The sequence below is a fragment of the Pseudomonas frederiksbergensis genome (assembly GCF_003732275.1).
GTDB lineage: Bacteria > Pseudomonadota > Gammaproteobacteria > Pseudomonadales > Pseudomonadaceae > Aquipseudomonas > Aquipseudomonas frederiksbergensis_H.
In genome coordinates, this window is the sequence record NZ_MOBM01000039.1 from 423,018 (window position 1) to 479,851 (window position 56,834).

A 56,834-nucleotide genomic window follows, 5' to 3' on the forward strand; every position below is an offset into this window, starting at 1 on the left:
GTGGCGCTGGTGTTGATGTAGTAGATATCGTCCCCGGCACCGCCTTCGAATGCTATCCCGCCCAACGCAACGGTGAAGCTGTCGTTGAATGCCGAACCGATGACCTTTTCAACGTTGACCAAGGTGTCACCCTCGGCGTCGCCGCCGATGCCGGCCAGCCCCGTACCCAGACGAATATCAACGTTCACCGCAGCGGCCGACGCCGAATAGTCCACGGTGTCAGTACCAGTGCCGCCATCCAGCTTGTCCGCACCGGCACTCCCTTTGATCACATCATTGCCACCCAAGGCATAGATCTCATCATCCCCACTGGTACCTGTCAGCGTATCCACGCCGTTTGTCCCGTTTATCACTGCCATTTCGACATCTTCCTTGCCATGTTGTTGAACCAGATACCTGCCGCCACAACGACCTGCAAACGCAGGTCACTGACGAATCTTTCAATGAACGAAGCCTTGGCGATTTATCGACACAAACGACACAAAGCTTGAGCCCCCACCGCAAAGCTTGTAACGCCCCCCCGATACAAACAAAACAGGCGGCCCAAGGCCGCCTGCAGGTGTACATCCATGCTCGATCAGTTTGGCAACCAGCCCTCGGCCCAGTAGTTGAGGTTATTGCCCTTGAGCATGTAATCGCGCAGCACTTCCTCACGCAGTGCATCACCCATGCGATAGCTCGCATCAGGGTCGGACAGGTGCATGCGGATTGCCTCAAGCCACTCCTCGGTGCTGTTGCTCACGACCTTGGTGCAGGGCAAATAGCCGCGATAGGCTTCAGTGTCGGTGCAAATCACCGGGTAACCACAAGCGCCGTACTCCAACAGACGCAGGTTACTCTTGCAGTCGTTGAAGATATGGAACTCCAATGGTGCCAAGGCCAGGTCAAGGTTCAGGCTAGCCAGTTTGGCCGGATAGGCCTCCAGGCCGATGCTGGGATGGAACTCATGGACAAACGGACGCAAAGCCGGTGGACACATGCCGAAGAACACCCATTCGACTTCATTGGCAAGCAGGCGTACCACGTCCGCAATGATCGCCAGGTCTCCATCATGACTCGTCCCACCGCCCCAACCCACGCGAGGTTTGCGAGAGGTGCGGCGCTGACTGGTGAGCCCGACCCAGAGATGCGGCGCAAGCATGTTCGGGACCACCCGGATATCGTGATGCATGTCCCGCAAAGCGTCGGCCAAGGGCTGGGTCGAGACCACAACCCGATCACACAACCCTATGCCACGGCGTACTATTTTATCGACCCCGACCTCGGCCTTGCGCAGGTGCGCGTTTTTTTTCGGGACATCAATCACATAATCGTCAAGTTCAAAGATGCGCAAAGCGTGCGAACAGTTTTTGACTCGCTCAACCTCATCGACCGCATTCTGGCTATAGCGCCCCTGCAACACGATCACGTCGGGAGAGCACCGTTCAAGGTCAATGTCTGTCGGCGTGTGATAACTCAGGTGCCCCACCACGCGCCCGGCCGCCTCCAATTCACGGAACGGCTGGGCAACCCGGTAATGGCCCACTGCTGTGGTATTGATTGGAATCGCCAGAATCTTTGGCAAAAGCTGACGCGAGAACGGGTCCCAACCATCCTTGAACCCCGGCTCCAGACTGAAGTTGCTGGCGCCCAGACTCAGATTGGGGTTGTAGGCCGGATCCCTGGCTATCACCGGTAACCATCGCTGGTAAAAACTTTTCTGCTCGGCCTGCAGCACCCTGGGAGCAGGATTGAAGGCAGCGGATGGAACCACTCGCATCAATTCGGCGTAGGGAGTCCACACCACCAGGTATCCGTTTTGCTTCACACGCAGGCAAAAGTCAGCGCCATTAAGTGTTTGCGCCAGATTTTGCTCGTCCAGGCCGTGCAGATCATCAAAAACCTTCTTGCGCACCAGCAGGCAATCGATGCTCACGGCACTGAAGTTCTGCACTGTCTGCTGGCGCTGCATGTAACCCGACGTGTTGAGTGGCTCGCCACGATTGGGAACACCAATGACACCCCGCAACCCCAGCACCTGGGCCGTTCCCTCGATACGCCCTTGCGGACTTACCAGCCGACCGCCGACCACGCCGACTTCCGGACGCTGAGCGTGGTTGAGCAACTCGTCGAGCCAGTCAGGATTGACGACGATGCTGTAGGGACTGAGAAACAACAAATAGTCACCACGGGCGTGGCCGGCAGCGAAGTTCTGCACTGCCGCCAGATTGTCGCCATGATCACAGCGCAACACCCGAAGTTTGTCACTGCCCATTTGCTCCATGGCCGACAGCCAGTTGCAGGCATCAACAGCAGTGCTGCCATTGTCGACAATGAGAACTTCATAGCGTTGGCAGGCGGTTTTCTCCAACAGGCTTTCGACGCAACGCTCCAGGGAGCTCAGTTCATCACGGGCCGCAATGACAATCGAGACCATGGCCGGCTCATCATGCAGGTAGTCCACACGATTGATCATCGGCTGGCTGCCAGGGCGAATCCGGTGCGGTGCGCCGAGCCGCTGCAGATGCGCGGCCAGCACGCGAGGGTTCTGCTCGATAATCTGCGGCTGCGTGAGCCACTGGGAGAGACGCAGAGCAGACTCCACGAGAATTTCAGCAATATGCCCTATCGCATGCGGCCCGTTACTCTCCACCAGTCGCCAGACCAGATCATGCACACCCTGCTCGCCAAAACCGTGTTGCATGCCACCCAGTTCGATCATCCGCTGCCGCTGCAGGGCCAGCACGCGGCCGACATAGGGATAGCTGCGCATCAGATCCAGGTTGAAGTCCGGCTTGAACACCGGCTCGACCGAGACGTCATCCCGCAATCCGCCCTCGTCGCTGTAGAGGCAGCGCACGTCAGGTATTTCCACTATGCGCTCTGCCAGCAACAGTAAAGCCAGTTCATTCAAGCGATCACCCGCGCGAACCAGATAGATCCAGTCTGCATTGTCCAACTGGGCCAACAGGCGATTGAACTGGGCAACCGGCTCATCATCCAGGCGCACATGGCGCACACCGTCGCATGGCGCGTGCTGCAATTGGGACAGCACTACCACTTGCTCGGCGGCGTAGGTCTGATGACGAATGCTCTTGAGTGTCTCTTCCAGCGCCGGAACATCGCCGTCGCTGTCGAGAACAATCGGCACGATGCGCGGACGCCAGCTCCAACCCTGCAAACGGGCGTCGAGCAAACGTTGCTGGGCCGGTTTCAAACGACGGCACGACAGCCATTCCCGGTACATGTCGGCAAAGCTGTCGCACTCGACGCCTACCCGGGTATGCACCATCGTTTGAATGAAGCCCAGTTGCCGGCCCAGCGCGGTTTCTTCCCAGGCATAGGCGTGCCCTTCAACCGCATCGGCCAGCGCCAGATAACGCACCCAACCCGGCGCAGGCGCCGGCTCACCACTGCGCAAGGCAAGCATTTGCTTGAGCCAGTCGAGCTCGGTCATTACCGCAGCCTTGACTGGCGCCTGGTTGCTTAGCCGCGCCGGATGCAAACGCTCAAGGCTCGACACCTGACTCACCACCACCAGATTGCCACGCCGTAGCAGACAGGCGAACAAGGCGAAGTCCAGACGAGCGATAAAACCTTCGCCTATCTGGGTCAGGGCCGGCAAATATTCCAGTGCATGCCGGGTTCGCAACAAGGCCCCGCTGAGGCCACTGAGAAAATTGACCAGACTGCTTTCCAGAATGCCCAGCAGATCCTCCCCCTTGAACAAGGTGACACCCGTGGAAAAACAGCAATTTTCCACACGGTCGGAAAGCAGGATGTAATCACCGTCGTAAAACTGCCGCTGGCCGATCACCAGGTTGACGTCGTCGTGGTCGATGAAGCCGACGATCTGCTGAGTGATGCATTCAGGGAGTAGCTGGTCGTCGTCGCACAGCAACTTCAGATAATCACCGCTGGCCTCTTGCGCGCAGGCCATGAGGTTGGCCTGAAAACCCAGGCGCTGCGGATTGCGCACATAGCGCAGGCGAATCGAGACAGGCACCTCACTGGCATCGACGATCTCGCGGATCTCGTCACCACCACTGTCATCGCAGACGATCACTTCAAGATTGGCGTAGGTCTGATTGAGCGCGCTTTGCAGTGCCGTCTGGAAGAACTGCGGATTGAAGGCAGGAATGGCAATGGTGACAAGAGGTGCTGGTTTCACGGTGGGAGAACTCGCGAGCGGCGGGAGCTTACTTCAACGAAGTGAAACTCCCCGAACCGCTGAATAAAGACGGTTTGCACTCGGCAGTCGCAAGCCTTCGCGAGATCATCGCGAGATCATCGCGAAGGCCCTGACTCAGACTTTGTTGAACAGCCCCAACTGAGCAATCTTGCTGAACGCCAGCTGCGAAGCTTGCAACATGGTCTGCTGCAGAGTCAGGCGGGTCATCACTTCAGCCGGATCGGAGTCGCGAATGGCCGATTGGGTCTGAGTGTTGGCGAGTGCCAGGCTCTGATTGATATCGGTCTGGGTATCCAATGACGCACCGCGACCACCTACAGAACTGATACTCGAAGCAAGTTGATCCATACCGCTGGACAGGTTGCCGATACCGGCAGTGACTGCAGCGTTCATTTGTTGAATGGCAATCGGATTATTATTGGTTGGCGTCGACAGCGCTGTTTTCAGCTGGCTGACGGTGTCCAGAATGTTTTGGGTCTGGTGCGTGTTGACCGCCACCGAGAACTGATCGCCTGCACCCGGCGTACCGGCCACGGTGAACGAGACACCCGATGCTGTCGCGGTCGTACCGGCCATGGTACCGGTGGACACCGGTTTACTGTTGGCGGTCAATGGCGCGGCATAGAGTTCGAAGTTCGTGGCACTGGTGAACTTGAGAATCGCCCCGCCGCCCGGGAAGCTGGCGTGGTAGTCGGTGCTGTTGGTCACAGAGGCGCCTGTCACCAGTGCGGTCGACGGGTTGCCCGGGCTGCGCGAAGTGTTGAAGCTGTCCGGCTTGGCTGCCAGCGTGAAGCTGTGCCCGGTGATCACGGTCCCCGGAACATCCCCCGCTTGCAGGTTGATGTTCAACTTCAGATCAATGCCACGAAAACTGACAGTCTGTGTGGCCGCACCACTGGTGGAACTGAACACGCCGTTCTGACTGGCCTCGGCGGTGACATCATTACCTGACGAGTCAGTAATTTGCAGCTGCGTGCCGCTGACGAAATTCACGGTGTAAGGCTCGCCGCTGCGGAACTTGGCGTTGTAGGTGACATCGGATTCGACCTGACCGTTGGACAACACCACACGACCATCATCTACCGCAGGCGCGGTAAGCGTGGCCTGAGTCCGGGTGGTGTTGATCGCCTGCTGGAATACGTCCCAACCGGTGCTGTTGGTGGCCATCGACTGGGTATCGCCGATTGGCAGATCCAGCGTGACCTGATCACCGTTGTAGGTGTAGCTGCCATCGGTGTTGCGGGTGAACGGCACCACATCGCCCTTGGATCCGGCGAAGATGTACTTGCCGTTTTCATCCTTGGTGTTCATCAGGCTGAGCAGTTGTTCTTCGATCTGCCCCAGTTCGGAAGCGTTGGCCTGGCGGTCGGCATCGGTATAACCAGCGTTGCCAGCGCCCAGCGCCAGCTCTTTGGCACGCTGCAGCACGTTGCCGATACTGGTCATCACCGCTTCGGTCTGGCCGAGGGTGCCCTTGATGGTCGTCATGTTGGCCGAATACTGATCAAGCATCGAAGCCTGTTGACCCAATTGCAGCAAACGCGAAGCGCCAACCGGATCATCGGCCGCGGTGTTGACGCGAACCAGGCTGCTGGCTTCTTCACTGCTCTTGACCACGTTGGAGAAATTCTTCTGATAGTTGGCAGCAGAGGACTCGTAAAACTGGGCGGTAGAAATGCGCATGGGCTACGACTCCTTAAAGACTATTGATCAGTGTGCTGAAGATTTCCTGCGCAGCCTTGATGATCTGCGAAGACGCGGTGTAGTACTGCTGGTACTTGACCAGGTTGCCGGTTTCCTCATCGAGGTCGACACCCGACAGCGAATCGCGAGCCCCCTTGGCGTTGGCCAGAATCGCTTCGGTAGCAGCGCTGTCGAGCTTGCCTTGGGCGGCTTTGGCACCAACACCCGAGACCAGTTTGCCGTAGGCGTCGTTCAGGGAAATACCGTTGCTGGCCGAACCGGTGTCCACAGTCTGCTTGGTCTGCAAGGCGGCCAGTGTGGTGCCGTTACGGTTGTCCAGCGAACCCGGCTGGCTGAGCGATACGTTGATCGCGGTGCCGTTGGCTGGCGAACCGGCCACGGTCATGTCAAACGACACAGTACGCTGCACGATGGGCGGTCCCGGATCATTGATCGCGGCACCGCTGGCGTCGACCAGTGGAACGGTCAGGCTCAGCGTATTGTTCTGGCCGGGCACGATAGTGCCGCTGCTGAGTGCATTACCCTGGGCATCGAGCATTTGGTAAGTCTGAGTCGTACCACCGGCCGCACCAAATACGATTTTGACCGGCGTCGAAGTCTTCAGGCCGTTCTGGATCGTGGTGGTCGTCGCCGTGTCGTAGATATCGAACTTCGTGGTCAGGGTCGGTTGGCCGCTGGCTGGAATCGTCAGCGTGCCGCTACCGCCCGCAGCAATGGCCGCGCCCAACGGTGCCGCGATGGCCAGACGCTTGGAGTCGGTCATCTCGGTCTTGATGTTGGTCGCCGCGTTGCGGGTCGGGGTGATCTTGAAGGTGTCGCCGGCGGCGGCAGTACCACCGGTGAGCTTCATGGAGAAACCATCGATCACCGGTGGCGGTGTGGTCAGCGTGCTGAACGCGCCCATGGCGGTGCCTTCAGGCAGGCGCTGCACGGTATAGTTCGTGGCGCTGGTGAAGGTGACCTTGTAATCGTTGATGGTCAGCTTGCCGCTGTCCTCGATGCTCACGTCGAAGTTGCCTGAGCCGGCGCTGTTGCCGACTGTGGCGACGCTGCGCTGAGCCATTTGCGCGGCACTGTTGATGCTGTTGAACAGGTTCGAACCGAAGTCACCGTTCTTGTCGATGCCTTGGGCCTGAATGGTGTTCATCTGATCGGCGACGACCAGCGCCACGCGACCCAGCTCATTCATGGCCGGGTCCAGCACGGTGCTGCGATAACGCAGCAAGCCCCCCATCTCGCCACCGGTCACCACCGAAGTGATGTCGATGGTGCTCGAACCGCGATTGAGCTGAATGGCCGAACGCGACGGGTCGTCTTTGCTCGGCACCACTTCCAGCTTGCTGGCGGTGCTGCCCATGACCAGCGGCTGACCGCTGCCCAGGTAAATATCGAGGTTACCGTCCCGCTCAATCACTTGCGCACCGGTGAAGGTGGACAGCTGACGTACAGTCTCGTTGCGTGCATCGAGCAAGTCGTTGGGCTGGCCGCCGGCGTTGGAAACTTCGGAGATCTTCTGGTTCAACTGGGCCACGGTGGCGGCCAATTTGTTGACCTGATCGGCCATGTCCGCCAGGTTGCCGTTGATGTTCGCGTTCTGCGTCGTCAACTGGCTGGAGATCGAGTTGAACCGGTTGCTCAGGGCTTGCGCATCGCTGAGCAGCAGTTGGCGGGAAGCATCGTCGCCCGGTTTGGCGTTGACGTTCTGTACCGAGGCGAAGAACTTGGTCAGGGCGCCATTGAGGCCAGTGCCACTGTCCGACAGCAACGCATCGAGCGGGCTGATCTGCCCGGCGTAGGCCGCCGAATCGCTGTTGAGCGAAGTGGTGGTTTGCAGCTGCGCATCGAGGTAGCTGTTGTACACCCGACGCACATCGGCGAGGGTCGTACCGGTGCCGATGTAGACATTGCCGAACTGATTCGAGGCCTTGGTGCCCTGCACGGTTTGCTGGCGTGAGTACCCGGAGGTGTCGGCGTTGGCAATGTTATTGCCGGTAGTCATCAGCGCGGTTTGGCTAGAGGATAAACCCGACATCCCGATATTGAGCAAACTCATGGTTCAAACCTTATACCTTGTGCCTATAAAGGCGTGGTGGAAGCGCCCGCCGCAGCGTAGTTTTGGTAACTCGTCATCTGCTTGGCTATCTGCGAAATCTTGCTTGCGTAATCCGGGTCGGTTGCATACCCGGCTTTTTGCAACTCGCGTACAAACTGTTCTGGGTTATCGGCCGACTTCAGCACATCTTGATAGCGATTATTGCTTTGCAGCAGCGTCACAAGGTCATGGAAGCTGTCCTTGTAAGAGCCGTAGGAACGGAACTCGGCCGTCTCCTTGACCATCTCGCCATTTCTGAATTCACTGGTGATCGCCCGGGCCGAATCACCCTTCCAGTTACTGCTGGCCTTGATACCGAACAGGTTGTGGCTGCTGCTGCCATCCTGGGCACGCATGACCGATTTACCCCAACCGGTTTCCAGGGCTGCCTGGGCCACCAGATAACGTGGATCGACACCGATGCGTTCGGCAGCCTCTTTGGCCATCGGCAGCATGGTGTTGACGAATTCGTCGGCGGAACTGAAGGCTTTCTTCGCCGGTGCCAGGGGTATTTGAGCCATGGCACGGCCATAAATCTGCAGGCGCCCGCTGGAGGTCGTATCCGTTTGCGAAGCCAGCCAATCGCCGTTGTACAGGGGGCCGGAACCAGCCTTGGTGCTCTGCGGCAACGGGATGTTGTTCTGCGCCTTTGTGGCAGTCGCTGTTGTGGCGGTCGTTGCCGGGGTCAATGCCGACGGCACCAGCCCGGCGAGCAAACGATCGGCCAGTTTCGGTGGCAACGCCAGGCGCCGCTGATTGATCAGCGCCATGTCATTGCGATGAGCGCCCTCGCCCGCGCTGGTCGGCGTCTTCACCGAGCGCGAAGCCCACAACGGACGTTCACCATTGAGACGCGACAGCGGCCCGTGGGTGGCGACCGTACCCGCGGCAATCGGTGTTTCCACGGCGGCTTTCGCGGCAGCCTGCTTGGCGGCAGACGCTGCCGCAGCCTCACCCGGCGCCATTGGCTTGTTCTTCGACATCTGGCGCATCAGTACGTCCGCCAGGCCAATACCGCCGCCTTCGCGGGACATGGAAACGGCCAACTGCTGGTCGTACATTTCCTGGTATTGCTTGGCCGCCGGCGTGTTGAGGGGATTGTCCTGGCCTAGAGCTTCGGTGGCCGAGCGCATGGACTTGAGCATTTCACCAAGGAACAGCGACTCGAATTCCTGCGCCACTTTGCGCATGTTCGCATCGCTGTTCTTGTCGCCGACCTTGAGCTGGTTCAGACGGTTCAGGTCCGAATAGGAACCTGAGTCGCTGCTGCTGACCAGACCGCTTTTGCGCATATCCATGGTCGCCGTCCTCAGATCACGATCAGGTCGGCTTGCAACGCGCCGGCCTGCTTCAGCGCTTCGAGGATCGCCATCAAGTCACCCGGTGCCGCGCCGACCTGGTTCACCGCACGGACGATTTCGTCGAGGGTGGTGCCCGGGCCGAACTTGAACATCGGTTTGGCTTCTTGCTGGGCATTGACCCGCGAGCGCGGCACGACCGCCGTCTGCCCGTTGGACAGAGGGCCGGGCTGGCTGACGATCGGGTCTTCGGTGATGGTCACGGTCAGGCTGCCGTGGGTCACGGCGGCCGGGGAAACCTTGACGTTCTGGCCGATCACGATGGTGCCGGTGCGCGAGTTGATGATGACTTTCGCCACCGCCTGACCCGGGTCGACTTCGAGGTTTTCGAGGATCGACAAATAGTCGACCCGCTGGCTCGGATCGAGTGGCGCAGTCACGCGGATCGAACCACCGTCGATGGCCTGAGCGACGCCAGGGCCAAGCATGTTGTTGATCTTGTCGACGATGCGCTTGGCCGTGGTGAAGTCCGAACGGTTGAGGTTCAGGGTCAGGCTGTTGCCCTGATTGAAACCGCTTGGCACTGCACGCTCGACCGATGCACCGCCAGGGATGCGACCGGCTGACGGAACGTTGACGGTGATCTTCGAACCGTCACGACCTTCGGCATCGAAACCGCCAACCACCAGGTTGCCCTGAGCGATGGCGTAGACGTTTCCATCGATACCTTTGAGCGGCGTCAGCAGCAAGGTACCGCCGCGCAGGCTCTTGGAGTTACCGATGGAGGCAACGGTGATATCCACCTGCTGACCCGGCTTGGCGAACGCCGGCAAGTCGGCACTGATCGATACCGCCGCGACGTTCTTCAACTGCACGTTGCCCGAACCTGCCGGCACCTTGATGCCGAACTGCGAAAGCATGTTGTTGAAAGTCTGCAGGGTGAACGGGGTCTGGGTCGTCTGGTCACCGGTGCCGTTAAGCCCGACCACCAGGCCGTAGCCGATCAATTGGTTGGAACGCACGCCGGAAATACTGGCGATGTCCTTCAGTCGCTCGGCTTGAGCATCGAAGGCTGCCGTCAGCAACAGGGCGCCCACCATCAGGTGTTTGAAGTTCAACATGCTCACCAGAGAAGCCACCTAGAAAGGGAACAGCGGGCTGAGGAAGAAACGGTCGAACCAGCCTGGCTGACTCGCATCGGCAAACGCGCCGGTACCCGAATAGGTGATGCGTGCATCGGCAACGCGAGTCGACGACACGGTGTTGTCGGTGGCGATGTCATCGGCGCGAACGAGGCCGGCAATCCGCACCAGCTCATCACCGGTATTGAGCGTCAGCCACTTCTCGCCACGCACGGCGATGATGCCGTTGGGCAACACGTCGGCGACGGTCACGGTGATCGAACCGGTCAGGCTGTTGCTCTGGCCGGACTTGCTGTCGCCCTTCGTTGAGCGGTCGGCGCTATAGCCGGCGTTCAGACTCAGGTCGTTGCCACCGATCGGGTTATTGGTGGTCAGGCTGGAACCGAACAACGAGGTCAGGCCGATCTTGTTATCGCTGTTCTTGTCCATCTGCGAGTTAGCGTTCTTGCTCGCCTGGGTACGCTCGTTCAGGGTAATGGTGATGATGTCACCGACCCGGAACGCCTTGCGGTCGCTGTACAGGTTCTGTTCGAAACCGGCCTGGTAGATCGAGCCGTTATTGGCGGCAGCCGGCAGCGGCGTACGCGGCAACACCGGGGCGTAGTAAGGGTCATTGGGCTTGGGCGGCGGGGCAACGCAGCCCGCGAGCACGACGACCCCACTCAGTGCCAGAACAGATACAAAGCGATTCATGACCCTACCTCACGGTGTTGCAGGCGACCTCATGGCCGCCTCATAGACTTGATTACAGATTCTGCGTTACGAACGAGAGCATCTGGTCGGCGGTGGAGATCACCTTGGAGTTCATCTCGTAGGCGCGCTGAGTGGTGATCATGTTGACCATCTCTTCAACGGTGCTGACGTTGGACGTTTCCAGGGTGTTCTGCAGCGTGGTGCCGAAACCGGCGAGGCCCGGGGTGCCGACTTGCGGCGCACCACTGGCAGCGGTTTCCAGGAACAGGTTGTTACCCACCGCTTGCAGACCGGCCGGGTTGATGAAGTCGGCGGTTTGCAGGTTGCCGATCACCTGGGAGGCCGGGTTGCCGGCAACGGTAATGGACACGGTGCCGTCACGGCCGACGGTGAAGGTCTGGGCGTCGTTCGGAATGACAATCGCCGGTTCCAGGGCGAAGCCGCTGGCGTTGACGATCTGGCCGTTGGAGTCCAGGTGGAACGTACCGTCACGGGTGTAGGACGTAGTGCCGTCCGGCTGCAGAATCTGGAAGAAACCGCGACCGTCGATGGCCATGTCCAACGGCTGCTCGGTGGTTTGCAAGCTACCGGCGGTGAAGTTTTTCTGGGTGCCGACGATGCGCACACCGGTACCCACTTGCAGACCCGACGGCAATTCGCTGTCCTGGGTCGACTGGGCGCCTGGCTGGCGTTTGATCTGATACAGCAAGTCCTGGAACTCGGCGCGGTCACGTTTGAAACCCGTGGTCGATACGTTCGCCAGGTTGTTGGAAATGGTGGTGAGGTTGGTGTCCTGGGCGGACAGACCAGTTTTGGCAACCCATAGAGCCGGAAGCATTCGATTCTCCTCGTGCGCCTGTTTTACGGCGCGACGTTCTGATAATTAGCTGATCTGCAAGACCCGAGCCATGGCCTGGTCATCGTCTTTGGCGGTGTTCATCATCTTGATGTGCAGCTCGAACTGCTTGGCCAGCGCCAGCACCGAGGTCATTTCTTCCACGGCATTGACGTTGCTCGACTCAAGGAACCCGGACACCAGTTTGACGTTGGCATCGGCCTGCGCCGGCTTGCCGTCCTTGGTGTGGATCGAACCGTCCAGGCCTTTGGTCATGTTCTTGAAGTCGGGGTTGACCAGTTTGATACGGTCGACTTCGGCCATTACACGCGGGCCTTCGCCCATCGCACGAATGCTGATGGTGCCGTCTTCGCCGACTTCGATTTGCTGCTCGGGCGGCACGGCAATCGGCCCGCCATTGCCTACCACCGGCATACCGTTGCCGGCGCGCAGCACGCCCAGCGCGTCAACGTTCAGGCTGCCGGTGCGCACGTAGCTTTCACCGCCATCGGGGTTCTGCACAGCGATCCAGCCGCTGCCTTGCACCGCGACATCAAGGTCGCGACCGGTTTCCACCAGCGAGCCCGCAGAGAAGTCGGTGGCCGGACGTTCGCTCATGGCAAACGCACGCGCCGGAAAGCTGTCACCAAACACCGGCATTGAACGGGCCTGTTCCAGGTCCTTCTGAAAACCATTGGTAGAGATGTTCGCCAGGTTGTTCGCATGAGCCTTCTGCGCCAGTGCATTCTGGCTGGCGCCGGTCATTGCCACATAAAGGTACTTGTCCACACTCTTTCCTCTGCATGCCGGACGTTTGCCGCCCACCGCTGTACTGCTGAGCCATAAGCAATTTGCAGACCAACTTTTTTCTGGCGGCGCAGGGCCCGGCAAACAAAGGACTTGAGGGATTCAGAGGGGATTGGGGGAATGTATCGAAGACGAAAAACCGGCGGTGTTATGCCGGTAGGAGGCAAGAGCCGGCCTTCATGACCGACTCAGTTCCCTGTGGCGAGGGGGCTTGCCCCCGTTCGGGCGCGAAGCGGCCGCAAAACCATCCGATGCGTTTTACCTGACAATATTCGGTTGCTGCATTTGGGGCTGCTTCGCAACCCAACGGGGGCAAGCCCCCTCGCCACAGAAGCCACTCGCCACAGAATTAGGTGTTGTCTTTACCGACTTCGTACTCACGCAACTTATTGGCAATGGTCGTATGCGAAACCCCCAACCGCTTGCCCAGTTGCCGACTGCTCGGATGCTCGGAATACAAACGCTCCAGCACCGCCTTCTCAAAGCGCCCGACAATTTCGTCCAAGCCACCCTCAAGGGAAAAATCGCCAAGCGGCTGACGCACGCCGTAGTCCGGCAGACGAATGTGCTCGGCCTTGACGGTGCCGCCGTCGCACAGGGAAACCGCCTGGAACAGTACGTTTTCCAACTGCCGCACATTACCCGGCCAGTGATAGTGACTGAGCCGTTCCATCGCCGCCGGCGCCAATTTCGGCAACGGGCAACCGATCTGTCGACTGGCCTGATCGAGGAAGTGCTCCACCAGCGGCGCCAATCCGTCGAGGCATTCGCGCAGCGGCGGGATGTGCAACGAAAGCACGTTCAAGCGGTGGTACAAATCCTGGCGAAACTCACCGCGAGCGCACAGCTCGGACAAGTCCACTTGAGTCGCGCAGATCACCCGCACATCCAGATAGACCTCTTCATCACTGCCGACACGACGGAAACAACCGTCCTGCAGAAAGCGCAGCAATTTCACCTGCAAGCGCGGGCTCATTTCGCCGACGCCATCGAGAAACAACGTACCGCCTGCCGTCAGCTCCAACAGCCCGAGCTTGCCTTCGGCCCGCGCCCCTTCGAAGGCGCCGGGGCCGTAGCCGAACAATTCGGTCTCGGCCATCGATTCCGGCAGACCGGCGCAGTTGAGCGCCATCAGCGGTGATTGCCCACGCGGGCTCGCCAGGTGACAGGCCCGCGCCAACAACTCTTTGCCGGTGCCGGTTTCGCCTTCTATCAATAGCGGCGCATCCAGTGGCGCCATGCGTCGCGCCTCGCGCACCACTGCAGCCATCACTTTCGAGCTCTGGAAAATGCTGTCGAAGCCGCGCAATTCCTGCTTGCGCACGTTATAAATGCGCTCGCCCACCCGATCCGCCCGGTGCAACGTCAACACCGCACCGGCCATGGCCTCGCTTTCGTCATGCTCCGATTGCAGTGGCGCGATGTCGGCGAGAAACACGTCGCCCTTGACCTTGACCCGCAAGCCGTTGATCCGCGACTTGTTGGCGCGCACCAGCTCCGGCAAATCGAAATCCTCGGCGTACCGTGACAGTGGAATCCCCGGCACCTCGTCCACCCGCACTCCGAGCAACTGCGCCGCCGCACGGTTGGCCGCGACGATGGAGCCACCCATGTCGATCGACAGCACCGGAAACTCCAAGGCACCGAGCAAGGCATTGAGTTCCATGTGCCGACGTTCGCTGGGCATCAGCCCTACACGCTTGACGCCGAATACCCCGCCAATCGCCTCGAACTTCGGACGCAGCGCCTGGAACTGAATGTTGATCAGGTTCGGGCAGTGCAGGTAGATCGCATTACCGTGCTCACCGCCCACTTCGCCGCGAGCGACGTTGATCCCGTACTCGACCAGCAGGTTGAGAATGTCGCGCAGGATACCGATGCGGTTCTGGCAGTGAACTTTGATACGCATATAAAGGCCCGTAACTGCAGTGAGAGGTTGATGCCAAGCGCACAACCTGTGGGAGCGGGCTTGCTCGCGAAAGCGGTCTGTCTGATACATCAATGTCGGATGTGCCGATGCTTTCGCGAGCAAGCCCGCTCCCACAGGGGTTCGCAGTGCCCCCGGATGTATTTTTTTGCCGAGAGGCTCAGTTAGTCGTCAAGATTATGTGACAGGTAGAGCGCTTTTCAAACCCGGAAAACTCAATACTTGCGCCATAGCGGTCAATGCGTAACGAATACTTTACGAAAAGCCGAGATTTTTCCTACGTACCACGCGGATCACCTGCTGCAACACCGCACGCCTTGGGGTATTTCTAGGTCTATAGCTGTACACACAACAAAAACGAATCCCCTAGCAGGAGAGCAGCATGAAGCAGACGCAATACGTGGCTCGCGAGCCCGATGCGCAAGGTTTTATCGACTACCCCGCCGAAGAACACGCGGTGTGGAACACGCTGATCACTCGCCAGCTGAAAGTGGTCGAGGGCCGTGCGTGCCAGGAGTACCTGGACGGTATCGAAAAACTCGGTCTGCCCCACGACCGCATTCCGCAACTCGGTGAAATCAACAAGGTCCTCGGTGAAACCACCGGCTGGCAGGTTGCCCGAGTCCCCGCACTGATTCCCTTCCAGACCTTTTTCGAATTGCTGGCAAACAAGCAGTTCCCGGTGGCGACCTTTATTCGTACCCGCGAAGAGCTGGATTACCTGCAAGAGCCGGACATTTTCCACGAGATCTTTGGCCACTGTCCGCTGCTGACCAACCCTTGGTTCGCCGAATTCACCCACACCTACGGCAAACTTGGCCTACAGGCTTCCAAGGAAGAACGCGTGTACCTGGCGCGCCTGTACTGGATGACCATCGAGTTCGGCCTGGTCGACACGCCACAAGGCCTGCGCATCTACGGTGGCGGCATTCTGTCCTCGCCCAAAGAAACCGTTTACTGCCTGTCGGACGAGCCGGAGCATCAGGCGTTCGACCCGCTGGAATGCATGCGCACGCCGTACCGCATCGACATCTTGCAACCGCTGTACTTTGTCCTGCCGAACCTCAAGCGCCTGTTCGATCTGGCCCACGAAGACATCATGGGCATGGTCAAGCAAGGTATGCAGTTGGGGTTGCACACGCCGAAATTTCCGCCAAAGGCTGCGTGATCCGCAGCTTTTAGAATCAAGTGAGTCTGTCAGGAACCACCGCTTTGGTTTAGCGTGGTGACACTGACAGCCGATTTCCAATAATTCGATTTCAGGAACCCATCATGTCCACATTAAACCAAGCCCATTGCGAAGCCTGCCGCGCCGACGCCCCTCAAGTCAGCGACGAAGAATTGCCGATCCTGATCAAGCAGATCCCCGACTGGAATATCGAAGTCCGCGACAGCGTGATGCAGCTGGAAAAAGTTTTCCTGTTCAAGAATTTCAAACACGCGCTGGCGTTCACCAACGCCGTCGGTGAAATCTCCGAGGCCGAAGGTCACCACCCAGGCCTGCTGACCGAATGGGGCAAAGTCACCGTGACCTGGTGGAGTCACTCCATCAAGGGCCTGCACCGCAACGACTTCATCATGGCCGCGCGCACCGACGAAGTGGCCAAGAACGCCGAGGGCCGCAAATAATGCATTTCGACGCCATAGGTCGAGTACCCGGCGACCCGATTCTCGGCCTGATGGAGGCCTATGCGCTGGACCCTAACCCGCGCAAATTCGACCTTGGCGTCGGTGTTTACAAAGACGCCCAGGGCCTGACGCCGATCCCCGAAGCGGTGAAACTCGCCGAGCAGCACTTGGTGGATCGTCAATCCACCAAGACCTACATCGGCGGCCACGGTAATGTAGCGTTCGGCAAGGTCATCAACGAGTTGGTGCTTGGCGCTGATTCGGCGCTGATTGCCGAACAACGGGCCGGCGCCACTCAAACGCCGGGCGGCACTGGCGCATTGCGTTTGAGCGCCGACTTCATCGCCCAATGCCTTCCGGGCCGTGGCGTGTGGTTGAGCAACCCGACCTGGCCGATCCACGAAACCATTTTCGCGGCGGCCGGGGTCAAGGTCAGTCATTACCCGTACGTGGGCAGCGATAACCGTCTGGACGTGGAAGCGATGCTGGCGGTGCTCAATCAAGCACCCAAGGGCGATGTGGTTCTGCTGCATGCCTGCTGCCACAACCCGACCGGTTTCGACCTGTCCCATGACGATTGGCGTCGGGTGCTGGACGTGGTGCGCAGTCGTGATTTGCTGCCTCTGATCGACTTCGCTTATCAGGGGTTCGGCGACGGCCTGGAGCAGGACGCCTGGTCGACGCGGTTGTTCGCCGCCGAGTTGCCGGAAGTGCTGATCACCAGTTCCTGCTCGAAGAACTTCGGCCTGTACCGCGACCGCACCGGCGCACTGATTGTCTGCGCGAAAACCGCCGACAAGCTGGTGGATATCCGCAGCCAACTGGCCAACATTGCCCGTAACCTGTGGTCGACGCCGCCGGATCATGGCGCCGCCGTGGTCGCGACCATCCTCGGCGATCCAGAGCTGAAAAGCCGCTGGGCCGACGAAGTGGAAGCCATGCGCTTGCGTATCGCCCAGTTGCGCAACGGTCTGGTCGAAGCGCTTGAACCCCATGGCTTGCGCGAGCGATTTGCGCACATTGGTGTGCAACGCGGGATGTTTTCCTACACCGGTTTGTCGCCGGAACAGGTCAAGCAACTGCGCGAGCATCACAGCGTGTACATGGTCAGCTCAGGCCGGGCTAACGTCGCGGGGATTGATGCGACGCGTCTGGATTTGCTGGCCGAAGCTATCGCTGAGGTCTGCAAGTAACCCCTCAAATACCTGCAAGCCCCCTGTGGGAGCGAGCCTGCTCGCGATAGCGATTTTTCAGTCACATTGATGCTGAATGTGCCGCCGCTATCGCGAGCAGGCTCGCTCCCACATTTGAAATGCAATCTCCTGTAGAAGCTGCCGGAGGCTGCGATCTTGATCTCCACCCCCCCCCCAAAATCGCAGGCTGCGCCAGCGCCTACACAGACCTGTCTAGACAATCCCATCCGTCGCAACAATTGGATATAAAAGTCTATTTGTCATTTCTCCTGCTGTATCCTGCGCAGGCTTTTTTAAAAGCGCGGATCTACCAGATCTATCAACAGACTTAGCGAGGAGCGCGACATGCACGAGATCCCTAATCTCCCCTTCCCAAGCCTGCACGAAACTGAGCAGACAACCACGCAACAAGCCGGTGCCCAACAGCCCGAGACGAAAGAAGCACCTGAACGCCGCCAGGCCGACAGCGAAGACTGATACACCCGCACGACCAGACCGTGTGGAAAGCGCTAATATGCGCTTTCCACACCGCCTGAACCTTGAGCCTCCCCCATGACCGACGAATTCAGTGCAACCCAGGCCAGCGTCCTGATCGGCACCGCCGAGAAGATGATCGAGATCTGGAACCGCCTTTCCCCCGAGAAACAAGCCGCCCTGCTGGCCCGCTTCGGCAGCGAAGAAAACGCCCTGGCCGCCCTGGTCACGACGCAATTGGTTGCCCCCGCCAAATCCTGATTATCCCCGCCCGGCAAATAGTTTTACTTTTCCACGCCCCGCGACCGCCCGCGCCGCTATCATAAGCAGCCTATCTATCCTGCTGCCCCGTGGACCTTTTACCCATGTCAGAAACCCAGCGCCCCATGGCGGTCACGCTGCAAGTCGTTTCCATCGTCCTGTTCACGTTCATCGGTTACCTGAATATCGGCATTCCCCTGGCCGTATTGCCGGGCTACGTCCATAGCGACCTCGGTTTCGGCGCCGTGATCGCCGGGCTGGTGATCAGCGTGCAATACCTGGCCACCCTGCTCAGTCGCCCTTACGCCGGGCGCATCATCGATAACAAGGGCAGCAAACTGGCAGTGATGTACGGCCTCGCCGGCTGTGGTTTGAGCGGTGTGTTCATGTTGATTTCGGCCTGGACGCAAAGCCTGCCGATGTTGAGCCTGATCAGCCTGTTGATCGGCCGACTGGTGCTCGGCAGCGCAGAAAGCCTGGTCGGTTCCGGTTCGATCGGCTGGGGCATCGGCCGGGTCGGCGCGGCGAACACTGCCAAGGTCATCTCCTGGAACGGCATCGCCAGTTATGGCGCACTGGCGGTCGGCGCGCCGTTGGGGGTGCTGCTGGTGAGTCAGTTGGGTTTGTGGAGCATGGGCGTGAGCATCGTGCTGCTGGCCGTTCTGGGCCTGGTGCTGGCCTGGCCAAAAACCGCTGCACCGATCGTTGTCGGCGAACGCCTGCCGTTCATGCATGTGCTGGGGCGGGTGTTTCCTCACGGTTGCGGCCTGGCCTTGGGCTCCATCGGCTTTGGCACTATTGCCACATTCATCACCCTGTATTACGCCACTCAGCACTGGTCCAACGCGGTGCTGTGCCTGAGCCTGTTCGGCGCCAGTTTTATCGGTGCGCGATTGCTGTTCGGTAACCTGATCAACCGCCTCGGCGGCTTTCGCGTGGCGATTGCCTGCTTGTCGGTGGAAACCCTGGGACTGTTGCTGCTGTGGCTGGCACCCGATGCCCATTGGGCACTGGCGGGTGCGGCGCTGAGCGGTTTCGGCTTTTCGTTGGTGTTCCCGGCGCTGGGCGTGGAAGCGGTCAACCTGGTGCCCGCCTCCAGCCGCGGCGCGGCAGTCGGGGCGTACTCGCTGTTTATCGATTTGTCGCTGGGGATCACCGGGCCGCTGGCGGGTGCGATTGCGGCTGGATTCGGGTTTGCCTCGATCTTCCTGTTTGCCGCCCTCGCCGCTTTGAGCGGATTGATGCTGAGCGTTTATCTGTACCGGCAGGCGCCCAAGTATCGCGAAGAAAGAGAAGCGCGTTAGAAATCGACCTTACCGCGTCCGGCCTTGATGCTGCCGCGCTTGGTCTTTGATTCGAGCCGACGCTTTTTCGAACCGAGGGTCGGCTTGGTCGGGCGGCGTTTCTTTTCAACCTTGGTGGCGCTGAGGATCAACTCGGTCAACCGCTCCAGCGCATCGGCGCGGTTGGCTTCCTGCGTACGGTATTGCTGGGCCTTGATGATCAACACGCCTTCGCTGGTGATGCGGCTGTCGCGCAGCGCCAGCAACCGTTCCTTGTAGAACTCGGGTAAGGACGAGGCCGGAATGTCGAAGCGCAGATGCACGGCGCTGGAGACCTTGTTGACGTTCTGCCCACCGGCGCCTTGCGCACGAATGGCCGTCAATTCGATCTCGGTATCCGGCAGATGCACGTTGTTGGAAATCACCAGCATGGAAAAAAGTCCGGTATCAGGGCGTTCAGGATACCGCGAATCAGATATCCGGCACGCCGAAGATCAACTGTGGGAGCGAGCCTGCTCGCGAAAGCGGTGTGTCAGACAACATCGATATTGAATGTGCTGACCCCATCGCGAGCAGGCTCGCTCCCACAGGGTTTTGTATCAACCCTGAAAACAACAAACCCGGCACATGGCCGGGTTTGTCGTTTCTGCGCTTTGCACTTACTTGGCAGCGGAACCTGCAGCCTGCAGCGCATGCTGGGCGCTGCGCTTGTTCTTGATGCCGTAGCAGACCCACATGAACGCGACCCACACCGGAATCGCGTACACCGAGATCTGGATCCCCGGGATCAGCAGCATCACACCAAGGATGAACACCACGAACGCCAGGCAAACATAGTTGCCGTACGGGTACCAAAGAGCCTTGAACAACGGCGTCTGTTTGGTCTTGTCCATGTGCTGACGGAACTTGAAGTGCGAGAAGCTGATCATCGCCCAGTTGATCACCAGGGTGGCAACCACCAGCGACATCAACAGTTCCAGCGCGTTTTGCGGGATCAGGTAGTTCAGCAACACCGCGATCAACGTCACAGCGGCCGACGCCAGGATCGAACGCACCGGCACGCCACGCTTGTCGATCTTCGACAAGGCCTTCGGTGCATCGCCCTGCTCGGCCATGCCCAGCAGCATACGGCTGTTGCAGTAGGTGCCGCTGTTGTACACCGACAGCGCCGCGGTCAGGACCACGAAGTTGAGGATGTGCGCGGCGGTGTTGCTGCCGAGCATCGAGAACACTTGCACGAACGGGCTGCCGCTATAAGCGTCGCCGGAAGCATTCAGGGTTGCCAACAGACTGTCCCAAGGGGTCAGCGACAACAGAACCACCAACGCACCGATGTAGAAAATCAGGATCCGGTAGATCACCTGGTTGATGGCTTTCGGGATCACGGTTTTCGGCTTGTCGGCTTCAGCGGCGGTGAAACCGAGCATCTCCAGGCCGCCGAAGGAGAACATGATGATTGCCATGGCCATCACCAGTCCGCTTACGCCGTTCGGGAAGAAGCCGCCGTGGGACCACAGGTTGGTCACCGAGGCTTGCGGGCCGCCATGACCGCTGACCAGCAAGTAGCTGCCCAGGGCAATCATGCCGACAATCGCCACGACCTTGATGATCGCGAACCAGAACTCGGCCTCACCGAAGACTTTGACGTTGGCCAGGTTGATCAGGTTGATCAATACGAAGAACCCGGCTGCCGATACCCAGGTCGGGATGTCCGGCGCCCAGTAATGGATGTATTTGCCGACCGCGGTCAGCTCGGACATGCCCACTAGGATGTACAGAATCCAGCAGTTCCAGCCCGACAGGAAGCCGGCAAAACCGCCCCAGTATTTGTGGGCGAAGTGGCTGAACGAACCGGCAACCGGTTCTTCGACAATCATTTCGCCCAGTTGGCGCATGATCATGAAAGCGATGAAGCCGCAGATGGCGTAGCCGAGGATCATCGACGGGCCGGCGGATTTGAGCACGCCGGCCGAGCCGAGGAACAACCCGGTACCGATCGCGCCACCGAGGGCGATCAGTTGAATATGGCGATTTTTCAGGCCGCGTTTCAGCTCGCCTGAATGCGAGTTTTGTCCACTCATGAAAAGGGTCTCACGCAAGGTTTGATGATGTTCAGTAGACGTTGCTGCTCGGTTGCGATTTCAAGCAGCGCCGATCAAACCCCAGCGCAGGCACCAGGAGTTCAGCGTTTTTACGACAGTCATGCGTCACCTGTTTGTTTTTATCTGTGACGAAATCGAACCCGACACGCTCGTGACGCGGCGGAGTGAACAAGGCGGATAGCCTTGAGGATTGCGCTGTTGCGCAGAGGGTCACAGTTAAAACGCGGCGCATTGTACACCTGTAACCCCCTGCTGCCAGACACCGCTGGATCAGCGCGTCGGTTGCCGGGATTGCCTGTGTCCGCCTCGAGGGTCTCGGGCGACTGCAAAAATTGAGTCAGACCTTTGCAGGTCATCGATAAGGGCAGCGGAAAAATCGCCCTTCGGGGAGAGATGGAGATGAGTCACGGCGTTCATTGCGCCTCCTTCTTGTTATGCACCTGCACGACAGGCATGGGGCGCATCTCACCCTTCATACGCTGCTGAAACAAGCGTGCCAGAGCCCTTGAATGCCACCCAGTCGGCGGCGGCCGGCAGGTTTTCCTTACAGACCTTTCCTCAGCAGCATTCCATGGGGTTTGAGACGAGTTTTCGTAACATTTTATTTACAAGGCGTAACGCAAGTTTTCCAAATCAGATCCAGAGGGCAGCTGACTGTAAATTGACGATAGGAAGCTTCCTAAGCAAATATCCGACTTAGTTTTCTGTTTTTTATTAAGAAAATGGGCTCTCTAAAAATGGAATAAATAGTTCAAATGAAAATTGTTTAACTATTTTTTTGCATTTTAAAAACCTGTGAACTAGGTTTTCAGCGACTTGCCGAGCCGCATCGACCGGCACGTTGACGCGCTCTTCAACGAGTGAAAAGCACGCCGCTGTTCTTACCGAAGCTGTTCTTACCGAAGAAGTCATCTAGGAGATTCACCATGCAAGCACTGGACAAAGACTTGGACACTGAACTGCAACTGGACGATTGGTTTGAAGCACCGACCCATGATGCCGCCGTCGAAATGATGCAAGCCGACGCGGTCGTTCCGTTCGGCACGGCGATGTGGCCTCTGTAAGACATCCCGGCAGGCACGATCCGGCCGGTCGCGCCTGCCACATTCTCGGCTTGTCAGGGAGGACTACATGGATAAGCAACGCGCCATCTCGCATTTCCTTTACTACCTCGAACATCACCCTGCCGTTGCCGGTATCAACCCGGCGAAGGTCTTGCTCGGCCATACCGCTGATTACGAGGCACTGACCGGCGCCATCGCCGAACAGGCCGGTAACAGCCCACGGTTCAGCTTCAGCGCGATGCGTCTGGACCTCGAACCCACCGAATTGCTGGCCCAGGCGATTACCGACAGCGATCTGTACATTTTCTTCTACGACTCTTCCACCCTGCCCAACCCGCGTCCCGACGGCCCGGAGTTTGTCCGCGCGCTGCAAGGCGTGATGGCGCAGAACTGGAAGAAGTCGTTGTTGTTCAAGGATTACGGCGATTACTTCTACGACACTTTCAGCGTCACCCCGCAGCGAATTGCCGGGTTGAACAGCCACTTGATCCAGCGCATGTCCCACGCCACTACCCTGAGCTTCAAAGATGATCATGGGTCGTGGTTCGAAACACCCTTGAACAGCATCAAGAAGTGGACCGACATCAACGGTATCGGCAACTTCGACCTGGCGCCCGGCGAGATCGCCACTCATAGCGAGGCCATTAATGGGCGGGTGAAGTTTATGGGGACTTTCCTCAGTACGATTCCATTTGCCCGCAAGTACGGCGTATTGGCGTCACCGCTGGAGTTGTGGATCGAAAACTCCACCATCAGCAAAATCGCCACCGATGTGCCGGGACTGGAGCATGACTTCAACAAATACCTGGACGCCAATCCGTCCAATCGGCGAATCGAGGAACTGGGGATCGGCACCAACGAAGGCGTGAAAGATTTGTATGCGCGCAATGCCGGGTTCGAGGAGCGCCATTGCGGCTTGCACCTTGGGCTGGGCGGAGGTGCCAAAGGTAGCCATCATTTGGACCTGATCTTCTCCAGTGGCGTGTTGGCGCTGGATGATGACCCGCTGTTTGATGGACGGTTTGTTTTCTAGACCGGAAATAGCGGTGCCGCCACCGGCATCATCGCGAGCAGGCTCGCTCCCACAGTGGACCGAGTTCTCAGGGAAAAAATGCGATCGAATGTGGGAGCGAGCCTGCTCGCGATGACGGACTCACAAACACCACAAAACTAAAGACAGCCAAAAAAAACGCCATCCCGAGGGATGGCGTTTTTCATGCAGCGCTTACCGATTACTCAGGCTTGCGACGACCAAAGCCCGGACGCTGGCCGGAGCCTGCGGGTGCGCCGCGGCGCTTGCCTGATGGCGCGTCACGGTCGACCAGCACGATGCCTGGGCGTTTCTTCGGCGCCGGCTTGGCCGGGCGCTTGGTATCGGCCGGGCGGTCTGCCACGGGCGTACCACGACCGGCAGGCGCGCCGCGATCGCTACGACCACCGGACGGAGCACCACGGCCTTCGCCGCGCTCAGTGCGACCGTTGGCCGGACGCGGCGTACGTGGACCGCGCTCGCCGTCCTGGCGTGGCGCTGGCTTGCGGGCCGGACGTTCGCCTTCGATCTGTGGCTCGCGGGATTCGCGCGGGCTGGCAGCGGTCGCACCGGCGGCTGGACGCAAGGTACGCACGCGTTCGGTCTTGCCCACCGGACGGGACGATTTGCGCTGCATACGCTCAAGCTTGTCTTTGCTCTTGGCGTTCATTTGCGGCATCGCCACCGGCGTCAGGCCGACTTCAGCACTGAGAATGTCGACTTCGTACTGGCTCATTTCGCGCCAGCGGCCCATCGGCAAGTCGGAGTTGAGGAACACCGGACCGAAACGCACGCGTTTCAGGCGGCTAACCACCAGACCTTGGGATTCCCACAGACGACGGACTTCGCGGTTACGACCTTCCATCACCACGCAGTGGTACCAGTGGTTGAAACCTTCGCCACCCGGAGCCTGCTTGATGTCGGTGAACTTGGCCGGGCCGTCTTCGAGCACCACGCCTGCTTTCAGGCGTTCAATCATCTCGTCGTCGACTTCGCCACGTACACGTACCGCGTATTCACGGTCCATTTCGTAGGATGGGTGCATCAGGCGGTTGGCCAATTCACCGTCGGTGGTGAACATCAGCAAACCGGTGGTATTGATGTCCAGACGACCGATGTTGATCCAGCGACCTTCTTTCGGGCGCGGCATCTTGTCGAACACGGTCGGACGACCTTCAGGGTCGTTACGGGTGCAGATTTCACCGTCGGGTTTGTTGTACATGATCACGCGGCGTACCGACTCGGCGGCTTCTTCGCGCTTGATCACCCGGCCATCGATGGTGATGGCGTCATGCAGGTCGACGCGCTGGCCGAGGGTGGCGTCTTTGCCATTGACCTTGATGCGGCCGTGGCTGATCCAGGCTTCTACGTCACGGCGCGAGCCTACGCCGATACGGGCGAGGACTTTCTGCAGCTTTTCGCCTGCTGGGCCGATTTCCTGGTCGTCTTTCTGGTCGTTGATACTCATCTGGGCACCTCCCGGTGTGGTCTGTTCAGGCTTTTGCCTGAAGCGATGTAAATCTGGGTACTTTTTGAAGAACTTGGGCGAAGCGATCGCCGAAGGGTCGCGAATCATACGCTCATGGAGACGTTCGCGCATCAGAGACTAGCTGACTAATGAAGACTTACTTGATTTTCCGCCGACCGGTGGTGCCGGGTTTGCTCAACCGCGACACTAAACCAATGTGGGAGCGAGCCTGCTCGCGATAGCGGTGTCTGAGACAACATTGATGTCGACTGACACTCCCTCATCGCGAGCAGGCTCGCTCCCACAGGATTTAGGTCAATCTTCGAACTGGCGGCGCTCGGCCTCGATTGCTTCTGCCAAAGCCTTGGCTTCGGCTTCTTCGTCGGTCAGCTCGGGCTCGGGTTGCGACTGTTCGAGAGCGGCGACGGCGGCCAGGAGCTTTTCGCGAGCTTCGGCAACGCCAAGAATGTCATCTTCCTGTTCTGGTTCTGGTTCAGCCTCGACCTGAGGTTCAACTTCGGTTTCAGGTTCGGGCTGAGCCTGCTCCCCTTCAGTCTCGGTCACCGCCCCATCCCGCAGCAAATCGTCGAAGTCGGTCTTGAGCCCCTCTTCCATGGTGTCCAGTTCCAGCAACAGTGTGTGGAAACTGGTTTCTTCCTTCGGCTCTTCAGGTTCGGCGCTGGCGTCGGCCAGTTCTTGCAACCCAGCTGGCACCGGAGCGTCGTCGAAATCGAGGACAGGATCAGGTTCCAGCTCACGCAGTTCGGCGAGCGGCGGCAGGTCGTCGAGGTTTTTCAGGTTGAAGTGATCGAGAAAGGCCTTGGTGGTGGCGAACATTGCGGGTTTGCCGGGTACGTCGCGGTAACCGACGATACGGATCCACTCACGTTCCAGCAGGGTTTTCACGATGTGGCTGTTGACTGCCACGCCGCGCACGTCTTCGATCTCGCCCCGGGTGATTGGCTGGCGATAGGCGATCAGGGCCATGGTTTCGAGCATGGCGCGGGAATAGCGCTGCGGCCGCTCTTCCCACAAACGTCCGACCCACGGCGCGAACTTTTCGCGGATCTGCAGGCGATACCCGGAGGCGACTTCCTTCAACTCGAACGCACGGCCCTCGCAGGATTTGGCCAGAATCGTCAGCGCTTTCTTGAAAACGGGTGGTTCCGGCCGCTCGCCTTCTTCGAAGAGTTCGAACAGGCGTTCCAGCGATTGCGGTTTTCCCGAGGCCAACAGAAAGGCTTCAAGCAGTGGCGCCAGCTCGCGGGGTTCAGTCAGGTTCATGATTCAACTCGTTATTCGGCTCGGGCCCGGACATGGATCGCCGCGAACGGCTCATTCTGCACCAGCTCGACCAAGGATTCCTTGACCAGTTCGAGGATCGCCATAAAGGTCACCACCACCCCCAAGCGCCCTTCTTCAGCGGTGAACAGCTCGACAAACGGCACAAAACCGCCGCCCTTGAGCCGTTCCAGCACATCGCTCATGCGCTCGCGGGTGGACAGCGCTTCACGGCTGACCTGGTGGCTTTCGAACATGTCGCCACGGCGCAGGACCTCGGCCATGGACATCAGCAACTCTCCCAGGCTCACATCCGGCAACAGCTTGCGTGCCCGGGCTTCCGGGGCATCGAGCTTGGGCACCACCACGTCGCGGCCGACGCGGCTCAGGCCATCGATGCCCTCGGCAGCAGCCTTGAAGCGCTCGTACTCCTGCAAGCGGCGAATCAGCTCAGCGCGAGGATCGTCTTCTTCGTCTTCAATCGTCTCGGCACGGGGCAACAGCATCCGCGATTTGATCTCGGCCAGCATTGCGGCCATCACCAGGTACTCGGCGGCCAGCTCCAGGCGCACCGACTGCATCAACTCGACATAGCCCATGTACTGACGGGTGATTTCCGCCACCGGGATGTCGAGAATGTTGATGTTCTGTTTGCGGATCAGGTACAGCAGCAAGTCGAGCGGGCCTTCGAAGGCCTCAAGGAATACCTCGAGCGCATCCGGCGGGATGTACAGGTCCAGCGGCATTTCCATGACCGCCTGGCCATAGACCATGGCAAAAGGCAGTTCTTGCTGAGCGCCGGCCTGGCTGTCGACGGGTTCTACTGCAGACATCTAGGCCTCGGCCATGAAAGGCGTAGGGTCGCCGCAACCGACGCGGATGACTTCCGGTTCGCCGTCGGCGAGGCTGATCACGGTGGACGCCTTGATCCCGCCGAAACCGCCGTCGATGATCAGGTCGACCTGATGCTCAAGCAACTGGCGCATTTCGTAAGGATCGCTCAACGGGTCAGTGTCGCCAGGCATGATCAGGGTCACGCTCATCAGCGGCTCGCCGAGTTCTTCCAGCAATGCCAGGGCAATCGGATGGCTTGGCACACGCAGGCCGATGGTGCGTTTTTTCGGGTGCAGCAACAGCCGCGGGACTTCGCGGGTGGCGTTGAGAATGAAGGTGTAAGGGCCAGGCAAGTGAGCCTTGAGCACCCGGAAGGTGCCGGTATCGATCTTGGCAAACAGCCCCAACTGCGACAGGTCGCTGCAAATCAGCGCGAAGTTGTGCTTATCATCCAGCTGACGTAGCCGGCGCACGCGTTCCACGGCGTTTTTGTCGCCGATCTGGCAACCAATGGCGTAGGAAGAGTCTGTGGGATAAATCACCACCCCGCCGTTGCGGATGATCTCGACAGCCTGTTTGATCAGGCGCGGTTGCGGGTTTTCCGGATGAATCTGGAAAAATTGACTCACATTCTCTACCTGTTCAGACGACGGCAATAATTGGGTCATGTTTGAATCGACACCACAGTGGTGGCAGATCCTCCGGGAGCGGGCGGTATTCACCGATCTCGGACCAGCCTCCAGGGCCATGAAAATCACTGCCGGCGCTGACCAGCAGACCAAACTCGCGGGCTAGAATCGCCAGGCTGCCCACCTGTTCGGCGGGTTGATGGCCATTGACCACTTCTATCGCGTGGCCCCCTGCTTGAATATAGTCGGCAATCAGGCGACGACGCTTGCTACGAGTGAAATCGTAGTGCCAGGGATGCGCCAGGCTGACCCAGGCACCCGCGGCGCGCAGGGTTTCGACGGTGTCTTCCAGGGTCGGCCAGTGTTGTTTGACGTCCCCCAGCTTACCGGCGCCCAGCCATTTGCGGAACGCTTCGGCGCGATCCTTGACGAAACCTTCGCGCACCATCCAGTCGGCGAAATGCGGACGAGCAGGCGCATTACCGCTGTCACCCAGCTCCTGTTGGATGGCCCGAGCGCCGTCAAGCGCCCCCGGCATGCCTTTCAACGCCAACTTGCGGCTTATTTCTTCGGACCGTAGCCAGCGGCCATCGTGCAATTTTGCGATGGCCTCGACCAACGGCGCCGCATTGACGTCGAAACCGTAGCCCAAAACGTGAATGGTGGCGCCTCCCCAAGTGCAGGACAATTCGACGCCATTAACCAGTTGCATCCCCAGCGACGTCGCGGCGCTACGGGCCTCGTCGAGGCCTTCAAGGGTGTCGTGATCGGTCAAGGCCAGGACTCGCACGCCTTTCTCGAACGCACGCGCAACCAGTACCGCAGGCGCGAGGGCGCCATCGGAAGCCGTGCTATGGCAGTGCAAATCAACATTCACAGGACTGTGTAACCTCAAATCAGCTGACGCTATCGCGCGTCAATATGTTTGTTATTATGCCGCCACATCCTGCTTCTGGCTGCCACTGTGAAACAATTCATCGACTTCATCCCGCTTCTGCTGTTTTTCATCGTCTTCAAGATCGATCCACGGGTCGTCGACATTGGCGGTCATCAACTGACTGTCGGTGGTATTTACAGCGCCACCGCAATGCTGATCATCAGCTCCCTAGTGGTTTACGGCACGCTGTTCATCAAACAGCGCAAGCTGGAGAAGAGCCAGTGGCTGACCCTCATCGCCTGTCTGGTCTTCGGTAGCCTGACCCTGGCGTTCCACAGCGAGACCTTCCTGAAATGGAAAGCCCCGGTGGTCAACTGGCTGTTCGCCCTCGCGTTCATCGGCAGCCACTTCGTCGGTGACCAACTGCTGATCAAACGCATCATGGGCCACGCACTGACTCTGCCGGAGCCGGTCTGGACCCGTCTGAACATCGCCTGGATCGGGTTTTTCCTGTTTTGCGGCGCCGCCAACCTGTTCGTTGCGTTCACCTTCCAGAGCTACTGGGTCGACTTCAAAGTCTTCGGCAGCCTGGGTATGACGTTGCTGTTCCTGGTCGGCCAGGGCATCTACCTGTCCCGCCACTTGCACGACGCCGACACCACAACACCAAAAACCGAGGACTGACATGCTTTACGCAATCATTGCCACAGACGTCGCCAACTCCCTGGAAGCCCGCCTGGCCGCACGGCCTGCGCACCTTGAGCGCCTGCAAGTGCTTAAAGGCGAAGGTCGCATCGTACTGGCCGGCCCGCACCCGGCGGTCGACAGCAATGATCCGGGCGCGGCGGGTTTCACCGGTAGCCTGATCGTCGCCGAATTCGATTCCCTGAGCGCCGCCCAGGCCTGGGCCGACGCCGATCCATATATCGCTGCAGGCGTCTACGCCAATGTTTTGGTCAAGCCGTTCAAGCAAGTCCTGCCGTAAAGCCCTCCCGCGCGATGAGCCTTGTCGGCTCATCGCGCGTTCAATCGCTCATTATTCTTGTTTACCGGCCGACAACCTGCCCAATACTCGTATTGGAATCAGGAGTTGCGATGCGCAAAGGTCCGTTGTGTCTAATGTTGGTGACGTTGTCGATCATGGCGCCCGCCCATGGTGAAGAAAGCGCCAATGGCGGTAGTTCGACGCCGCTGTCCTTGAGCGCCGGCAGCCAGATCACCGAGTTGCAGCAGCGATTGAAGGTCAGTGAACAGCAACGAGAAGAACTGGGCAAACAACTGCAAAATACCGATAGCGAACGCGAAAGCGCTCAGCTGAGCCGGTTGCGCCAGGAGAATCAGCGCCTCAAGCTGCAACTCAAGGAGGCTCAGGCCAGCAGCCCGTTGCCACGCCTGCTGACAGATCAACAGCAATGGTTCGTTATCGGTGCCGCAGTTGCGCTATTGGCCCTGCTCTGCGGTATCTTCGCCAGTGGTGCAACCAGAAAACGTCGGCAATGGCTAAATTGAGTGAGTGATGAGCGAGCTGTTATTAATTGATGATGATCAGGAACTGTGTGAGCTTCTGAGCAGTTGGCTGAGCCAGGAAGGCTTTCAGGTCCGCGCCTGCCACGATGGCCAGAGCGCGCGCCGGGCGTTGGCCGAAACTTCCCCGGCGGCCGTGGTGCTGGACGTGATGCTGCCGGACGGCAGTGGCCTGGAACTGCTCAAGCAACTGCGCAGCGACCATCCGGATTTGCCGGTGCTGATGCTCTCGGCCCGTGGCGAACCGTTGGACCGCATCCTCGGCCTGGAACTCGGCGCCGACGATTACCTGGCCAAGCCGTGCGACCCTCGGGAGCTGACAGCACGCCTGCGCGCGGTATTGCGCCGCAGTCATCCAACGGCCGTCTCCAGCCAACTCGAACTGGGTGACTTGTGCTTCAGCCCGGTGCGCGGCGTGGTCAGTATCGATGAACAGGAATTCACCCTCACCGTCTCCGAAAGCCGTCTGCTCGAAGCCCTGCTCAAACAGCCCGGCGAACCGCTGGATAAACAGGAACTGGCGCAAATCGCCCTCGGTCGCAAACTGACCCTGTACGACCGCAGCCTGGACATGCACGTGAGCAACCTGCGCAAAAAAATCGGCCCGCACCCCGACGGCCGCCCACGCATCATTGCCCTGCGCAGTCGCGGTTACTACTACAGCCTGTAAAAACCGAGAAAGAACCGGATAAACGCAACCTGTGGCGAGGGAGCTTGCTCCCGCTGGGCTGCGAAGCGGCCCCAAAAGCGGGACTGCTACGCAGTCCAGCGGGAGCAAGCTCCCTCGCCACAGCAGCTCCCCCACCACAGACTGGTGGCTGTGGAGTTTTGTCAGCAAGGTAGAAAATCGTCTTTACCCAAGCTTTACGCTCCGCTGACCGCCGCTGACCTTGATCTCCGTAATCTGTACTCATCCGGAACGTACCGGGAACGAAACAAGGAGATACACCATGCGCAAGACTCTTATCGCTCTGATGTTTGCTGCCGCCCTGCCGACCGTTGCCATGGCCATGCCTGAAGGCGCAGGTCCGATGGGTGACCACATGGACGGCTCACGCCACGGCGGTCAGATGCACGGCATGCACGGTAAAGGCCCTTACAGCCAGCTGGACCTGAGCCGCGAACAGCGCGAGCAGATCCGCAAGATCATGGGCGAGCAGATGCATGAGCGTCAGCAATTGGTCGACAAGTACCTGGAAAAACTCTCGCCAGCCGACCAGAAAGCCCTGAAAGACGAGATGGCGGCCAAGCACAAGAAAGCCGAAGCCGACGTTCGCGCGCTGCTGAAACCGGATCAACAGAAGCAATTCGACGAGATCCAGAAGAAAGAGGCTGAGCGTCGCGCCGAATGGGCCGAGTTCAAGGCCTGGAAAGCGCAGCAAGCGCAAAAAGCGCAATAATGCGCTAACCCCTGGACCCAACGGCTAAACCCTGTTGGGTCTGTTGCCACTCGATTTAATGTGGGAGCGGGCCTGTGGCGAGGGGGCTTGCCGCCGTTCGGCTGCGAAGCAGTCGTAAACCCTTACCTGCGGTTTAACTTTGAAATGCCGGGGCCGCTTCGCGCCCCAACGGGGGCAAGCCCCCTCGCCACATTGGCCCGCTCCCACATGGATTGCGTTTGTTTGAGGATTTTCTGTGCGCTCATTGTTCTGGCGTATCCTGGCCAGCTTCTGGCTGGCCATCGCTCTGGTTGCAGGGCTCTCCATTCTGCTCGGGCATATGCTCAACCAGGACGCGTGGATTCTCAGTCGCCACCCGGGCCTCAATACGCTGGCCGAACAGTGGACGCAAACCTACGAAAGCCAGGGCGAAGAAGCCGCCCAGGACATTCTGGAGCAGCGCAAGCGCCAGTATCACATCGACGTTCAGGTGCTCAACGAGGCCGGTGACCCGGTCGTACGCGGCACCTTCCCGCGGCGGGCGGCGGCCTTCGAAGCGAGGCAGAACGATAATGATCGACGCCTGCCATGGCGGCGTCTGACCGATGAATACACCAGCGCCAAGACTGGCGACACCTACCTGCTGATCTACCGCATTCCGCACCCGGAACTGGACGCCTGGCACCGTGAAAGCCTGCTCTGGCCGTTGAGTGCGCTGGGTATCGCCCTGGTGGTGCTGACCCTGTTCAGCCTGTTGGTGACCTTTTCCATCACCCGACCGCTGAGCCGTTTGCGCGGTGCGGTGCATGACCTCGGGCAGACGACGTATCAACAGAACAGCCTGGCGCAACTGGCCAACCGCCGCGATGAATTCGGCGTGCTGGCCAACGACTTCAACCGCATGGGCGCACGCCTGCAAAGCCTGATCGGCAGCCAGCGGCAATTACTGCGGGACGTGTCTCATGAGTTGCGTTCACCCTTGGCCCGACTGCGCATTGCCTTGGCGCTGGCCGAACGGGCCAATCCCGAGGAGCGGGAAAAACTCTGGCCACGCCTGACCCGTGAATGCGATCGACTGGAAGCGCTGATCAGCGAAATTCTGGTACTGGCACGCGTCGACGCCGACAACGCCAGTGCTGAAGAAGTGGACCTCAACGCGCTGCTCAATACCCTGCAAAAAGATGCTCAGCTGGGCTCGCCGGAGCAGAACGTGCGCCTTGAGGCCGAGCCGCAACTGAACCTCAAAGGCTGGCCGACCATGATCGAACGCGCCGTGGACAACCTGCTGCGCAATGCCCAGCGCTTTAACCCGGTCGGGCAACCGATCGAAATGCAGGCGTTGCGGCAAGGCGACAGGATTGTGGTCAGTGTGCGCGACCACGGCCCCGGCGTAGAGGCCGAGCATTTGAATCAGCTGGCAGAACCCTTCTATCGGGCACCGGGGCAGACAACGGCCGGGCATGGCCTGGGGCTGGCCATTGCGCGCCGTGCGGCGGAGCGGCATGGCGGCAGTCTGGTGCTGGCCAATCACCCGGAGGGCGGGTTTATTGCCAGCCTGGAATTGCCGTTGATGCCGGGGGGCGGTGGTTCAACCCTGAACCCTGTGAGAGCGGGCTTGCTCGCGAAGACGGAGTGTTAGTCGACATCATCATTGCCTGACACACCGCTTTCGCGAGCAAGCCCGCTCCCACATTGAATCTACGCCTTCAGGCCTTACCGGGCCAGGCGCTAACGAACTCGGTCAAATCAACCTTCTCCGCCACCCGCGGCTCTTTCTGCGGCGTGCCAAGGTAAAGAAACGCAATCACCTCTTCCCCTTCCGCCAACCCCAAGCCTTTAGCCACATGCGCCGAATAAGCCAGCTCACCGGTGCGCCACACCGCGCCAATGCCCTGCGCATAGGCCGCCAGCAAAATCCCGTGAGCCGCACAACCGGCCGCCAATAGTTGCTCGGACTTGGGATACTTGTCGTGCTCCTGCAAACGCGCAATCACCACAACCACCAGCGGCGCACGCAACGGGCCGTTGCGCGCCTTGTCCAGCAAAGCCTCGGACACATCACTGTCTTGCAGCTTCGCCGCTTCGGCCAGCAACTCACCCATTTGCTCGCGTGCCGGGCCTTCGACTGTCAGGAAGCGCCAAGGCTGCAAATGGCCGTGGTCTGGCGCGCGCATCGCGGCGCCAAACAGCACTTCCCGTTGCTCGGCGGTAGGCGCCGGATCGAGCAGTCGTGGGACGGAAACACGGTTGAGCAAAGCGTCGAGAGCCTCCATCGGCCACCTCCTGTAGAAAATGTTTGGCTATTCTAGCGGTAAGTGCCGTAAGGCTGCCGGTTTACATGCCCTGCCCCGCAGGTAGAATGGCGCCCTTCGACTATTTCAGCCCGAGCGGACTTCATGGCGTTGCCGACCTTACGGATCATTGGTTTCATCATCGGCATCTTCCTGATCACGCTAGCCATCGCCATGGTCGTGCCCATGGCCACCCTGGTGATCTTCGAACGCACCAGCGACCTGCCATCATTCCTCTGGGCCAGCATGATCACCTTTGTCGCCGGCCTGGTCCTGGTGATACCCGGACGCCCCGAGCACATCCATCTGCGTCCGCGAGACATGTACCTGCTGACCGTCAGCAGCTGGCTGGTGGTATGCATCTTCGCCGCCCTGCCGTTCCTGCTGACCCAACACATCAGCTACACCGACTCGTTCTTTGAAAGCATGTCCGGCATCACTGCCACCGGTGCGACGGTGCTCAACGGTCTGGACAGCATGTCCCCCGGCATCCTGATGTGGCGCTCATTGCTGCACTGGATCGGCGGCATCGGCTTTATCGGCATGGCGGTAGCGATTCTGCCATTACTGCGCATCGGTGGCATGCGGCTGTTTCAGACCGAGTCGTCGGACCGTTCCGAAAAGGTCATGCCCCGTTCGCACATGGTGGCGCGCTTGATCGTTGCGGCCTACGTCGGCATCACCATTTTCGGCAGCCTGGCGTTCTGGTGGGCCGGGATGAGCCCGTTCGATGCAATCAATCACGCGATGTCGGCGATTTCCACCGGCGGCTTCTCCACCTCCGACCAGTCTTTGGCCAAGTGGCCGGAGCCTGCGGTGCATTGGGTCGCCGTCGTCATCATGATTCTCGGTGCCCTGCCGTTCACTTTGTATGTCGCGACGTTGCGCGGTAACCGTCGGGCGCTGATCAAGGATGAACAGGTTCAAGGCCTGCTCGGCATGCTGTTGGTGACCTGGCTGGTGCTCGGCACCTGGTACTGGTGGACCACCCAGCTGCACTGGCTGGAGGCCTTGCGGCATGTGGCGCTGAACGTGACGTCGGTAGTGACTACCACCGGTTTTGCACTGGGGGACTACAGCCTCTGGGGCAATTTCTCACTGATGCTGTTCTTTTATCTGGGGTTTGTCGGCGGTTGCTCGGGTTCGACCGCTGGCGGGATCAAGATTTTCCGCTTCCAGGTTGCCTACATTCTGCTCAAGGCCAACCTTAACCAGTTGATTCACCCGCGCGCGGTGATCAAGCAGAAATACAACGGCCACCGTCTCGACGAAGAGATCGTGCGCTCGATCCTGACCTTTTCGTTCTTCTTCGCCATCACCATTTGCGTCATCGCACTGCTGCTGTCGCTACTGGGCGTGGACTGGATGACCGCGCTTACCGGCGCGGCCGCCACGGTGTCTGGCGTAGGCCCGGGGCTTGGCGAAACGATTGGCCCGGCGGGCAACTTCGCCAGCCTGCCGGATGCCGCGAAGTGGATTCTCTCGTTCGGCATGCTGCTGGGCCGGCTGGAGATCATTACGGTGTTTGTTCTGTGTATCCCGGCGTTCTGGCGTCACTGAGCCGCACGGGCGCTTCCATCAGCCGCGCCCGGTATTCGCCGGGGGTGGAATCGAACCAGCGGCGGAAGGCGCGGAAGAAGTTGCTCGGATCGGCAAACCCCAGCAGGTAGGCAATTTCCAGCAAGGTCATGTTCGGTTGCGCCAGGTATTGCTCGGCCAGTTCACGTCGGGTGTCATCCAGCAACGTCTGAAAACTCGTGCCCTCTTCCTGCAAGCGACGCTGCAAGGTGCGTTGCGACAAGTGCAGCGTCTGGGCCACCGCATCGCGCTTGGGTTCGCCCTGGGGCAGCAGACGGCATAACACCTGCCGCGCCTTGTGGGTCACGCGGCTTTCGGAAAACCGCGCCAGGTACTCGCCGGCAAACCGGTCGTGCAACCGCGCCATGGCCTCGTTGGCGGTGGGCAGCGGTGCCTCCATGTCGGCGCGCTCGAAGATCAAGGCGTCATAAGGCGCGTTGAACATCAACGGGGCATGGAAAGCTTGTTTATAGGGTTCAAGATCAACGGGCTCATCGCCTTGCAGCAAAACCTTGCGCGGCTGGAACGTGCGACCGGTCAGCCAGCCGCAAAGTGCCAGAGCGCAGGCCATTGATGCTTCAGCACTCTGTCGGGTCGGCGGCAGATGATCGCCATGGACCGTCAGAATCAGCGCATACCCTTCATCCAGCAATCGGAAACTCAAGTCGGCACTTTCGGCGATGATTCGCTGATAACGCACCAGACGTTGAAAGCCTTCGGCCAGGGTCTGGCTGGACATCAAGGCATAACCGGCGACATGGAAGGATGCCGGTCGCACCACCTTGCCCATGTTCAGGCCGATCGCCGGGTTGCCGGACAGCTCGACCGCGCGCTGCCAGAGCCGCGTCATGGAATCTTGCGGGAAGCGCGCATCCGGGTCATCCAGTGCCGCATAGTCGAGCCCTAGCTGCTTGAACAGAACCCGGCAATCCAGGCCGTCCATTTCCAGTGCTTTGACAATCCCCATCGCCCAGCTTGCAGAAGTCGTTCGTTCGCTCATGGCGTTTACTACGTAATGGCCGCATGCCACGACCCAATACCCAAGGATACTAAAGTGGCGCCTATTGTCACTGGCTGATGCCTATGATCACTCTAGACTTAAATAAGCTACCCGCAGAACAACTTGTAGCGTGCATAGTCACCACAGAGATCGCAGTCGTGGAAAACATCAGACGCTTCAACAACTTCGCTGAGTTTTACCCGTATTACCTCAGTGAACACCGCAACGGCACCTGTCGACGATTGCACTTTGTCGGCACCTCCCTGGTTATTTTCATTCTGGCGCTGGCCATCGGCAACGGCGCGTGGTGGATGTTGCCGGCCCTGCCGCTGGCCGGTTACAGCTTCGCCTGGGTCGGGCATTTCTTCTTCGAGAGGAATCGTCCTGCCACCTTTCAGCATCCTGTTTACAGCCTGCTCGGCGATTTCGTCATGTACCGCGACATGATTCTGGGTCGCGTGGCGTTCTAGGCTCCATTGGCCACAAAAGCGTCTTGAGCAGCCAATGCAGCCTTGGATCCAAGCCCTACACTCAATGCATCCCTTTCGATCAGAACAAGAGGATAGCCGATGAATGTCCATGCCCGTTTTACCCATATGCAGGACGGCACGCAGGAAGACTGGGCGATCATCGCCGCAGATTTCAGCGCCTATGCCCGGCAATTGCCCAAACGGATCGTGGCGCACCTGAAGTTACTGGAGGGAGATTTCGGCGGTTTCCCGGTGGATCGCCTGACCCACTCCCTGCAAACTGCCAGCCGCGCGTGGCGCGATGGTCGCGACGAAGAGTACGTGGTCTGTGCCCTGCTCCATGACATTGGCGACACGCTGGGCTCCTACAATCACCCGGACATCGCCGCGGCGATCCTCAAGCCGTTCGTCAGCGCCGAGAACCTGTGGATGGTGGAAAAGCACGGGATTTTCCAGGGCTATTACTTCTTTCATCACCTGGGCATGGACCGGCATTTGCGCGAGCAATTCAGCGATCATCCGCAGTATCAGGCGACCATCGAGTTTTGTGCCCGGTACGATGCGGCGGCGTTTGATCCGGCGTACGACACGCTACCGCTGAGCTTCTTCGAACCGATGGTGGAACGGCTGTTTGCGCAGCCGAAGAACTCGATTTACAAGGCGGTAATGGAAGAACATTCGCCGGCCTAAGATCAAAAGATCGCAGCCTTCGGCAGCTCCTACAAGGAAACGCGATCCCCTGTAGGAGCTGCCGAAGGCTGCGATCTTTTGATTTTGCTTTGTCTTTTATGCAGGCTCTGCGACCTTCACCGCCTTCAACTCGGCCTCCCGCGCCTGAGCATCGGCCAATCGATACAACTCGATCGTACCGTCCCAATGCTCGATCAGCGCCGTGCATGACTCCACCCAATCCCCGCAATTGAGGTAATCCACCCCGCCAACCTTGCGAATCTCGGCATGGTGAATGTGCCCGCACACCACCCCGTGCAACTCGCGTTTGACGCATTCGTGGGCGATGGCTTCTTCAAAATCGCTGATAAAGCTGACGGCGGTTTTGACCTTATGCTTGAGGTACGCCGACAGCGACCAGTAGCCGTAGCCATAACGGGCACGCCAATGGTTGAGCCAGCGGTTGAGCGTCAGGGTGAATTCGTAAGCCGAATCGCCGAGAAAGGCCAGCCAGCGGTGATAGCGGGTAATTACGTCGAACTGGTCGCCGTGAATCACCAACAAATGACGGCCATCGGCGGTCACATGCACGGCTTCGTCCACCAGTTGGATGTTGCCCAGCATCAGCTTCGAATAACGGCGCAGGAATTCGTCATGGTTGCCGGTGACGTAGATCACTTCCGTGCCGCGCTTGCTCATGGTCAGCAGGCGACGGATCACATTGGTGTGCGCCTGCGGCCAATACATGCCGCTGCGCAGTTTCCAGCCGTCGATGATGTCGCCGACCAGGTAAATCTTGTCGGTGTGGTAGCCCTTGAGAAACTGCGACAGGTGTTCGGCCTGGCAGTCCCGGGTGCCCAAATGCACATCGGAAATCCACAAGGTCCGCACACGTTGCTTACGGCTGGGTTTGGCGAGCTCGGCGCTGGTCATGGGCAACCTCTGCGATATTTTTTGCGAGCTTGCGCCGGCGCCGTTAACAGTCAGTGACACAAACAAGTCAGTGTCGTGACAGTGAGTCCGCGAGTGCCGGTGTAGACTGGCGACCTGTCCCCGGGAGACCTGCGATGAGACCGATCCTCACCCTCCGCCAATACACCCAAGATCTGATCGTCCACAGTCACGACCACGCACAACTGGTGTTCGGGCTGTCAGGCGCGCTGGATTTCGAGGTCGAGGGGCGTGGCAGTCAGGTGGTTCAGCAGAGTTTCGTGGTCGTGCCGTCGGGGGCGCATCATGCCTGCGACAGCGCCCATGGCAGTCGTTGCCTGGTGCTGGATGTGCCGAGCGATCAGTGGGTCTCGCAGTCCCTTGGCGATCACGCCGAAGCCAGCCGCCGCTTGCTCGACAACGCCGGGCGCCTGTCGCTGGACGCCGGGCAAAGCCAACTGGTGAGTTGGCTGGCGGGCAGCCAGATCAGTGATCCGCTGATCGCCCAGCAAGGCGCGGTGCTGTTGCTGGCCAGCCTGAACAACGCCAAACCCGACAGCGTGGGCGGCCGGCGTCTGCCTTATGCGGCGCTGAATGCGCACATCGATCAATACGCGGCCTATCCACTGCAAGTCGCCGATCTGGCGCGCATCGCCGGCCTGTCCAGCGCTCGGTTGCACGCACGGTTCGTGGCGGAATGCGGGCAAACGCCGATGGACTACATTCGCAGTCGTCGGCTGCACATTGCCGTGGGCCTGTTGCGCGATTCAGCGTTGCCCATTGGCGAGATCGCCTGTCGGGTCGGCTACAGCTCGCAGAGCGCGTTCGCCGCCGCAGTATTGCGCGAGTTCGGTTTCTCACCCGGAAAAATGCGGCGCGAGGCTGGCGACAAATGACGCGAGTCTGGCGACAGACTTAACCGGCTCAGCACGATTCAATGTAGGAGCTGCCGAAGGCTGCGATCTTTTGACCTTGATCTCCAAAAGCAGGATCAACAGATCGCAGCCTTCGGCAGCGCCTACAGGGGTCGACGGTTGTCGGCCGGATTCGATACGTTTATCAAGGATTGCAATGACTCCCCGTACCGCCCTTGGCGCTCTGCATATCGGTGCACTGATGTTCGGCCTGACCGGCGTGTTCGGCAAACTCGCCGCCGCCTCGCCGGCCATCATCGTGTTCGGCCGTGCCGCGTTTGCCGTCCTCGCCCTGGCGTTTTTCGCACGGTTCGCCAGCAATACCCGTTGGCAGAAACTCGACGCCGCGGACCTGCGCCGCCTGCTGCTCAGCGGCTTGCTGCTGACCGGGCACTGGGTGAGTTTCTTCATCGCGGTGAAGGTGGCCGGTGTGGCAATTGCGACCCTGGGCTTTGCCAGTTTCCCGGCGTTTACCGTAATCCTCGAAGGGCTGATCTTCCGCGAGCGCATCCGCGCCAACGAAATCCTGCTGGTGGTGCTGGTCAGTATTGGATTGGTACTGGTCACGCCGGATTTCGATCTGGCCAGTGGCGCCACCACTGGCCTGTTATGGGCGGTGGCTTCCGGCTTGCTGTTCGCCCTGCTGTCCCTGACTAACCGCGCCAGCTCCGGACGAATCCCGCCGGTGCAGGCGGCACTGTGTCAGAACGTGGTGGTTGCGATCTGCCTGCTGTCGGTGGCGGTGCCGCAATTGAGCGAAGTGCGCGCCATCGACTGGCTGTGGATCGGCCTGCTCGGGGTGTTCTGCACCGGCGTCGCCCACAGCCTGTTCGTCGCCAGCCTGGCGGTGATCAAAGCCCGTACTGCGTCAGTGGTGTTTGCTCTGGAGCCGGTTTACGGCATCACCCTGGCCTGGCTGCTGTTCGATGAAAACCCGACCCTGCGCATGCTGATCGGCGGCGCACTGATCATCGTGGCTATCGTGGTCTCCAGCCGACTATCCGGCAGTTCAAGCAAGAACGCCGTGGCGGCAGAAACTGCGTCTCACTGAGTGCGGTCGTTGTGGCCCAGGTCGCGGTCCGGATCGATCTGATCGCGGACCCGCTGCTTGAGCACCTTGGCCTCGGGAAAACCGCCGTCGGCCTTGCGCTCCCACAGCTGCACATCGTCACAGAAAATGTGAAATACCCCGCCGGTGCCCGGCACCAGAGACACTTTGCCCAAGTCATCACCGAAGGTGCTGAGCAGTTCCTGGGCCAGCCAGGCCGCGCGCAACAGCCATTGGCATTGCGTGCAGTAGGTGATGACGATTTCCGGTTTACGTGCGGTCATGATTGGCAAAACTCCTGTGCCAGAGGGCGTCGCTATAATAGCCGCCTTATCGCTCGCCCCGAGATCCATGATGCGCCGTTTGCAGTCCTGTCTGTTGCTGTGCCTCTTCCCCTTGATCGTGCAGGCCGTCGAAGCCCCGCGACCGAAAATCAGAACGTCAGCCTGATGCGCGGTGTTTACTACCGCCGCGCAGACGTTCCAAAGCGAACACCCTCTACAGGTATCCTCTATAAAAATGTGGAAGCGGGCTTGCTCGCGAAGAACGATGACGCGGTTTTTCTGATAAACCGCATCGTCTGCTTCGCGAGCAAGCCCGCTCCCACACTAGATCTCCAAGACTTTCCTAGCGGATACCGGCCAACAGAGTCCGGGCCGTCTCCTTGAGCGGTTCGTCGCCTTCCTTGAGTAACTCGTTAAGCAGCTCGATGGCGCTGTCCAGATCACCGTCGTCGATGCAGGTCTGAGCCTGTTCGAGTTTACCCGCGCTGCTCGGCCCGGCCGGCTCAAGATCCATCAATTCGGCATTCAGCGGCTCAAGCTCCAGCGGTTGGGCAGGATCGCTGAACTCGTTGAGAAAGGTCTCGTCCAGAGACTGAGCGTCAGGTTCGGCGATCCACTCAAGCTCGGGCTCGTCCAGCGTTGGCTCCTCGGGCAATTCGAAAACATCGGGCAACACATGCAGGTTCGAAGTGAACCCGGATTCGTCTACCTGCGCTGGCTCATTCGACGGTTTAGCGCTGGATGATGAGTTATCGAAGGGGCTGATCAGGTCCCAATTCGAATCCATCGACAGGTCATCGAGGTTCAACTGGAACTCATCGCTCGGTGCCGCTTCAGGGATTGCAGGCACGGGCGGCGCCACCGCCGCGGCGACGACCACCGGTGCGGCGCTGATCAGCTTCGGATGGCGGGCGCGGATGTCCTGAAGTTGCTGTGCATCGAACCCGGCGTCTCGCAGGCTGCTTTCCTGCGCGTCATAGGCTTGCACGTCGCCCTGTTTGCCGAGGACTTCCAACAGCTGCACGGCCAGATCGGTGCGCTGGGGTTCCCTGACCAACGCGTCTCGCAACAAACCGGCCGCCTCGGACAAACGGCCATACGCCAGATAGATACCGACCCCTTCCAGCACGTCGCCTGCGGCAGTCTCTTCGGCCGAACCGGCTAGCGGTTGCGGCTGAGACGCCGGCTTGATCGGTTCTGCCGTGCGATTGAGCACCGGTTCATGACGTGACGGCAGCACGGGTAACGGCTCGGACTGGACCTCAGCCTGAACCTGCTGTCGTTGACGGCGAATGAATACACCGAGCAACGCCAATGCCACCACTGCCAGCAACCCAATGATCAGCGGCCATTGGGTGGTCTCGGACGTCTCGACAATCGCCGGGGCCGGCGGCGTCACCTCAGGCGCAACCGGCGGCACCGATGCCTGTTTGATTTCCGCCAATTGGGTTTGCAGCTCGATCACCTGCTTTTTCTGGCCGGCGATCTGCTCATCCTGAGCCTGAAGCTTCGCATTGAGTTCATCGATAGTCTTTTGCAACTGCTGGTTTTGCAAAACGCTGGCAGCCAGTTGTTCGGCAACAGCATCATTCGCAGGCGCGGCAGCTGGTTTATCGACATCAGGCTTGGGCGCCGCCCCCTTCGCAGCAGGTGGCGGTGCAACAGCCGGTTCGACGGACGGGAACGCGGAAGACTGAGGGCTCGGCTCGGGCTCGTCTTTGACGGGAACAATGCCCGGCGAACCCGGCGGATCGATCAGCACTGTGTACTCGTGCAGCAAACGCCCGTTGGGCTGATTAAGCTGCACCAGAAAATTCAGGAAGGGTTCCTTGACCGGTTTGCTGGAAGTCACCCGGATCAGGCTGCGGTTGCCCCGCAGGATCGGTGTGAACTTCAGGTTGTTGAGGAAGAACACCCGTTCGATGCCGGCGCGACTGAACTCGTCCGCCGTCGCCAGGCTGACCGATAGCTCGCCCTCTTCCAGACCACCAGCGTCCACCAGGGCGATGTCGGCATTGAATGGCTGATTCAACGCCGAATGCTGGGTGATCTCGCCCAACCCCAGCGCAGGGGTCAATGCCGAGTAAGTGACGGCACCACCGACCAGCAGCAGCCTGGTGCAACACCGCAATACAACGTGCCAACTCTCGAGCATGAGCATCCCTTAGATAACCAGAACCAACCTGTACGTATTCGCACATCCGGTACGAACACGATATTGCCTAGTAGTTCTTTATAGCCTGCCCAACGGGGTATCTCAAAAGTCCGGCGCGTGGTTGTGCCTCAAGATTTTTCCAGGTTGGCCAGAATGTGCCCGTGGACTCGCATACAGACCTTTAAATCCGCCTCATCGACACCTTCGAACAGTTCGTGGCGCAATTGAGTGGCGATGGTTTCAATTTGTTCGATCAAGGGCCGGGCCGGGGCACACAGGACGATTTTTTTCGCCCGACGGTCTTCCAGCACGGATTGGCGTTGCACCAGGCCCTGACTTTCCAGGCTGTCGAGCAGTCGAGCCAGGGTGGGCCCTTCGACGCCAACGCTCTGCGCCAGTTCACGCTGGGTGGGGGCATCATCGAATCGCGCCAGGTGCAGCAGCACCAGCCAGCGCGCCTGGGACAGGCCCAGGCCAGCCAGTCGGCGGTCCAGTTCGGCACGCCAGCCCCGAGACATCTGGGCCAGTTGCATGCCAAAGCGGTGTTGATCGGTTAACGGCATAAAACACTCATGATTAGACTGAAATAGAGAAAAACTAATTATTAGTCAGCTAAGCATGACCTTTGGCTATAGGCAAGGCTTGCTCTGTACTGAATCGTTACATCTGTGCCGCAGGTCACTCAGACTTCAAATTCCGACTGCAGAGCGGCACGAACGCAATACAAAACACCTTCAGGAACTCTCCCTGCGAACAGCGCAGCAATTTCTGAAACCGGCGGCAGTTCGCCTTCGCCGTCGAGGAACGCATCCTGGACTTCGCCCATCAACTCTTCCGGCAGGTCCAGCGCCTGCTCAAGCGACAACTGCTGCTTGCCGATCGCCTCGGCGAGCATCGCGTAGACGTTCTTTTCCGAGCATTGCAGCTGACCGGCGATCTGCAGTGGTGTCATGCCGGCCCGGGCCAGGGTGATCAGCTCGTGGCGCACATCGGCCACTACTTTCGGCGCCTCGACCTGACCGCCGAGCACTTCGAGGAAAGCCTCGCCGTAACGCTCCAGCTTGCGCGCACCAACGCCACTGACCGTGGCCATTTCCGCCAGCGAGGTCGGCTGGCTGCGGAGCATTTCCAGCAGTGTCGAGTCGGGGAAGATGACGTACGGCGGCACGCCATGCTCTTCGGCCAGTTTGCGGCGCAGGGCACGCAAGGCTTCCCACTGTTCGCGCTCTTCACCGCGAACCAGTTGGCTGGCCTGGCTCTTGCTGCTTTTGGCGGTGGTTTGCGGCTTGAGGTCGCGGCGCAGTTCCAGCGTCACTTCGCCCTTGAGCAGCGGTCGGCAGGTATCGCTCAGGCGTAGCCCACCGTAGCCTTCGAGGTCAATGTCGGCCAGACCACGGGCAACAAGCTGTCGGAACAAGGAGCGCCATTCGCTCTCCCCCATCGCTTTACCTACGCCGTACACCGACAAATGCTGATGACCGAAGCTGCGGACCTTTTCGTTGTCCTTGCCTAGCAGCACGTCGACCAGATGACCGACGCCATAACGCTGACCTGTGCGGTAGATCGCCGACAGCGCCTGACGGGCCGGCTCGGTGGCGTCCCAGGTTTGCACGCCGTCGACGCAGTTGTCGCAGTGACCGCACGGCTCGGGCATGTCTTCGTCGAAGTACGCGAGCAGGGTCTGGCGGCGGCAGCGGGTTTCTTCGCAGAGCGAGAGCATGGCGTCGAGTTTGTGCTGTTCCAGACGCTTGTGGCGCTCGTCACCTTCGGAGTTTTGCAACATCTGCTTGAGCATCACCACGTCTTGCAGGCCGTACGCCATCCAGGCATCCGCCGGCAGGCCATCACGACCGCCGCGACCGGTTTCCTGGTAGTAGGCCTCAAGTGACTTTGGCAAATCGAGGTGCGCGACAAAACGTACGTTAGGCTTGTCGATGCCCATGCCGAACGCCACGGTGGCAACCATGATCAGGCCTTCCTCGTTGAGGAAGCGCTTCTGGTGATGGGCTCGCGTGTCGTTGGGCAGACCGGCGTGGTACGGCAGCGCCGGGAAACCTTGCTCGCTGAGGAACACCGCCACTTCATCAACCTTTTTGCGCGACAGGCAGTAAACGATACCGGCATCGCTGCGCCGCTCGGCGAGGAACGCCAGCAACTGCTTGCGCGGCTGTTCCTTGGGCACGATGCGATAGAAAATATTGGGGCGGTCGAAACTCGAGAGGAAACGCTCGGCATCCTGCAAATGCAGACGATCGACGATTTCTTCCCGGGTGCGCTTGTCGGCCGTCGCGGTCAGGGCGATGCGCGGAACGTTGGGGAACAATTCAGCCAATTGGCCCAATTGCAGGTATTCGCGGCGGAAATCGTGACCCCATTGGGACACGCAATGCGCTTCGTCGATGGCGAACAGGGCGATTTCAAGGCTTTGCAGGAAGGCCAGCATGCGCGGCTGAACCAGGCGCTCGGGCGCCAGGTAGAGCATTTTCACCTCACCACGCTTGATTCGCGCCGCCAGATCACGCTGTTGCTCAGCGCTCAACGTGGAGTTCAACGCCGCCGCCGCGACGCCCAGCTCTTCGAGGGTGGCGACCTGATCATCCATCAGCGCGATCAACGGCGACACCACCACCGCCAGGCCTTCGCGCAGCAGTGCCGGCACCTGGAAGCACAAGGACTTGCCGCCACCGGTAGGCATCAGCACCAAGGCGTCGCCGCCACTGGCCACGCGCTCAATGATTGCACCCTGACGGCCACGGAAACTGTCGTAGCCGAAGATGTCCTTGAGAACGCGTTGAGCCTGTTCGAGCATAAAAACTCCAAAAATCACCGAAACATCCCTGCAAGGCTGGTTCAGAATCATGAAAGCTGCACCGACAAATCGTAAGTGCGCATTGCATGACGCTGCACATTTCAGCCGTGACGCCAGCAGGGCATCACAAAACGCGCGAGTATACCCGACGCCTGTCCGGCAAAGGGCGCCGCTGATAAGACATACCAAAGCCAACTTGTGGGAGCGAGCCTGCTCGCGATAGCGGTGGGCCAGTCAATTTTGATATTGAATGTTATGTCGTTATCGCGAGCAGGCTCGCTCCCACAGGGAATGCGGTGTTCCGCATGCCTGCAAAGGGGCAAATACACCGCGCGGCTGGCCTGAGCGCTCAAGAAGGCCTAGAATTCCCGCATCGTATATTCCCCAAGGTAGCCCTTTAATGTCCTTCGCTGAGCAACTAACCCGCCTGCAAGTCTTCCTCGACGCCGACGAGCTGCATGACGAGGCGCTGGACTACGTGGCCGCCCACGGCTACCTCACCGCGCTGTCAATCTGCTCCGAAAGCGTTCCCGACCGTGAATGGATCGACGCGCTGTTCGCCGAAGAGCCGCATTACGCCGACGACACCGAGCGTGAAGCGATCGAATCCACTCTGCTGCTGCTCAAGGCGCACATCGCCCGCCAACTGGCGTCCGACGAAGAGTTCGAGCTGCCATGCGACCTCGACCTGGGCGAAGAGCCGGATGACTCCGACCTGCGCGGCTGGTGCATCGGTTTCATGGAAGGCGTATTCCTGCGCGAAGCCGCCTGGTTCGAAACCGCCGAAGACGAAGTCAGCGAAATGCTGCTGCCGATCATGGTCGGTTCCGGTCTGTTCGACGAACAGCCAGAGTTCGAAGACATCGCCAAAGACGCCAACCTGATGGACGACATGATCGTGCAGATCCCGGAAGCCCTGACCGCGCTGTACCTGCTGTGCCAGGCGCCAGACGAAAAACCGGCGATTCTCAAGCCACGTCACCACTAAGGTATTGCCTATGGACAACCCCATAGGCAACCGCCCCCTGATGTTGCGCTACGTGCTGCTGGCCATCGGCTGGCTGAGCGTAGCGCTGGGGGTCATCGGGATTTTCCTGCCGGTGCTGCCCACCACACCGTTCCTGTTGCTGGCGGCCGCCTGTTTCGCCCGCAGCTCGCCGCGGTTCTATCATTGGCTGGTTGAACATCCACGGCTTGGACCGTGGGTTCGCGACTACCTGAGCGGCAATGGCATTCCCCTCAAGGGCAAGGTCTACGCCATCGGTTTGATGTGGGCGAGCATCCTGCTTTCCTGCTATCTGGTGCCCCTGCCGTGGGCGCGTGCGTTCATGCTGACCAGCGCGGTATTAGTGACGGTTTACATTCTTCGGCAGAAGACGCTGCGCAAGTCTTGAAACTCAAGCGTTTGCGGTAAAGATCGCAGCCTGCGGCAGCTCCTACGCAATCGAGTACATCCATACCTTTGAGGGTGTACCCGGTCGGTGTAGGAGCTGCCGCAGGCTGCGATCTTTTGCTTTGTAGGCCGACGACCTGCCCTCCCTCATCGTAAACACCGCCTAGACTTCAGACATCTGCACCCGAGCAGCCAGACATGTCCCGCAGTCCGCGTAGTCCAGGATGGTCAACGCTCCGACTTCGGTTCGGCGGATGGCTGCTGCTGACGAGTTTTCTACTGGCAGGATTGGGCAGTGTCCGGGCTGACTGGGACTTTGCGCAGATTCTGCAAACGGCCGAAAAACGCTACGGCCCCCTTGGCCTGGCCCGGGGACGGATCGAGGCCTGGAGTCAAATGCTGCAAAGCGAACGCAACCAGCCTGAGCGCGAACAACTGAACGCGGTCAATCGCTTTTTCAATCAACAACTGAGCTTTCAGGACGACACGCGTATCTGGCGTCAGGCCGATTACTGGGCCACGCCCGTCGAATCCTTGATCAAGGGTGCCGCCGACTGCGAGGACTACGCCCTGGCAAAATATTTCAGCCTGCGTCACCTCGGGATTCCCAGTGAGAAACTACGCATTACCTACGTCAAGGCCCTGACCCAGAACCAGGCGCATATGGTGTTGACCTTCTACGGCAGCCCCACGGCCGAGCCGCTGGTGCTGGACAACCTGATCGACGAAATCCGTCCCGCCTCCCAACGCAACGATCTGCTACCGGTGTACGCCTTCAACGCCGAAGGCCTGTACTTGCCGGGCGCCAATGGCGGCAAACGCAGCAGCGACTCGAAAAAACTGTCGCGCTGGCAAGAGGTGTTGAAAAAGATGCAATTTGAAGGGTTCGCCGTGGGCGAAGGCTAGCCGCTATTGCAAGGAGCATTTTATGTCGCTGCGCAAACAGTTGTTTCTCGCCATTTGCCTGTTCTTGCTGGTGGCCTTCGGCGGCAGTTTTTTTGTCAGCCTGGAAAGCTCTCGCGAACAGATGCTCGGTCAGTTGCGCTCCCACGCCCAGGACGCCGCCACGGCGCTGGGCCTTTCATTGACCGCGCAGATCGACGACCCGGCGATGATCGAATTGATGGTCAGCTCGATTTTCGACAGTGGTTATTTCAGCAGCATTCGGGTCGTCAATATTGTGGATGAACGGGTGCTGGTGGAACGCAGCACATCGGCGCAAATCGAGGGTGTTCCCGGCTGGTTCATCAGCCTGGTGAACCTGCGCCCACAGGGTGGCGATGCACTGATCATGCGTGGCTGGGAGCAAACGGCGCGGGTCGAAGTGTTGAGCAATCCGCAGTTTGCCTTGGCCAAACTCTGGGACAGTACCCTCGGCAGCCTGATCTGGTTGCTGATTTGTGGACTGCTCAGCGCCGTGTTTGGGGGCTGGCTATTGCGCCGGCAATTGCGCCCGCTCGACAGAATGGTCAAACAGGCTGAAGCCATCAGCAGACGCGAGTTCCGCAGCTTGCCGAAACTGCCGCGCACGCCGGAACTCAAACGCGTGGTGCTGGCTATGAACCAGATGGTCGAGAAGCTCAAAGCGCTGTTCGCCGAAGAAGCGGCTCGCAGCGAAAAGCTGCGGATCGAATCCTATCAGGACAGCCTGACGGGCCTCGCCAACCGGCGTTTGCTGGATGAACAACTGGCCGACCATTTGCTGGTCTGCGAACAAAGCAGTGACGGCCACTTGCTGATGTTGCGGATCAACGACCTGATCGGCCTCAATCAGCGCCTGGGTGGCCAGCGCACCGATGCCTTGATTAGCACGGTCGGCGAACTGTTCAAGCGCCTGACGCAACCACCGGAACGTCGCACCTGGCTCGCGGCGCGCAATCGAGGCGGAGAATTCAGCCTGCTGACACCGGGCCTGGGCAGCACAGATGCCGCACGCCTCGCCTCCGAAATCAGCGCCACCCTGGAAAACCTGCGCCTTACCGGCACCAGCGATTGCATGCCCGTGGCGCACCTGGGCGTCGTCGCCTACCGCCCCGGCGAACCGGCGAGCGACGTGCTGCTGCGCCTCGATCAAGCGCTGACCCAGGCTCGACAACACCCCGAGCGACCGTGGATACACTTGGCCCATTCCGATACCGCGCCAAATCAGTCCCAACACGACTGGCGCAGCTGGATCGACGACGCGCTGACCGAGGGCAAGTTGCAGCTGTACTTTCAACCGGTGGTGCAATGCGCCGACACCAGCCAGGTGCTGCATCACAAAGTCCTCGCACGCCTGTTCGACCCGCAGGGCGAGGCAATTGCCGCCGGGCATTTTCTACCGTGGATCGAGCGCCTTGGCTGGTCAGCGCGATTCGACCTGGCGATGCTCGAAACCACTCTCGAATATCTGGCCGCCAACCGTTGGCCGCTCGCACTGAGCCTGTCCGGCAGCACCCTGCGCGATCAGACCCAGCTCAAACTGATCTGCGACATACTTGAGTCACTGCCGGAACTGGCGCCGCTGCTGACCCTGGAAATCGACGAACGCCAACTGCCGCCCCCCGAAGAATTGCAACGTCTGAGCCACAGCCTGCTCAACACTGGTTATCGCATCGGGCTGCAGCACTTCGGCGGCAGCTTCAGCCAGATCGGTAACTTGACGCAGTTAGGGCTGGCTTACCTGAAGATCGACGGAGCCTACATTCGGGGTATCGATGAACAGACCGACAAACGACTGTTCATCGAGGCGATTTTCCGGGCGACCAACAGCATTGATTTGCCGTTGATTGCCGAGATGGTGGAGACGCAGGGGGAACTGGAAGCGATTCGGGAGCTGGGGTTGTTTGGGGTGATGGGCAGACTGATTGGGCCGCCGGAGCCGATGTGAGTCGCAAGGCCGATACACCGCGTCATCGTTCAGCTCGCGCCAACGTGTTCAGTGCCAGCGCCTCAGGGCCGGCGATCCTCGACCCGAGCCTGACTCTTGCTCCAATCGGTCAACAGGCTATAAGCCACGGCCAACAACGTCGGGCCGATGAACAGACCGATAAACCCAAATGCAATCAACCCGCCAAACACCCCAAGCAACACAATCACCAACGGCAAGTTCCCGCCCCGACTGATCAGGTACGGCTTAAGCACGTTGTCGACCCCACTGATGATGAACGTCCCCCAGATCCCGAGGAACACCGCCATACCGTACTCCCCCTTCCAGGCCAACCACGCCGTGGCCGGAATCCACACCAACGGCGGCCCCATCGGAATCAGACTCAGCAAAAACGTCACAATCCCCAGCACCAACGCGCCGGGCACGCCGGCAATCAGGAAGCCGATCAACGCCAGCACAGCCTGAGCCGCCGCGGTGCCGATCACCCCGTTGACCACCCGCTGCACCGTGCCCGCCACCAGGTCTATGTAATATCCCGCGCGATCACCAATCAGTCGCTCCAGCAACCCATGGACAAACACCGCCAACCGCGGACCGTCCCGGTAGAAAAAGAACACAAAGACAATACTCAGCGTCAGCTCAAGGATGCCACCGCCGATCTGTGCACTGCGCGCCAGCAACCAGTTACCGACCTGCCCCAGATAAGGCTTGATCGCCAGCATCATCGCTGCGCCTTGCTGATCGATGCTGTTCCAGATACCCACCAACCGCTCGCCGACCAAGGGAATACTGCCCAGCCAGGTCGGTGCTTCAGGCAGACCGTCGACTTGCACATCCTTGATGAACACCGTGGCATCGCGTACATGGTCCGCCAGGTTGAAACCCAGCCACACCAACGGTGCCGCCACCAGCAACATCCAGCCCAGCGTCAGTAACAGCGCCGCCAGGGATTCACGGCCATTGAGCCAGCGGGTCAACAAACGCATCAGCGGCCAACTGGCAAACGCCAGCACCGCGCCCCAGAACAGCGCCGACCAGAACGGCGCCATTACCCAGAAGCTCGCGCCAAACAGCACCAGGAGCAGAATCTGCACCAACAGCCGATCGTTATTGGGCATGTAAAGTCTCAAGAAAAGTGAGTCAGCAAAGAGTAGGCGAACGCGCGGAACACGCTCGCCCAATGAAGCTTATCGCAACAGCTCAAAGTGCAAGCCAGAGCCTTCGACGTTGCCGGTCTCCATCCGTGCCGACCGTACGCCCTGGCCGATCAGCGCCTGGCGCCAGGCTTCAGCATTGGGCCCCGAAACATTGACGCGCAATGTGGTGTCCAGATTCAGGCCTCGGGAAATCAAACGCAGCCAGGTGTCGTCAGGGTTGCCGTCGAGTTTGGGGAAATCAAGTTCACCGGTGCTCTTGAGCTGGCGCAGCAAGGTCGCGGAAGTTGGCAGCAAATCGCCCAATGGTGCAGCAGCATCGAACTGTTCGACGTGCAGATAAGCCCTGCGATTGCCACGCGTGATGCTGTAAAGCGCCACCAGCGTGTTGTCTTGAGGGGCCGCCAGACGCAGCAACAAATAGGCCTGCTGATTATCGGCGCCATACAACTTGGCATTGCTGAAGACTTCATTGGCCCACAGGCTGCTTTCGCCGCAATCCCGGGCCTGGCACCAGAACAACAGCTCGGCGCCCCGCTTTTGCAAGGCTTCGCGAGCGGCGGTGAAGGCATCGGTAGAGGAATGCTCCGGTGGCAATTCGTAGGTCACCGAGGTGGTTTGACCCCGGGCGGAGACTTGGCCGTCAAAGCGCAACTGACCGCTGATCTTGCGGATAGAACCCAGCGGGTAGATCCGCTCAAGCTCGACAGCCGGGCGATAGTCGACGATCTGCGCATCGGCCATACGCGGCACGATCGGCAAGTCCTGGCTGCCAGGGATATCAGCGGCAAATAAAAGAGGACTGCAACAATATAGCGCCAGCAGAGTGAGTGAACGCATGGATAGACTCATCGAATCAGCATGGCCTGGGCACCCTTGATGACACTGTCGTCATCGATGCGCTCGGGCACCAGTAAACCGCGCTGTACCGCTGGGCGTGCCTCCATGGTCGCCATCCAGCGCTGCAGGGCTGACAAGCCATCCACCGCGACACCGGACCATTCATGGCCACGGACCCACGGATAAGTGGCGATGTCGGCAATGCTGTATTCGCCCGCCAGAAACTCTACGGCTTGCAGACGCGTGTCGAGCACTTCATACAGGCGCCGGGTTTCGTGTTGATAACGGTCGATGGCGCCCTGGAGTTTTTCCGGGAAATAGCGGAAAAACACGTTGGCCTGGCCCTGCATCGGCCCGATTCCGCCCATCTGGAACATCAGCCACTGCAACACCACCGAGCGCCCCTTGGGGTCCTGAGGCAGCAGTTTGCCGGCTATCTCGGCGAGGTAAATCAGGATCGCGCCGGACTCGAACACGGCGAAATCGCCATTGGCACGGTCGACAATGGCCGGAATCCGGCCATTGGGGTTGATCTTGAGGAAGTCCGGGGACTTCTGTTCCTTTTTGTCGAAACTCAAGGCATGCACCGTATAGGGCAGGCCGAGTTCCTCGAGCACGATAGAGACCTTGTGGCCATTCGGGGTCGCAGCGGTGTACAGATCTATCATGGTTGTCTCCCATTTCAACCCGCCCAGCCTCGACAGTTGCCGGGCGCAAGTCAAGGAACGGCGAAGAACCGATTGAAACAGTCTGCGACAAGGTCGGCACCGGGTTCGTCATTCAGGTGCAAATGATGCCCACCAGGCAACTGTTCACGGCTAAAGGGTAGACGTTCCAGCAACTCGGGATGTTTGGCGAGCATGCCGTCAGCTGCGACCACCAGGTGTGCAGGACAATTGACACGCTGGACGAAGGCCATCGCCTGTTCAGTGGTCAGACGTAGCGGTGATGGAAGGGTCAGGCGGTTGTCGGTGCGCCAGGTATAGCCGCCCGGCACCGGCATCAAGCCGCGCTGGGCCAGCAGTTCGGCGGCTTCGCGACTGACCGCCACCAAGCCTTTCATTCGTGCCTCGATGGCGCGGTCGAGGGTGCTGTAGACCGGTTTGCGTTTTTCCCGCAGATCCAGCTGTGCTTGCAGGGCCATGCCCATGCGCTCGGCGGCGTTTTCGCCTTTGTCTGTAGGAGGAATGATGCCGTCGATCAAGGCCAGATGAGTCACCCGCTCCGGCAACGAACCGGCCAGCACCAGCGAGACGATCGCCCCCAGGGAATGCCCCAGCAGCGCAAAACGTTTCCACCCCAACTGCTCGGCCACTTGCAGCACATCGTGGGCGTAGTCCCACAGCGCGTAACCGGCGCCGTTCGGCCGATGCCCCGAATGACCATGCCCGGCCATGTCCAGCGCGATGATACGCAAGCCTTTGAGCTTGGGCGCCAGCCGGGCAAAGCTGTTGGCGTTGTCCAGCCAGCCGTGCAAAGCGATCACCGGCAAGCCGTCCTCGGGACCGAACAAGTGCGCCGCCAACTCGATATGCGGCAGGCTCAGGCGAACTTCTTCAACGACGCTGCTCATGCGCAATCCTGTTGGCTGCGACCTGCCCAGCGACTGAACAGATTCTTCAGCAGCGTGGCCGTGTCTTGTGGACGTTCGAGGGGAAACATATGGCCGCCGGGCATGGTCAAGGACTCACCCAAGGGCATGCGCCCGACGGAACGGGCGTGATGGCGCATCACCACGCGGCTCTTGTGCCCGCGAACCACCGCCAGCGGCACTTTCAACTGCCGTGCGCGACCGGGGCTGGTGTGGGGCACACCGCGGTAGATGCTGATTTCCGTGGCCGGGTCGAAACGCAGGCGCAGTTTGTCGCCGACCTTTTGCAAACCATATTGAAGATAGGCGTCGAAGCATTCCGGATCGAAGCCACGAAACAGGGTTTTACCGGCGAAATACAATCGGGCCGCGTCCAGATCGGCAAACTCTTCCCGTCGTCCCAACGTACGGCCGGCCGGGGTCAGGCGATCGATGAAACCGAAGCGTTTGGCGGCACGGATCACCCATTGATCGCCGCGGGTCAGTACCGGGGAGTCGAGCATCACCACGCCACGATACAACTCAGGGCAACGCAAGGCGGCGTGCAAGTGCAGCACACCGCCAAAGGAATGACCGACGCCCCAGACCGGTTCAGGCTGTTGCTTGAGGTGATGAATCAGCTCATCCACCAGATTGTTCCAGTTGTCATCCGCCGGAAAACGCGGGTCGTGGGCGTGCTGCTCCAGATGCGTCACCTGATACTCGGGCGCCAGCGCCGCGAACAACTTGCCGTAGGTCCCCGAAGGAAAGCCATTGGCGTGGGCGAAAAATATCTGTTGCGACATACCTGCAAATCCATGAGCGAGAACGGGGGTTGATTGTCCGTAAGACCGGGTCCTACAGCAATGACCGTAACTGACAGGAATGATGACAGTCGGGTCAGGGCTATGACCATTCAGTATTCACTGAAAATCTTGTGGCGAGCGAGCTTGCTCGCGCTCGGTTGCGCAGCAGCCGCAAAACCGGCGAATGCGGTATGACCAGAGAGCGATGTATTCCGGATTGGGGCCGCTTCGCGACCCAGCGGGAGCAAGCTCCCTCGCCACAAAAATTCGCTGGCCATAAATCTTTGCCTCGATCATGAATCAACGCGCCGGCGGATTCTCCCCCAACGGCACCACTGCCATGGTCAGCCGCGACACGCAACTGGCCTTGCCCTCATCGCTGGTCAGGCGGATGTCCCAGACATGCGTGGTGCGCCCGATGTGAATCGCCTTGGCCACCGCCGTCACCCGCCCACTGCGCAGGCCGCGCAAATGGTTGGCGTTGATTTCCAGGCCCACGCAATAAAACTTGCTGGCGTCGATGCACAGGTAACTGGCCATCGAGCCAACGGTTTCGGCCAGCACCACGGAGGCGCCGCCGTGCAGCAAACCATAGGGCTGGTGCGTGCGATGGTCGATGACCATGCTCGCGGTCAGGGACTCGTCATCGAATGCTTCGAAGCGAATATCCAGCACTTCGCCGATGGTGTTTTTCTGGATCGCGTTCAACTGCTCGACGTTGGGAGTGGTGCGCCACAGACTCATCGTTACGTTCCTTTGTTGGAGTTGTTCATGGCTCAATCCTGCCACAGCACCGCCTCGCTGCGCTCGCTCCATTCTGCAAACCGAGGACCGTAAGCCGCTTCGATCATGTTGCGCTTGATCTTCAGGGTCGGTGTCAGGAAGCCGTTTTCCACCGCCCAACTGTCCTTGACCACCACCAATCGACGCAAGCGCTCATGCCTGTCGAGGACGCCGTTGACCTCCTCCAGCAGTTTTTCCAGGCTTGAATGCAAACCCGCCCGGGCCGATCCTTTCGCGTCCTGCTGACCGACCACCGACAACACGCACAACCCCAGTGGTGCGCTCAGCCCATCGCCAACCACGCACACTTGTTCGATCCGCGCATGCACCGCCAGGCGATTTTCAATCGGTGCCGGGGCAACGTATTTGCCTTTGCTGGTTTTGAAGATTTCCTTCAGGCGCCCGGTGAGGCGCAGGTTGCCTTCGGCGTCTTCCTCGCCCTTGTCACCGGTGCGCAAGAAACCGTCCTTGGTGATGGCTTCGGCGGTTTTCTCAGGTTCCTTGAAATAGCCGAGCATGGTCGCGCCGCTGCGCACCAATACTTCACCTGACGGTTCAATGCGCACTTCGACTTCCGGGCATGGCTTGCCGATCCAGCCAGGTTTGTTCTGACCCGGCAGGCCGATGTGGGAATAACCGCAGCTTTCGGTCATGCCGTACACCTCCAGCACATCCAGTCCCAGCTTGCGGTACCAGAGCAGCAAGGTCTGCGGCACTGGCGCCGCGCCAGACAAGGCGATGCGCAAGGCGTCCAGCCCCAGCCCGGCGAGGACTTTGTGTCCTACCCGTTTGCCGATGAAGGGCAAGCCGAGCAGGAAGTCGAGGCGTTTTGCCGGAATTTTGCTGTAGACGCCCATCTGGAATTTGGTCCAGATCCGCGGCACGCCGAACAGCGCGGTGGGCCGGGCACGTTTTAAATCAGTGAGAAAGGTATCGAGGCTCTCGGCGAAGAACACGGTTTGCCCGGTGTAGATCGACGCCAGCTCGACGAACATCCGTTCGGCGACATGGCACAACGGCAGGTAGGACAACAGGCGATCCGACTCATTAAGGCCGAACAGCTGCGTGCCACGGGTGGTGGCAAATCCCAAGGTGGCGAAGCTGTGCATCACGCCTTTGGGCTGGCCCGTGGTGCCGGAGGTGTAGATGATGGTCGCCAGTTGATCGGCGGCGGGCTTGGGGTCGTCTTGAATTGGCGAACTGCGTTGCAGATCGGCCCAGCTGAAATCGAAGGTGCCGGCCGGGCACAGCGGCAGGCTGATGGTCGGCAGATCGGGGCTGACCCCGGCGGACATGGCCGGCCAGTCATCCAGCTTGCCAATGAATGCCAGCGCGGCTTCAGAATGATCGAGCACCTGGGCCACGGAATCGGCGGTCAGATTGGGATAAAGCGGTACCGAGACATGCCCGGCCATCCAGATCGCCAGGTCGGCGATGATCCAGTGGGCGCAGTTTTTCGAGATCAGCGCGATGTGGCTGCCTTGTGGCAATTCGCGAGCCCGCAGCCAGTGGGCGGCCCAGCGCGCCTGATGGCCGACGTCGGCCCAGGTCAGCGTCTCGACCTGGCCGCCTCC

Annotated in this window: 53 protein-coding genes and 1 pseudogene (1 of these 54 only partly in view); 23 read left to right on the plus strand and 31 right to left on the minus strand. The window is 59.8% G+C overall.

Annotated elements, in window-relative coordinates; translation table 11 throughout:
• The 10 genes from BK662_RS28010 to BK662_RS28055 form a co-directional block, all read right to left on the minus strand.
• Positions 1–359, minus strand: a 359-nt coding sequence (locus BK662_RS28010) for a calcium-binding protein (RefSeq protein ID WP_375539014.1), incomplete at its 3' end; no start/stop codon positions are given.
• A 218-nt stretch (positions 360–577) separates the two neighbouring features.
• Positions 578–4,150, minus strand: a complete 3,573-nt coding sequence (locus BK662_RS28015; protein ID WP_123360241.1) for a glycosyltransferase — start codon at positions 4,148–4,150, stop codon at positions 578–580.
• A gap of 135 nt (positions 4,151–4,285) precedes the next feature.
• The gene (locus BK662_RS28020) at positions 4,286–5,854 is read right to left on the minus strand and encodes a flagellar hook-associated protein 3 (RefSeq protein WP_123360242.1); all 1,569 of its coding nucleotides are present in this window, start codon (positions 5,852–5,854) and stop codon (positions 4,286–4,288) included.
• A 13-nt stretch (positions 5,855–5,867) separates the two neighbouring features.
• Positions 5,868–7,928 carry a flagellar hook-associated protein FlgK gene (gene flgK / locus BK662_RS28025; protein ID WP_123360243.1) on the minus strand — a complete coding sequence of 687 codons (2,061 nt, stop codon included), beginning with the start codon at positions 7,926–7,928 and terminating at the stop codon, positions 5,868–5,870.
• Positions 7,929–7,951: 23 nt separating this feature from the next.
• Positions 7,952–9,265 (minus strand): flagellar assembly peptidoglycan hydrolase FlgJ, encoded by a 1,314-nt coding sequence (gene flgJ / locus BK662_RS28030; RefSeq protein WP_123360244.1) that lies wholly within the window; start codon positions 9,263–9,265, stop codon positions 7,952–7,954.
• A gap of 11 nt (positions 9,266–9,276) precedes the next feature.
• Positions 9,277–10,386 carry a flagellar basal body P-ring protein FlgI gene (locus tag BK662_RS28035; RefSeq protein ID WP_123360245.1) on the minus strand — a complete coding sequence of 370 codons (1,110 nt, stop codon included), beginning with the start codon at positions 10,384–10,386 and terminating at the stop codon, positions 9,277–9,279.
• A gap of 18 nt (positions 10,387–10,404) precedes the next feature.
• Positions 10,405–11,100, minus strand: a complete 696-nt coding sequence (gene flgH, locus BK662_RS28040; RefSeq protein ID WP_123360246.1) for a flagellar basal body L-ring protein FlgH — start codon at positions 11,098–11,100, stop codon at positions 10,405–10,407.
• 52 nt (positions 11,101–11,152) lie between these two features.
• Positions 11,153–11,938 carry a flagellar basal-body rod protein FlgG gene (flgG, locus tag BK662_RS28045; protein WP_008011001.1) on the minus strand — a complete coding sequence of 262 codons (786 nt, stop codon included), beginning with the start codon at positions 11,936–11,938 and terminating at the stop codon, positions 11,153–11,155.
• 45 nt (positions 11,939–11,983) lie between these two features.
• On the minus strand, positions 11,984–12,724 hold the full coding sequence (flgF, locus tag BK662_RS28050; protein WP_123360247.1) for a flagellar basal-body rod protein FlgF: 741 nt from the start codon (positions 12,722–12,724) through the stop codon (positions 11,984–11,986).
• Between the two features lie 367 nt (positions 12,725–13,091).
• Positions 13,092–14,651, minus strand: coding sequence for a sigma-54-dependent phenylalanine hydroxylase transcriptional regulator PhhR (locus BK662_RS28055; RefSeq protein WP_007902506.1), 1,560 nt, complete (start codon positions 14,649–14,651; stop codon positions 13,092–13,094).
• 400 nt (positions 14,652–15,051) lie between these two features.
• Here BK662_RS28055 and phhA point away from each other — a divergent pair, with 400 nt between their 5' ends.
• The 6 genes from phhA to BK662_RS28080 all read left to right on the plus strand — a co-directional run bounded on the left by phhA (position 15,052) and on the right by BK662_RS28080 (position 19,530).
• Positions 15,052–15,837: a phenylalanine 4-monooxygenase gene (gene phhA / locus BK662_RS28060; protein WP_123360248.1), complete on the plus strand. Its 786-nt coding sequence runs from the start codon at positions 15,052–15,054 to the stop codon at positions 15,835–15,837.
• Between the two features lie 104 nt (positions 15,838–15,941).
• Positions 15,942–16,298: a 4a-hydroxytetrahydrobiopterin dehydratase gene (locus BK662_RS28065; RefSeq protein ID WP_010457024.1), complete on the plus strand. Its 357-nt coding sequence runs from the start codon at positions 15,942–15,944 to the stop codon at positions 16,296–16,298.
• Positions 16,298–17,491: an amino acid aminotransferase gene (locus BK662_RS28070; RefSeq protein ID WP_123360249.1), complete on the plus strand. Its 1,194-nt coding sequence runs from the start codon at positions 16,298–16,300 to the stop codon at positions 17,489–17,491. Before BK662_RS28065 ends, BK662_RS28070 begins: the two co-directional genes overlap by 1 nt.
• Positions 17,492–17,836: 345 nt before the next feature.
• The gene (locus tag BK662_RS35580) at positions 17,837–17,968 is read left to right on the plus strand and encodes a hypothetical protein (RefSeq protein ID WP_007902501.1); all 132 of its coding nucleotides are present in this window, start codon (positions 17,837–17,839) and stop codon (positions 17,966–17,968) included.
• A 75-nt stretch (positions 17,969–18,043) separates the two neighbouring features.
• Positions 18,044–18,226: a hypothetical protein gene (locus BK662_RS28075; protein ID WP_008010996.1), complete on the plus strand. Its 183-nt coding sequence runs from the start codon at positions 18,044–18,046 to the stop codon at positions 18,224–18,226.
• A gap of 104 nt (positions 18,227–18,330) precedes the next feature.
• Entirely contained in the window at positions 18,331–19,530 is a 1,200-nt protein-coding gene (locus BK662_RS28080) for an MFS transporter (protein ID WP_123360250.1), read from the plus strand.
• Here BK662_RS28080 and arfB read toward each other — a convergent pair.
• Entirely contained in the window at positions 19,527–19,940 is a 414-nt protein-coding gene (gene arfB, locus BK662_RS28085; RefSeq protein WP_123360251.1) for an alternative ribosome rescue aminoacyl-tRNA hydrolase ArfB, read from the minus strand. The two genes, BK662_RS28080 and arfB, sit on opposite strands and share 4 nt — an antisense overlap.
• A gap of 228 nt (positions 19,941–20,168) precedes the next feature.
• A complete protein-coding gene (locus BK662_RS28090) occupies positions 20,169–21,590 on the minus strand; it encodes an amino acid permease (protein WP_123360252.1) in 1,422 nt (473 codons plus the stop codon).
• Between the two features lie 947 nt (positions 21,591–22,537).
• Between BK662_RS28090 and BK662_RS34970 the strand changes: the two genes are divergently transcribed.
• On the plus strand, positions 22,538–22,675 hold the full coding sequence (locus BK662_RS34970; protein WP_038979531.1) for a hypothetical protein: 138 nt from the start codon (positions 22,538–22,540) through the stop codon (positions 22,673–22,675).
• A 67-nt stretch (positions 22,676–22,742) separates the two neighbouring features.
• Positions 22,743–23,708, plus strand: coding sequence for a M29 family metallopeptidase (locus tag BK662_RS28095; protein ID WP_123360253.1), 966 nt, complete (start codon positions 22,743–22,745; stop codon positions 23,706–23,708).
• A gap of 199 nt (positions 23,709–23,907) precedes the next feature.
• Here the strand turns inward: BK662_RS28095 and rluB are convergent, their stop codons facing one another.
• From rluB to BK662_RS28125, 5 genes are all read right to left on the minus strand, one after another.
• The gene (rluB, locus tag BK662_RS28100) at positions 23,908–25,173 is read right to left on the minus strand and encodes a 23S rRNA pseudouridine(2605) synthase RluB (RefSeq protein WP_123360728.1); all 1,266 of its coding nucleotides are present in this window, start codon (positions 25,171–25,173) and stop codon (positions 23,908–23,910) included.
• Positions 25,174–25,488: 315 nt separating this feature from the next.
• Positions 25,489–26,457, minus strand: a complete 969-nt coding sequence (gene scpB, locus BK662_RS28110) for an SMC-Scp complex subunit ScpB (RefSeq protein WP_123360254.1) — start codon at positions 26,455–26,457, stop codon at positions 25,489–25,491.
• 11 nt (positions 26,458–26,468) lie between these two features.
• Positions 26,469–27,287 carry a segregation and condensation protein A gene (locus BK662_RS28115; RefSeq protein ID WP_008074898.1) on the minus strand — a complete coding sequence of 273 codons (819 nt, stop codon included), beginning with the start codon at positions 27,285–27,287 and terminating at the stop codon, positions 26,469–26,471.
• Positions 27,288–27,917: an L-threonylcarbamoyladenylate synthase gene (locus BK662_RS28120; RefSeq protein WP_123360729.1), complete on the minus strand. Its 630-nt coding sequence runs from the start codon at positions 27,915–27,917 to the stop codon at positions 27,288–27,290.
• Positions 27,918–27,930: 13 nt separating this feature from the next.
• Complete coding sequence (locus tag BK662_RS28125; RefSeq protein ID WP_123360255.1) at positions 27,931–28,794, minus strand: PHP domain-containing protein; 864 nt, start codon at positions 28,792–28,794, stop codon at positions 27,931–27,933.
• Positions 28,795–28,881: 87 nt separating this feature from the next.
• On the opposite strand from BK662_RS28125, the gene BK662_RS28130 reads away from it, so the two are divergent.
• The 6 genes and pseudogenes from BK662_RS28130 (at position 28,882) to BK662_RS28160 (ending at position 33,295) form a co-directional block, all read left to right on the plus strand.
• Positions 28,882–29,478, plus strand: coding sequence for a septation protein A (locus tag BK662_RS28130; RefSeq protein ID WP_123360256.1), 597 nt, complete (start codon positions 28,882–28,884; stop codon positions 29,476–29,478).
• A 1-nt stretch (position 29,479) separates the two neighbouring features.
• Entirely contained in the window at positions 29,480–29,779 is a 300-nt protein-coding gene (locus BK662_RS28135; RefSeq protein WP_007984134.1) for a YciI family protein, read from the plus strand.
• 110 nt (positions 29,780–29,889) lie between these two features.
• Complete coding sequence (locus BK662_RS28140; protein WP_123360257.1) at positions 29,890–30,303, plus strand: translation initiation factor 2; 414 nt, start codon at positions 29,890–29,892, stop codon at positions 30,301–30,303.
• A gap of 7 nt (positions 30,304–30,310) precedes the next feature.
• On the plus strand, positions 30,311–30,988 hold the full coding sequence (locus BK662_RS28145; protein ID WP_109628535.1) for a response regulator transcription factor: 678 nt from the start codon (positions 30,311–30,313) through the stop codon (positions 30,986–30,988).
• Positions 30,989–31,268: 280 nt separating this feature from the next.
• A complete protein-coding gene (locus BK662_RS28155) occupies positions 31,269–31,718 on the plus strand; it encodes a Spy/CpxP family protein refolding chaperone (RefSeq protein ID WP_123360258.1) in 450 nt (149 codons plus the stop codon).
• Positions 31,719–31,953: 235 nt separating this feature from the next.
• Positions 31,954–33,295: pseudogene (locus BK662_RS28160) on the plus strand (sensor histidine kinase).
• Between the two features lie 108 nt (positions 33,296–33,403).
• Here the strand turns inward: BK662_RS28160 and BK662_RS28170 are convergent.
• Positions 33,404–33,970 (minus strand): NAD(P)H nitroreductase, encoded by a 567-nt coding sequence (locus BK662_RS28170; protein WP_123360260.1) that lies wholly within the window; start codon positions 33,968–33,970, stop codon positions 33,404–33,406.
• 123 nt (positions 33,971–34,093) lie between these two features.
• Here BK662_RS28170 and BK662_RS28175 point away from each other — a divergent pair, with 123 nt between their 5' ends.
• Positions 34,094–35,548 (plus strand): TrkH family potassium uptake protein, encoded by a 1,455-nt coding sequence (locus BK662_RS28175; RefSeq protein WP_123360261.1) that lies wholly within the window; start codon positions 34,094–34,096, stop codon positions 35,546–35,548.
• Here the strand turns inward: BK662_RS28175 and BK662_RS28180 are convergent.
• Positions 35,505–36,566, minus strand: coding sequence for an AraC family transcriptional regulator (locus BK662_RS28180; RefSeq protein ID WP_221179115.1), 1,062 nt, complete (start codon positions 36,564–36,566; stop codon positions 35,505–35,507). The genes BK662_RS28175 and BK662_RS28180 overlap by 44 nt on opposite strands.
• A gap of 158 nt (positions 36,567–36,724) precedes the next feature.
• Here BK662_RS28180 and BK662_RS28185 point away from each other — a divergent pair, with 158 nt between their 5' ends.
• Positions 36,725–37,036, plus strand: a complete 312-nt coding sequence (locus BK662_RS28185) for an Mpo1-like protein (RefSeq protein ID WP_123360263.1) — start codon at positions 36,725–36,727, stop codon at positions 37,034–37,036.
• A 99-nt stretch (positions 37,037–37,135) separates the two neighbouring features.
• Positions 37,136–37,726 (plus strand): HD domain-containing protein, encoded by a 591-nt coding sequence (locus BK662_RS28190; protein WP_123360264.1) that lies wholly within the window; start codon positions 37,136–37,138, stop codon positions 37,724–37,726.
• Positions 37,727–37,822: 96 nt separating this feature from the next.
• Here the strand turns inward: BK662_RS28190 and BK662_RS28195 are convergent, their stop codons facing one another.
• Complete coding sequence (locus BK662_RS28195) at positions 37,823–38,638, minus strand: UDP-2,3-diacylglucosamine diphosphatase (RefSeq protein ID WP_123360265.1); 816 nt, start codon at positions 38,636–38,638, stop codon at positions 37,823–37,825.
• 134 nt (positions 38,639–38,772) lie between these two features.
• On the opposite strand from BK662_RS28195, the gene BK662_RS28200 reads away from it, so the two are divergent.
• Complete coding sequence (locus tag BK662_RS28200) at positions 38,773–39,531, plus strand: helix-turn-helix transcriptional regulator (protein ID WP_123360266.1); 759 nt, start codon at positions 38,773–38,775, stop codon at positions 39,529–39,531.
• 175 nt (positions 39,532–39,706) lie between these two features.
• A complete protein-coding gene (locus BK662_RS28210; protein ID WP_123360267.1) occupies positions 39,707–40,600 on the plus strand; it encodes a DMT family transporter in 894 nt (297 codons plus the stop codon).
• Here the strand turns inward: BK662_RS28210 and BK662_RS28215 are convergent.
• The 4 genes from BK662_RS28215 to recQ all read right to left on the minus strand — a co-directional run bounded on the left by BK662_RS28215 (position 40,594) and on the right by recQ (position 45,845).
• The gene (locus BK662_RS28215) at positions 40,594–40,881 is read right to left on the minus strand and encodes an Rdx family protein (RefSeq protein WP_007895010.1); all 288 of its coding nucleotides are present in this window, start codon (positions 40,879–40,881) and stop codon (positions 40,594–40,596) included. The two genes, BK662_RS28210 and BK662_RS28215, sit on opposite strands and share 7 nt — an antisense overlap.
• A gap of 343 nt (positions 40,882–41,224) precedes the next feature.
• Positions 41,225–43,036: a motility hub landmark protein FimV gene (locus BK662_RS28225; protein WP_123360730.1), complete on the minus strand. Its 1,812-nt coding sequence runs from the start codon at positions 43,034–43,036 to the stop codon at positions 41,225–41,227.
• A 128-nt stretch (positions 43,037–43,164) separates the two neighbouring features.
• Positions 43,165–43,599, minus strand: a complete 435-nt coding sequence (locus tag BK662_RS28230; protein ID WP_007895007.1) for a MarR family transcriptional regulator — start codon at positions 43,597–43,599, stop codon at positions 43,165–43,167.
• 119 nt (positions 43,600–43,718) lie between these two features.
• Positions 43,719–45,845, minus strand: coding sequence for a DNA helicase RecQ (gene recQ, locus BK662_RS28235; protein WP_008010974.1), 2,127 nt, complete (start codon positions 45,843–45,845; stop codon positions 43,719–43,721).
• Positions 45,846–46,245: 400 nt separating this feature from the next.
• Here recQ and BK662_RS28240 point away from each other — a divergent pair, with 400 nt between their 5' ends.
• The 4 genes from BK662_RS28240 (at position 46,246) to lapD (ending at position 50,107) form a co-directional block, all read left to right on the plus strand.
• Positions 46,246–46,833 carry a UPF0149 family protein gene (locus BK662_RS28240; RefSeq protein WP_038979493.1) on the plus strand — a complete coding sequence of 196 codons (588 nt, stop codon included), beginning with the start codon at positions 46,246–46,248 and terminating at the stop codon, positions 46,831–46,833.
• 10 nt (positions 46,834–46,843) lie between these two features.
• The gene (locus tag BK662_RS28245) at positions 46,844–47,239 is read left to right on the plus strand and encodes a YbaN family protein (RefSeq protein WP_123360269.1); all 396 of its coding nucleotides are present in this window, start codon (positions 46,844–46,846) and stop codon (positions 47,237–47,239) included.
• Between the two features lie 197 nt (positions 47,240–47,436).
• The gene (gene lapG, locus BK662_RS28250) at positions 47,437–48,144 is read left to right on the plus strand and encodes a cysteine protease LapG (protein WP_123360270.1); all 708 of its coding nucleotides are present in this window, start codon (positions 47,437–47,439) and stop codon (positions 48,142–48,144) included.
• Positions 48,145–48,166: 22 nt separating this feature from the next.
• Positions 48,167–50,107, plus strand: a complete 1,941-nt coding sequence (gene lapD / locus BK662_RS28255; RefSeq protein WP_123360271.1) for a cyclic di-GMP receptor LapD — start codon at positions 48,167–48,169, stop codon at positions 50,105–50,107.
• A 62-nt stretch (positions 50,108–50,169) separates the two neighbouring features.
• Here the strand turns inward: lapD and BK662_RS28260 are convergent, their stop codons facing one another.
• The 7 genes from BK662_RS28260 to BK662_RS28290 all read right to left on the minus strand — a co-directional run.
• Complete coding sequence (locus tag BK662_RS28260; RefSeq protein ID WP_123360272.1) at positions 50,170–51,225, minus strand: AI-2E family transporter; 1,056 nt, start codon at positions 51,223–51,225, stop codon at positions 50,170–50,172.
• A gap of 69 nt (positions 51,226–51,294) precedes the next feature.
• On the minus strand, positions 51,295–52,101 hold the full coding sequence (locus tag BK662_RS28265; protein ID WP_123360273.1) for a DUF4892 domain-containing protein: 807 nt from the start codon (positions 52,099–52,101) through the stop codon (positions 51,295–51,297).
• An 8-nt stretch (positions 52,102–52,109) separates the two neighbouring features.
• Positions 52,110–52,769, minus strand: a complete 660-nt coding sequence (locus BK662_RS28270; protein WP_123360274.1) for a glutathione S-transferase family protein — start codon at positions 52,767–52,769, stop codon at positions 52,110–52,112.
• A gap of 50 nt (positions 52,770–52,819) precedes the next feature.
• On the minus strand, positions 52,820–53,674 hold the full coding sequence (locus BK662_RS28275) for an alpha/beta hydrolase (RefSeq protein ID WP_123360275.1): 855 nt from the start codon (positions 53,672–53,674) through the stop codon (positions 52,820–52,822).
• Positions 53,671–54,477: an alpha/beta fold hydrolase gene (locus BK662_RS28280; RefSeq protein WP_123360276.1), complete on the minus strand. Its 807-nt coding sequence runs from the start codon at positions 54,475–54,477 to the stop codon at positions 53,671–53,673. The genes BK662_RS28275 and BK662_RS28280 overlap by 4 nt, the downstream gene beginning before the upstream one ends.
• Positions 54,478–54,777: 300 nt before the next feature.
• Positions 54,778–55,221: a hotdog fold thioesterase gene (locus BK662_RS28285; protein ID WP_123360277.1), complete on the minus strand. Its 444-nt coding sequence runs from the start codon at positions 55,219–55,221 to the stop codon at positions 54,778–54,780.
• A gap of 32 nt (positions 55,222–55,253) precedes the next feature.
• Positions 55,254–56,834, minus strand: the 3' portion of a protein-coding gene (locus BK662_RS28290) for an AMP-binding protein (protein ID WP_123360278.1). Its footprint extends 87 nt past the window's final position; the window shows 1,581 of its 1,668 coding nt (coding positions 88–1,668); its start codon lies beyond the right edge, outside the window; the stop codon is at positions 55,254–55,256.

What these genes read in the sequence shown, in the direction of transcription:
- BK662_RS28020 (WP_123360242.1), bottom strand. Translation starts at nt 5,854, where the DNA reads ATGCGCATTTCTACCGCCCAGTTTTACGAGTCCTCTGCTGCCAACTAT.
- flgK (WP_123360243.1), bottom strand. Translation starts at nt 7,928, where the DNA reads ATGAGTTTGCTCAATATCGGGATGTCGGGTTTATCCTCTAGCCAAACC.
- flgJ (WP_123360244.1), bottom strand. Translation starts at nt 9,265, where the DNA reads ATGGATATGCGCAAAAGCGGTCTGGTCAGCAGCAGCGACTCAGGTTCC.
- BK662_RS28035 (WP_123360245.1), bottom strand. Translation starts at nt 10,386, where the DNA reads ATGTTGAACTTCAAACACCTGATGGTGGGCGCCCTGTTGCTGACGGCA.
- flgH (WP_123360246.1), bottom strand. Translation starts at nt 11,100, where the DNA reads ATGAATCGCTTTGTATCTGTTCTGGCACTGAGTGGGGTCGTCGTGCTC.
- flgG (WP_008011001.1), bottom strand. Translation starts at nt 11,938, where the DNA reads ATGCTTCCGGCTCTATGGGTTGCCAAAACTGGTCTGTCCGCCCAGGAC.
- BK662_RS28055 (WP_007902506.1), bottom strand. Translation starts at nt 14,651, where the DNA reads ATGCGTATCAAAGTTCACTGCCAGAACCGCATCGGTATCCTGCGCGAC.
- phhA (WP_123360248.1), top strand. Translation starts at nt 15,052, where the DNA reads ATGAAGCAGACGCAATACGTGGCTCGCGAGCCCGATGCGCAAGGTTTT.
- BK662_RS28065 (WP_010457024.1), top strand. Translation starts at nt 15,942, where the DNA reads ATGTCCACATTAAACCAAGCCCATTGCGAAGCCTGCCGCGCCGACGCC.
- BK662_RS28070 (WP_123360249.1), top strand. Translation starts at nt 16,298, where the DNA reads ATGCATTTCGACGCCATAGGTCGAGTACCCGGCGACCCGATTCTCGGC.
- BK662_RS35580 (WP_007902501.1), top strand. Translation starts at nt 17,837, where the DNA reads ATGCACGAGATCCCTAATCTCCCCTTCCCAAGCCTGCACGAAACTGAG.
- BK662_RS28075 (WP_008010996.1), top strand. Translation starts at nt 18,044, where the DNA reads ATGACCGACGAATTCAGTGCAACCCAGGCCAGCGTCCTGATCGGCACC.
- BK662_RS28080 (WP_123360250.1), top strand. Translation starts at nt 18,331, where the DNA reads ATGTCAGAAACCCAGCGCCCCATGGCGGTCACGCTGCAAGTCGTTTCC.
- arfB (WP_123360251.1), bottom strand. Translation starts at nt 19,940, where the DNA reads ATGCTGGTGATTTCCAACAACGTGCATCTGCCGGATACCGAGATCGAA.
- BK662_RS28090 (WP_123360252.1), bottom strand. Translation starts at nt 21,590, where the DNA reads ATGAGTGGACAAAACTCGCATTCAGGCGAGCTGAAACGCGGCCTGAAA.
- BK662_RS34970 (WP_038979531.1), top strand. Translation starts at nt 22,538, where the DNA reads ATGCAAGCACTGGACAAAGACTTGGACACTGAACTGCAACTGGACGAT.
- BK662_RS28095 (WP_123360253.1), top strand. Translation starts at nt 22,743, where the DNA reads ATGGATAAGCAACGCGCCATCTCGCATTTCCTTTACTACCTCGAACAT.
- rluB (WP_123360728.1), bottom strand. Translation starts at nt 25,173, where the DNA reads ATGAGTATCAACGACCAGAAAGACGACCAGGAAATCGGCCCAGCAGGC.
- scpB (WP_123360254.1), bottom strand. Translation starts at nt 26,457, where the DNA reads ATGAACCTGACTGAACCCCGCGAGCTGGCGCCACTGCTTGAAGCCTTT.
- BK662_RS28115 (WP_008074898.1), bottom strand. Translation starts at nt 27,287, where the DNA reads ATGTCTGCAGTAGAACCCGTCGACAGCCAGGCCGGCGCTCAGCAAGAA.
- BK662_RS28135 (WP_007984134.1), top strand. Translation starts at nt 29,480, where the DNA reads ATGCTTTACGCAATCATTGCCACAGACGTCGCCAACTCCCTGGAAGCC.
- BK662_RS28140 (WP_123360257.1), top strand. Translation starts at nt 29,890, where the DNA reads ATGCGCAAAGGTCCGTTGTGTCTAATGTTGGTGACGTTGTCGATCATG.
- BK662_RS28145 (WP_109628535.1), top strand. Translation starts at nt 30,311, where the DNA reads ATGAGCGAGCTGTTATTAATTGATGATGATCAGGAACTGTGTGAGCTT.
- BK662_RS28155 (WP_123360258.1), top strand. Translation starts at nt 31,269, where the DNA reads ATGCGCAAGACTCTTATCGCTCTGATGTTTGCTGCCGCCCTGCCGACC.
- BK662_RS28170 (WP_123360260.1), bottom strand. Translation starts at nt 33,970, where the DNA reads ATGGAGGCTCTCGACGCTTTGCTCAACCGTGTTTCCGTCCCACGACTG.
- BK662_RS28175 (WP_123360261.1), top strand. Translation starts at nt 34,094, where the DNA reads ATGGCGTTGCCGACCTTACGGATCATTGGTTTCATCATCGGCATCTTC.
- BK662_RS28180 (WP_221179115.1), bottom strand. Translation starts at nt 36,566, where the DNA reads ATGAGCGAACGAACGACTTCTGCAAGCTGGGCGATGGGGATTGTCAAA.
- BK662_RS28190 (WP_123360264.1), top strand. Translation starts at nt 37,136, where the DNA reads ATGAATGTCCATGCCCGTTTTACCCATATGCAGGACGGCACGCAGGAA.
- BK662_RS28195 (WP_123360265.1), bottom strand. Translation starts at nt 38,638, where the DNA reads ATGACCAGCGCCGAGCTCGCCAAACCCAGCCGTAAGCAACGTGTGCGG.
- BK662_RS28200 (WP_123360266.1), top strand. Translation starts at nt 38,773, where the DNA reads ATGAGACCGATCCTCACCCTCCGCCAATACACCCAAGATCTGATCGTC.
- BK662_RS28210 (WP_123360267.1), top strand. Translation starts at nt 39,707, where the DNA reads ATGACTCCCCGTACCGCCCTTGGCGCTCTGCATATCGGTGCACTGATG.
- BK662_RS28215 (WP_007895010.1), bottom strand. Translation starts at nt 40,881, where the DNA reads ATGACCGCACGTAAACCGGAAATCGTCATCACCTACTGCACGCAATGC.
- BK662_RS28225 (WP_123360730.1), bottom strand. Translation starts at nt 43,036, where the DNA reads ATGCTCGAGAGTTGGCACGTTGTATTGCGGTGTTGCACCAGGCTGCTG.
- BK662_RS28230 (WP_007895007.1), bottom strand. Translation starts at nt 43,599, where the DNA reads ATGCCGTTAACCGATCAACACCGCTTTGGCATGCAACTGGCCCAGATG.
- recQ (WP_008010974.1), bottom strand. Translation starts at nt 45,845, where the DNA reads ATGCTCGAACAGGCTCAACGCGTTCTCAAGGACATCTTCGGCTACGAC.
- BK662_RS28240 (WP_038979493.1), top strand. Translation starts at nt 46,246, where the DNA reads ATGTCCTTCGCTGAGCAACTAACCCGCCTGCAAGTCTTCCTCGACGCC.
- BK662_RS28245 (WP_123360269.1), top strand. Translation starts at nt 46,844, where the DNA reads ATGGACAACCCCATAGGCAACCGCCCCCTGATGTTGCGCTACGTGCTG.
- lapG (WP_123360270.1), top strand. Translation starts at nt 47,437, where the DNA reads ATGTCCCGCAGTCCGCGTAGTCCAGGATGGTCAACGCTCCGACTTCGG.
- lapD (WP_123360271.1), top strand. Translation starts at nt 48,167, where the DNA reads ATGTCGCTGCGCAAACAGTTGTTTCTCGCCATTTGCCTGTTCTTGCTG.
- BK662_RS28260 (WP_123360272.1), bottom strand. Translation starts at nt 51,225, where the DNA reads ATGCCCAATAACGATCGGCTGTTGGTGCAGATTCTGCTCCTGGTGCTG.
- BK662_RS28265 (WP_123360273.1), bottom strand. Translation starts at nt 52,101, where the DNA reads ATGCGTTCACTCACTCTGCTGGCGCTATATTGTTGCAGTCCTCTTTTA.
- BK662_RS28270 (WP_123360274.1), bottom strand. Translation starts at nt 52,769, where the DNA reads ATGATAGATCTGTACACCGCTGCGACCCCGAATGGCCACAAGGTCTCT.
- BK662_RS28275 (WP_123360275.1), bottom strand. Translation starts at nt 53,674, where the DNA reads ATGAGCAGCGTCGTTGAAGAAGTTCGCCTGAGCCTGCCGCATATCGAG.
- BK662_RS28280 (WP_123360276.1), bottom strand. Translation starts at nt 54,477, where the DNA reads ATGTCGCAACAGATATTTTTCGCCCACGCCAATGGCTTTCCTTCGGGG.
- BK662_RS28285 (WP_123360277.1), bottom strand. Translation starts at nt 55,221, where the DNA reads ATGAGTCTGTGGCGCACCACTCCCAACGTCGAGCAGTTGAACGCGATC.